Source organism: Clostridium oryzae (assembly GCF_002029235.1).
Taxonomy (GTDB): Bacteria; Bacillota; Clostridia; order Clostridiales; family Clostridiaceae; genus Clostridium_AE; species Clostridium_AE oryzae.
The window spans coordinates 1-57,671 of record NZ_MZGV01000010.1 but is presented as its reverse complement, the minus strand read 5'-3'; the positions used below and the strand labels follow the sequence as shown (position 1 = coordinate 57,671).

Below are 57,671 nucleotides of genomic sequence, written 5' to 3'. Positions count from 1 at the left end.
TGATGTGTTTTTTTGTATATCTGGTTTTAAAACTGATGGTCATAAATATGCAGAAAATGCAGTTGAAAACGGTGCTGAAGTTATAGTTTGTGAAAAAGATATAAAACTCAAACAAGATGTTACGGTAATAAAAGTTAAGGATACAAGAAAAACAATGGCTCTGGCAGCTGCTAATTTCTATGATAATCCTTGCAGTAAAATGAAATTTATTGGCATTACTGGTACTAATGGAAAGACTACGTCCACATATATGATAAAGTCTATATTAGAACAAGCGGGTTTTAAGGTTGGGCTTATAGGAACTATATGCAATTATATTGGAACCAAGAAATTACACACGGATAGAACTACACCGGAATCTTTGGAACTTCAGAAATTGTTCTACGAAATGGTTAATGAAGGAATAGAATATTGCGTAATGGAAGTATCCTCCCACTCGTTAGCACTAGATAGAGTGTACGGTATAAAGTTTAAGTACGGAATATTTACTAATCTAACGCAGGATCATTTGGATTTCCATAAGACTTTCGAAAATTATTATGAAGCTAAATTAAAATTATTTAAAAACAGTGATATATCTATAATTAACCTTGATGATATCTACGGAGAAAGAATATGTAAAGATGCCACCAATATTAAGGTTACTTATTCAATAGAAAAAGAAGCTGATATATGTGCAGGAGATATAGAAGTTGGTCCTAGAAGTATAAAGTATGATTTAAAATTTGAGAATAAAAAACAGCAGGTTGAAATATATATCCCTGGAAGATATAACGTATATAATTCCCTTTGCGCGGCAGCAGTTTGCCTTAAAGAAGGAATAGAGCTAGAAACTGTAAAAGAAGGGCTTGAGAAAACTCAGGTTCCAGGAAGATGTGAGCTTGTTACGAAGGATTACGATTTGGGCTATGATGTTATTATTGACTATGCTCATACACCTGATGGACTTGAAAAGATATTAAAATCTCTTCGTGAGATAAAACGAGGAAGATTAATATCGGTGTTTGGCTGTGGAGGTAACAGAGATAAGGCTAAACGGCCGATAATGGGAAAAATAGGTTGTGATCTAAGCGATTTTGCTATAATAACTTCAGATAATCCCCGTGATGAAGAGCCTATGGATATAATTAATGATATTGTATCCGGCGTCGATAAGAATAACTATACTATTGTTGAAAATAGAAAAGAAGCCATAAAAGAGGCTATTTCTATTGCAAAAAAGGATGATATAATACTAATAGCAGGTAAAGGACATGAAGATTATCAAATATTTAAAGACAATAAAGTTATACACTTTGATGAAAAAGAGATAGTATATAGTCTTATTCAATAGAGTATAGATAAACAGTAGTTAAATAAAAGCATAAATTAAAGTGTTTATCTGGATTAATTAAGATGGGGTGGTAAAGTGAAGCAGTTTACATTAGAAGAACTTCTAGCATGTATAGATGGAAAAATCGTACTGGATAAAGGAAATTATGATTATAAAAACATATGCATAGACACGAGAAAATTGAAATGCGGTGATATGTATATAGCTATCAAAGGTGCTGTATTCGATGGAAATGACTTTACTGAGAAGGCTGATGAGAGCGGAGCAGCCATTTGCATCGTAGACGATATAAAGTATAAAGAAGAGAATATAAAAAACTCTACAATAATAAAAGTAAAGGACACACTAAAGGCTATCAGGCAAATGGCCAAATTATATAGAAGCAAACTTGATATAAAAGTTATAGGCGTTACAGGCTCTACTGGGAAGACTACGACTAAGGATTTGATTGCCGCTGCACTTAGCAAAAAATATAAAGTGTTTAAGACTAAGGGGAACTTTAATAATGAAATAGGTCTTCCTCTTATGGTGTTTAGTTTAGATGAGAGTTATGATGTGGCTGTACTGGAAATGGGTATGAGCAATCTAGGGGAGATACATAGATTAGCGGATATAGCAGCTCCTAATATAGCAGTAATAACTAACATAGGAGTTTCACATCTTGAAAATCTCCATACGCGGGAAAATATATTAAAAGCAAAACTTGAGATAACTGATTTTTTCCAAGATGACAACACGCTTATAGTAAATGGCGAAAATGATCTTTTGCATAGTTATGAAACTGAAAGCTTTAAACTTAGAAAGATTGGGCTGAGCGAAAGCTATAACTATGGTGCTGAGAATATATTATTGGAAACTGACAGAGTAGAATATAATTTAATAGAGGAAAACAGCCACTTTAGAGAACGGATTATAGTTCCAATGCCAGGAAAACATAACGTTATTAATTCACTAATTGCCGTAGCTTGCGCAAGAATTATGGGAGTCAGCATTGAAGAAATAAAGGATGGATTTAATAACCTTGAAAAAACTTCTATGAGACTTGACATAGTAGATTGTGGAAAGTTTACAATGATAGATGATAGCTACAATGCTAGTCCGGACTCTATGTATGCAGCACTTGAAGTTCAATCAAGCATGAAAGCTAAAAGGAAGATAGCTGTATTGGGAACTATGAGAGAATTAGGAGAAGATTCTTATTTATTTCATAAAGAGGTAGGTGCTTTTGCCAAGAACAGTGGTGTTGATATACTTATAGCCAGAGGTGAATTTTCAAAAGCTTATGAAGAAGGATTTAATAGTGATAATAATTTCTATTGTTTCCCTGATAATGAATCTATAGAAGCTTTTTTAAAACAAAATTTGCAGGAAGGCGACCTAATTTTAATAAAAGCTTCAAGAACATTGTATTTTGATAAGATAGCTAACAATATTAAAAGTATGAATAGTGATGTTGGAGGGAGCGTTTAAAAGGGTATAATGAAAGATGTTTTGACAAGCATGATTATTTATTCAGTGCTTATGTCGTTTGCGATATCTATTTTAATAGGTATGTTTGCGATACCGTTACTTCACAAATTGAAATTCGGTCAATTTATAAGAAAAGAAGGACCGAAGAATCACCAAAGAAAAGCTGGTACGCCAACTATGGGAGGAATTATTTTTATTTTAACTACAGCAATAGTTATGGTAATAATAATAAACAAACCTGCTGATGAGTCAATGGTGGCTTTGTATTCCCTTGTAGCATTCGGGTTTATAGGTTTTCTTGACGACATACTAAAAATAATCCATAGAAATAATCTTGGACTTAGAGCTTATGAGAAGATGGCACTCTTGCTAACGATATCTTTTGTTTTTGCATTATATGCATATAAAAATCCGACTATTGGTTCTAGCATTATAATACCATTTATCGGAAATGCTATTGATCTTAAGTTGTTTTACATACCGTTTATTATTATTTATTTTGCTGCAACTACTAATGCAGTAAATTTAACAGATGGACTTGATGGATTAGCTTCATCGATTACCATATTAGTGATGGTATTTTTCACAGTACTGAGCTTAGCTATGCACCATAATTCATTAGCAGTATTTTGTGCAGTGGTTAGCGGTGCTTTATTAGGTTTCCTAAGATATAATTCATATCCTGCAAAAGTTATCATGGGAGATACAGGTTCTTTAGCCTTGGGAGGAGCAGTTGCGGCTGTTGCTCTTATATTGAAATTACCACTGATAATTATTATTGTAGGAGGAATATATGTTGTTGAAGTTCTTTCGGATATTATACAGGTTACGAGCTTTAAGTTAACGGGAAAAAGAGTTTTTAAGATGGCACCAATACATCATCATTTTGAAATGCTTGGATGGCATGAAACGAAGATAGTATCAACTTTTTCAATAATAACTGTAATTTTGTGCCTAGTAGCATTTTTATCTTTTAAGTAATTCTCAGGAGGAGTAATATGGAAAAAGCCAGAAAAAAGATGGGAGAAGCTGATTTTGTAATGTTTATTACGATAATGCTGCTTTTAGCCGTAGGAATTATAATGGTATATAGTGCAAGTTCATGGACCGCCGAAATAAAGTATAAAGATGATATGTATTTTTTGAAAAGACAGGGTGCTTGGGCTGTATTAGGAATCATCTGCATGTTTTTTGCTATAGGCTACGATTATCATAAATTGCGAAAGTTTTCCAACATTCTTATGATATTATGCATTCCGCTTCTGCTTATAGTATTCGCAATGCCTTCTGTAAATGGAGCACGACGATGGATAAATTTGGGTTTTACTTCATTTCAACCATCAGAAATAGTAAAGTATGTTGTGGTGCTTTTTATGGCTAAGAGCATGGACAAAAGGGGAGAAGAGATAAAAAAATTATTTTCCGGAGTAGGATATTATTTGTTTATCTCACTCATATATGCAGGACTAATTCTGGCAGAAAACAATATGAGTATTTTTACTGTAATAGTTATGGTAACTATGATTATGCTGTTTGTTGCAGGTGCAAGATGCTGGCATCTATTTGGCATTGTTACTCCATTAGGACTTGTAGGAGCTGTTGCTTTGATATTTTCAAAGTCATACAGGCGGGATAGAATACTTGGTTTTATGGACCCGTGGAAAAATGCTTTGAGTGAAGGCTATCAACTTATTCAATCACTTCTGGCACTAGGGTCAGGAGGAATATGGGGAGTTGGACTAGGGCAGTCAAGGCAGAAAGCTTATTACCTTCCCGAAGCTCATAATGATTTTATCTTCTCGATTATTGGAGAAGAACTTGGACTTATTGGCTGTGCATTTGTAATAGCATTATTTATGATACTTATATGGAGAGGCATAAGGACAGCTTTAAATGCAAAAGACATCTTTGGGACGCTTTTGGCTACAGGTATAACTTCAATAATTGCAGTGCAGGCTATAATAAATATTGCCGTAGTTTCAGGATCAATGCCGGTAACTGGAGTACCACTTCCGTTTATAAGTGCTGGTGGTACCTCACTTGTCATAAATATGGTTGCTACAGGAGTTCTGTTAAACATATCCAGACAGCGAAAGTAATCGATAAAAGTTCTATTATATTGAGTACATAAAGCAAAAAAAGTGCAATATTTAGAATTTTGGCTAGTATTTTAAGTATATTTATAAAATAAATATTAATATTTATTTTATTTTTAATTAATATTTTAATGAAATTTATACTAATAAGTGGTATCATAAAATATATGATATTTGCTTTTGAAGAATACTTTAAAAATTAATTTTGCATTAAAAGTTACAATTTTAGTCCCATTAGGAGTAGTTATATATGAATAAGGTAAGTAGAAATGAAAAGGATATGAAAAAGTATAATGTGCTTATTAAAAAGAGAAGGCGCAGAAGAATTATTAGAAAAACTATATTTACTTCTGTGCTTCTTGTTGCTGTATTGTGTGTATTATGCCTTAAGCTTACGTACTTCAATATAAAGCACGTAAATGTAATTGGAAATAAAATAGTTGATAGTTCGAGCATTTTAGAGTTATCTAACATAAAAACAGGTTCCAACATCTTTTACCTTAATACAAGTAAGATTGAAAAAAGTATAGCTACTAATAATTATATAAAATCTGTTAAGATTAAAAGAAAATTACCATCTATAGTTGATGTATATGTTAAGGAGAGAAGACCTGTTTACTATATTAAAAGCGGAGATGGGATTGTTTATCTTGACAATGAAGCTGTAGTTCTTGAAAGAGATAGTAAGCTACATAGTAAGGATAAATATATCCAGATAAGCAATATGAATCTTGAAGATGCTAATATAGGTGAAACGGTATCCAGTGACAAATACGTAGTACAAACTTTAAAAGAGATTTCTGATCTAAGTGACAGAAATACTATGAATGATCAGAATATAAGAATAACTAAAGTAGATATAAGTGATAAAAATAACGTTAAAATATATTTTTCAAAGATGCTTGTTAAAGTAGGGTATAAAAGGGACATGATGAACAAACTAAATAAAGCAATTGCAATAATTGATCAGCGAAAACTAAAGAATTCAAAAGGCTATATTGATGTTAGTTTTCAAGGTAACCCTGTATTCCATATAAATAAGTAGGCATAAGTTTTAACAAGTTGGGGGTATTATATGAAATTAAAAAAGTTATTATCTCAGCTAACTGTTGGTATAGTATGTGCACTTTTAGGATTCATGTTGACTTATCAGTTTAAATTGTTAAATAAACAGAATATAGATACTGCTTCCAATCAAAAATATAGCTCTATAGAAGTTACTTCTCAAATTGAGCAGCTCAAGGAAAACAAAAAACAGCTTGAGAAAAAGAATCAGCAGTTGATGGAACAGATTAAACATTATGAAGAAATGGCTACAAGTAGCAGTTCTGCTGCTAAAGAGATAAAGGATGAATTGGATAATTCCAGAGTGCTTCTAGGCTATACAGATGTTAAAGGTCCTGGAATAATTCTTTCAATAGCACCTCAGTCTAATATATTTTCTTCAAAAGTAGAGTCACAGTATATAGATCATACAGAGATAAGTTATCTGATAAATGAATTGTTTTTTTCAGGAGCAGAAGCTGTTTCAATAAATGGCAATAGGGTTACGCTTCAAACTGGAATAAGCAGTACTTCAGATTATATTATAGTCAATAATGAAAGAATTTCTCCTTCTAGCAAAATAACGATAAAGGCAATAGGAGATAAGGAAAAGATGGCTAAGGATTTAGATTTCCCGGGAGTAATGACGTATCAAAACTTAACCTATTATGATCATACTGTGCAAAAATTAGATAATATAAAAATAACTAAAAGCAATACTACTTATTCTAGTGAATATTTGAAGAATATAGATAAAAAGTAAATGGGGTGAGAATTAATGATAGCGTTACTTGGGCTATTAATTGGCATAATCGTAGGAATACGATGGGATTTAATTATACCAGAAAAATATTCAGCATATCTTTCAGTTGCTATTCTGGCAAGTCTGGATTCGGTATTTGGTGCTATAAGAGCTAATCTATCTAAAAATTTCCAGCCTGATATTTTTGTGTCTGGCTTTTTTGGAAATGCTGCATTAGCAGCTGGACTAGCATATTTGGGTGATAAGCTTGGAATACCAATTTATATTGCAGCAGTTATAGTTTTCGGAGGAAGAATATTTGATAATTTTGCTATAATTAGACGTTTGGTTATAGAAAATTTTAGAGCTCGTAAGTAAGGCTGGTGATAACATGAAAAAAAATAAAGTAAATATATATGTATTTTTATCAGCTCTCATACTTGGAATTTTAATATCAACCAGTATGAACTATAGTACACCTATAGTCAGAACTATCCTTACAACTCAGCAATACCAAAACGCTACAAATGAAAAGAATAAATTGTACAATGATTTATCCGACATAGAAAAAAGCTATTATAGTAATTTAAAGAAACTTAATAAGTATGAGAAGGATTTAGGTGAGTCAGATTCTAAAATAATAAATGATTTGAAAAAGGAATTGAATAATAATAGTAAGGTTCTAGGTACAGCAGATGTTGCAGGTCCAGGAGTTGAAATAGTTCTAGACGATGGACAAATAGATTTTAATAAAAATCAAGATTATAACGCTAACACGAAACTTGTGCACTATTTTGATATACTAGAGATTATTAATGCATTAAAGTTAAACAATGCACAAGCAATATCTGTAAATGGTCAAAGAATTATTGGAACTTCAGAAGTGTACTGCTGGGGAAGACTAATTAAGATAAATGATGTAACCTTAAATCCTCCATTCAATATTAGAGCTATTGGAGACTCAGAGGGTATTAATGAATATCTAACCTCGGATGATGGATATTTAACATTTTTAAAATACAGAGGTGTAAAAGCTTCTATACATAAATCAAAAAATGTTAAAATATATGCGTATATTGGTACAATGAAAAATAAATTTATGAAGGATGCAGAAAAAAGATAAAATAATATCATAATTTCTACATCCTATGAAGGAAAATAATAAAATTTGAAGAATATATAGATAATAAAGATTATATTGGGATAAGTACTTCTTGGTGGAGATGATGATCTTGGATGCTTTCCGCGATTTACTGTCCAAATAAAATATATAATGAAATGTAATCACATTTTTATATAATTTGCAAAGAAATGCTTTACTTAGAAAAAGTAAGGAGCTGATGACTTGAGCATACAAGATAATATTAATAACATAAAAAAAGTTTTAAAAGAGAATATTACTCTGATAGCTGTAAGTAAAACCAGAAGTTTAGATGAAATGGAAGAGGCTTATAATTCAGGATTAAGAGATTTTGGAGAAAATAAGGTTCAAGAGTTTACTGATAAATACGAACCCTTTCACAAAGACGTAAGATGGCACATTATAGGACATCTTCAAACCAATAAAGTAAAATATATAGTCGGAAAGGTGTTTTTGATACAGTCATTGGATAGTGTCAGACTGCTAAAAGAAATAGAAAAGCAATATGCTAAAGCTGGTATAACCGCTAATACTCTTATAGAGATTAATATTGGAAGAGAAGAGAATAAAACCGGCTTATTACTTGAGAATTTAGAGGAACTGATTTCTGAAGTTGAAAAATGTAACAATGTTAAAGTAAGTGGTATAATGACAGTTATTCCTATTGGAAATGAAGATAAATGCAGAGAATATTTTAAACAGGTAAAGAATGTTTTTGATTCTCTTGCTAAACGACAATTCAATAATATAAATATGCAGTATTTGTCCATGGGTATGACTGGTGATTTTAAAATTGCAGCAGATGAAGGTTCTAATATGGTTAGAATTGGAGAAGGTATTTTTGGTAAAAGAATATATAATAATCAAAAGGTGAACAAGTAAAATTGATGACCTAAATTAAAAAGTAGGAGGTAAAACAAAATGGCAAATAAAGTGATGAACAAGCTTATGGGATTTTTCGGATTAGAGGATGAGTATGACGATATCGAAGAGATTGAAAATGAAGAGGAGGTACCAGAGGTAGAGCAAACAGTAAATCCACCGATAACTTCATCAAATAAGAAACAGAGCAAAGTTGTTAATATACATACAGCTTCATCTCCAAAGATCATAATAACAAAACCTACAGCTTTTGAAGAAGCAGCTAATATTTGTGATGAACTTAGAGACAGGAGAATCGTTGTAGTTAATACTACAGAACTTGAACCTAAAGTAGCTCAGAGGCTTCTAGATTTCATGGGCGGAGCCAGCTATGTCTTAAATGGTGAACTTCAAGAAGTGGAGAGAGGTGTGTATGTACTTTCACCATCCAATGTTGAAGTTACAAATGAACTAAAAAGTGAGTTATCCAGTCGTGGCATATTTGCCTGGACAAAATAGGAGGGGATAATAATTATTATAGTTAGATTGTTAAGCTCGTTTATAGATATTTTAGAATTGTTTATTTTGGCTGATGTTATTCTATCTTGGGTAATACCAGATGAACGCAATAATATAAGACAATTTATAGGAAATATTACTAAACCTCTTTACATCCCTGGCAGGAAGCTTCAAGAAAGATTTGCAACAAATGTACCTGTGGATATATCTCCGGTTATAGCAATGCTGATTTTATTTTTTATCAGAGGCATAATCAGAATATAACATGAACTTTAAAAAAGATGATTTTTTGAAGCATTTCAGTACAGGAGAAAAAGAACAGGTAACTAAGTTATTTGAGAAAGTTAGCTTAGTTTTAAAAACACATAGAACTACCTTCTTTAATGAGTTTCTTTCTCCAGCTGTTTGGAGTACCATTATAGAAATGAAAAATTATTTTGGCTTTGATATCTATACCTATGGTGGTTTTCATGAAGCTGAAAGGAAGATGGTATGCTTTTCTTATGAAAATAGCATTGAAGTCAATTTCCCTGTTAAGTTAGTTTGTATTGAGAATAGATCCAAATTTCTGACGCTTCAGCATAGAGACTATCTAGGTGCACTGATGGCTCTTGGCATAAAACGTGATAAATTAGGTGACCTAGTAGTAAAGGACAACAGATGTTTTTTTCCCGTTAGTGAAGAACTGTTCGAGTATATAGACAGTAATCTAATGAAAGTTGGTAAGTGTCCGTGTATAGTTACAGAAATAGAGGACGAATCAGAACTTCCAGAAGCAGAATATAAACAAAAGCTGGTTATAGCGGCTGCTATGAGGCTTGATGCGGTAGTCGGTGCTATAACCGGGATGTCTAGAAGTAAGAGTGTGAATTATATAGATACAGGTAAAGTCCAAATTGATTATATTGAAGTAAGGGATAAAAGTTTTGAAGTGAATTTACTTTCAACTATTACTGTAAGAGGTTTTGGAAAATATCGCATTATTGAAACAGCAGGTAACAGTGGGAGCGGAAAAATAAAACTTAAAATTTACAGTTTTAATTAGTAAAAAAATTTAGGATGAGGTGGTAGTTGATGAGATTAACAGCTATGGACATAAATAGCAAAGAGTTTAAAAAAGGCTTCAGAGGATATAATATAGATGAAGTTGATGAATTTATACTTAAAGTATCAGAAGATTATGAAGCGCTGTATAAAGAGAACTCGACTATGAAGGATAAAATATCGAATTTGAATGAAAAAATACAGCACTATAGTAAAATCGAAGATACGATACAGAATACGCTGATTTTAGCTCAGAATGCTGCTGACCAGGCAAAAACGAATGCTCAGAAAGAAGCAGAACTGATAATAAAGAATGCTAATGATACAGCACAAAAGATATTGGAAAAGGCTCATAATGATGTTATGACAGTAAATGGAGACTATGATAGGTTAAAACAGGAATTTGCGAAATTCAGAGCTAAATTCAGAAACTTTATGAAGACTCAGATGGAAACCTTTGATGATTTGGAAAAGGATTTTGCAAAAAATTATAACGTAGGAACACCAGTTGAAGAAATTAATGAAAAAGAAATAGTTTCTAGCCAAATACCAAAAGAGGAAGAGATTGTTGAGCATTCATTTAATGATGATGAACTTAATGAGATTAAAAAGTTTTTTGCAAGTGAAGAGTAGAGATTGTAATTCTAAAAAGTGGATTACATATTAAAAAATATACTCATTCCATCAATTTTGGAGTGAGTTTTTTTATGTTTTATATGCTTCCCCTTTCGTAAATTAAGGGTATAATATTATAGGATGCGAGGTATGAAAAATGGAATATTTAATAATTGTACTTGGTATTATTTTGGATAGAATTGCCAAGATATGGGCTGCTGCTAATTTAAAAAATAAACCAGATATAGTAGTTATTAAGAATTTTTTTAGCTTTTCATATGTGGAGAATAGAGGAGCTGCATTTGGAATATTGCAAAATAAACAGATTATTCTAAGCATAGTAACATTAGCCGTAATAGTTGCTATTTTTGTTTATATGGTAATGAACAGGAAGAAGTCAAAGCTATTATCCATAAGTTTAAGTTTAATAATATCAGGTGCAGTAGGGAACCTTATAGATAGGGTTTTTTATAGTTATGTAGTAGATTTTATAATGCTTCACTATAAAAGTGCAGTTTGGCCTAACTTTAATGTAGCAGATTCTTTTGTAGTAGTGGGAACAATTTTGTTAGTAATTTATGTAATAAGGGATGTTAAGTGATGGAAGAATATATACTTTCAGCTGAAGAACAGGATATAGGTCTGCGTATCGATAAATATTTAATTGGCAAACTTACAAAGAAATCTAGGTCTTTTATACAAAACATAATAGAGGATGGTCATTGCAAAGTTAATGACAAAGTAATTAAAAACAGTTACAAATTGAGAAAAGGTGATAATATAAAAATTATTATTCCAGAGCCGGAAGTCTTACAGGTAAACGCTGAAGATATACCAATTGACATAATGTATGAAGATAGTGATGTAATAGTTGTCAATAAGCCGCAGGGTATGGTTGTCCACCCGGCGGCGGGAAATTATACAGGCACATTAGTTAACGCTATATTGAATCATTGTAAAGACCTATCTGGTATAAATGGAGTCATAAGGCCTGGAATTGTACATAGAATCGACAAGGATACTTCGGGTGTACTTGTAATTGCAAAAAACGACTTTGCACATATAGAACTTTCTAAACAATTAAAGGAACATTCTATGAAGAGGGTATATAATGCTATAGTTGAAGGCATTATTAAAAATGATGATGGCACTGTAGATGCTCCGTTAGCAAGAAATCCTCAAGACAGAAAAAAGATAGCAGTAGTGAAGGATGGAAGAAGAGCTGTTACTCACTATAAAGTTATTGACAGGTTCAAGAACACATCATTTATAGAATGCAGACTAGAAACTGGGCGAACCCATCAGATAAGAGTCCATATGGCATATATAGGACATCCATTGGTAGGGGATCCTGTTTATGGTTTTAAAAAACAGAGGTTTAATTTAGAAGGTCAGGCTTTGCATGCGAAAATTTTAGGTTTTATTCATCCAACCACAAGAAAATACATGGAATTTGAAAGTCCTTTACCAAATTATTTTCAGAAGATTATTAATGTATTAAAAAATGAGTTGAAATAGTTTTAGAATTATGTTAGCATAAAAAATTGGAAACGTGATTTGGGGAGGTGATAGAGTGAAAGTAAAATCAATTCTCATGGATGGAAAGGCCATGGATAGAACAATTATTAGAATGGCACATGAAATTATAGAAAAAAATAAGGGCGTAGATAATACAATTTTAGTTGGTATTAAAAGCAGGGGCATCCCATTAGCTGAGAGAATAGCTAAATACATAGACAATATTGAAGGGAAAACGTTGCCTGTAACTAGTGTAGATATAAGTGCATATAGAGATGATCTTACGACAGATGAGATAAAAAACAGAATAAAGGATTTTGGACTAAATATAGAAGTAGACAATAAAATAGTTATCTTGGTAGATGATGTATTGTTTACTGGAAGAACAGTAAGAGCTGCTATAGATGCTATTATCGATACAGGAAGACCAACGATGATTGAACTCGCAGTACTTATTGACAGAGGTCATAGAGAGCTTCCTATAAGGGCTGACTTTGTCGGGAAAAATATACCTACTTCTAGACAAGAGGAAATATCAGTTCAGCTTGAGGAATTTGATGGCGAGAACTCTGTTAAAATTTATGAGTTATAGGAATTATTTTTTTAGATATTTACATTATTAAATATTCTCTCTACAAACGAAAAACATAGTTTCTAAAAATATTAATTGGGAGCAGCATCTTTATGCATGTACCCTTTTGTTGAAAAGGAGAAATACACTGAATGAATAATTTTGTAGATGTGGATGAAAGATTACCACTGATAAAATCTATACCGTTAAGTTTTCAGCATCTATTTGCTATGGTAGGCGCTACTATACTAGTACCTAAATTCTTGGGAATGAGTCCTTCCATTGCACTTTTTTGCTCTGGAATAGGTACACTGCTTTATATACTTTGTACTAAAGGTAAACTTCCAGCCTACATAGGCTCATCTTTTGCGTTCCTTACGGCTATGAAGTTTGCATCGCAGCACTATGGTGTATCAGGTATGCTGTCGGGAGTAATTGCAGCAGGTACTGTATATATTATAGTTGCAGGAATTATAAAAATTGCAGGAAGTAAATGGATTGAGAAAGCTATTCCTCCAGTACTCATAGGTTCTGTAGTAATAGTTATAGGATTGTCTTTAGCAGGTACTGCGGCAGGTTGGGCAGGACTTCTTGCAGAAAAACCAGATTATATGACTATTCTTGTGGCAGCAGTAACGCTTCTTATAGGAATAATCGGTTCTACATATTTTAAGGGATTTTTGGGTGTTATCCCTATACTTATAGCTATGGTTGCAGGTTACATATTAGCATTTATTGTAGGCGTTGTTACACCAGCACAAAAGGCTGAAATACTTCATGCTAGTTTATTTCAATTACCTCAATTTGTAGGTCCTAAGTTTAATATAAGTGCTATTATTATGATGGCACCTATAGCTTTTGTTACACTAGCAGAACATATAGGCCATGTCTACGTTACTAATAGTGTATGTGATAGAGATTTCATAAAGGATCCAGGTCTTCATCGTTCAATTCTTGGTGATGGTATTGCTACTATATTTGCTGGTTTTGTTGGAGGCCCTCCTAATACTACTTATGGAGAAAATATCGGAGTTATGGCAATAACTAAAGTATATTCTGTATGGGTTATAGGCGGAGCAGCAGTTATAGCCATTATATTATCCTTTATCGGACCAGTTGCTGCTGTAATAAAGTATATACCAGATCCTGTAATAGGTGGCATAAGTATATTATTATTTGGAATAATCGCATCATCAGGTTTCAGAGTACTTGTTGAGAATAAAATAGATTTTGCAAATAAAAAGAATCTAGTAGTTTCTTCTGTAGTAATAGTGCTTGGAATAAGTGGAGCTGCTTTAAAATTCCATGTTGGTGGTTCAGAAGTAGCTATAAGTGGAGTAGCTCTTGCCACATTAGTTGGTATAATTCTAACATTGGTACTTCCTGAAGATAGCAAAGCTGACGAATAGGGGAATTTAAATGAAATATGATTTAATTGCTACAACTACTTTTGGTATTGAAGCAGTTACAGCAAAAGAACTTAAGAAATTAGGTTATGATAATTTGACAGTTGAAAACGGAAGTGTGACGTTCCAGGGAACAGATATAGATATAGCTAGAGCTAACATGTGGCTTAGAACTGCGGACAGAGTTTACATCAAGATTGCCGAGTTCAAAGCTGAAACCTTCGAAGAGCTCTTTCAGGGCACAAAGGCTATTAATTGGGGTGATTTCATACCTGTGGATGGTAACATTCATGTAGTGGGAAAATCAGTAAGGTCCACACTCTTTAGTGTATCTGACTGTCAGGCTATAGTTAAAAAGGCTATTGTGGAGTCTATGAAAAGAAAATATAAGAAAGATTGGTTTTCAGAAGAAGGACCTGAATATAAAGTTCAGGTAGCTCTTCTGAAGGATATTGTAACACTTAGTATTGACACTACAGGAGCAGGGCTTCATAAAAGAGGATATAGAGAATATGCTGGTGAAGCGCCTATTAAAGAGACACTAGCAGCAGCAATGATTTTAATCAGCGGATGGGAAGCAGAAAAGCAGCTTGCAGATCCATTCTGCGGTTCTGGAACTATACCTATTGAAGCTGCGCTAATAGGAAAAAACATTGCGCCTGGTCTCAATAGAGACTTTATTGCTGAACAGTGGCAAAACATAGACAGTAAAGTGTGGAGTCAGGCTAGGCGTGAAGCTCAGAAGGCTATAAAGGATATAGATTTTAGAATACTTGCTTCAGATATTGATGGAGATGTTCTAAGAACTGCAAGACAAAATGCTGAAAAAGCAGGGGTAAAAGATTTAATTGCTTTTCAGAAGCTTCCGATGGAACAGTTTTCTTCTCATAAAAAGTATGGATATATGATATCTAACCCGCCTTATGGCGAGAGATTGGGAGAGGAGAAGGTTGTTCAGCAGCTTTATAGAGAAATTGGAAGGCTGTATAGGGAACTTGATCACTGGAAGTTTTTCATATTGACTTCACACCCATATTTCGAGAAATTATTTGGTAAAAAGAGTGATAAAAATAGAAAACTTTATAATGGACGTCTTCAATGCTATTACTATCAATATTATAGAGAAGATTAAAAAGATCAAAGAGAAAAGAGTTAAGAGAAAAGTGAAGGTGGGAATTAAATAAAAAAAATGGTACAGCATGCTTGCGAAGAAGTTAAAAAGAAACAGTAAAATATTTTAAAGTTAGTGAATTAAGATGATAGAAAGGTAATAGAATTAATAAAATAAAAGTATTATGTAAAAATTAAGAGTTAGGGCATTAAAAATGGTTACATCCGACGGAGGCATTTGGAGCGAGTTTAGCAATTATCCGTGTCTTTTAGGCAAATTTCCGTTAAGATGGCTAATTGTTTGAGGCGCAGCCGAGTTATGAGCCATTAGGAAATTTGACTAAAAGATGCGGTAAAATTGCTTAATGAGCGGAACTAGCCGACATAGGATGTAACCATTTTTTACTCTTTTTTAGGTTCTTTAGGTTCTGCATATATAGTTTTATTAGTATAGTAAATCACCATACCTGGTTTAGCGCCAGAAGGCTTTTTTACATTTCTGATTTCTGTATAATCTACTGCAACTTTTGAGGAATCCTTACCCTTGCTATAGAATGCAGCTATCGTAGCTGCTTCTTCTAAAGTTTTCTCGCTAACAGGTTTATCCGCTTTCACTATTACGTGGGAACCAGGAATGTTCTTCGTATGAAACCAAATATCTCTTTTATCAGCAAATTTTAGTGTAAGGAAATCATTTTGAATGTTATTTTTACCTACGTATATATCATTACCATCACTGGACACATAATGCAGCGGTTTAGTCTGTTTGGTTTTATTTTTCTTAGTCAACTTTCTGAAACGTATATATCCTGTCTCCATCAATTCATTTCTTATCTCTTGGATTTCGATATAATTATCGCAGTTACTGATATTAGTAAGAACAGACTGTAAATAATCTAACTCTTCATTGTTATGCTCTAATTGAAGTAATGCTGCTTCTTCTGATTTTTTCAATTTATTATATTTCTTATAATAACTTTGAACGTTTTCTGAGGCTGATTTAGTAATATCCAGAGGAATATTTATGGTTTCACCATTATCACTATAATAGTTTAATACTTCAATACTTGAACTTCCGTGCTGAATATTATATATATTAGCGGTGAGCAGTTCGCCGTACAGCTGATACTTGTCTTTGGTTTTACATTCAGTCAGTGTTTTTTCAAGTATATGCTGCTTTTTTATGCAGCGGTCCACATTGTTGGTAACTAGTTTATGCAGATCTGAACTTTTCTGATTAAGTCTATCTTGTTTATCTTTTTCGTAATAAAACCTATCAAGAAGTTCACTAGCAGTATGAACTTCAATTTTTTTATAATCTTCATATATATCAGAACAATAAAAGTCCTTATAATTATTTAGCTCATCCATAAATAGTAAAAACATAAAATTACAGTTACTAAGGGAGCTAAAAAAATGGGTTAAGTATGAGAAGACACTGTTACTTTCTTCTCCATCTGCGACCAATTCATTTCGCTTTATAGTATTATATATATACCTTGAAAGAGGTTTACTTACACCAGAAAAAACATTACAGAAAGCAGTATCTTTTTCAAATGTTATATTATTTTCATTTATATATTTTTGAAAAGCTGAGTAGGTGAAGTCCATAGGGTTAAGTTTAGTTGATGCTGGAGGATATACATACTCTATATTAGGATAAAGGCTTCTAAATGAATTAATGTCTGGGGTTATGTGTTTTATACTATCCATAACTATGTTATCTCTATTTCTTACCAGCGTAATGTTACTATGCCTGCCCATAATCTCTATGATAAGTGAGTAAACACTGTCAAATCCTAATTCATCTGAACTTTCAAATTGTATAACTAGGATTCTATCTCCATTTATTTGTTTTACATCGACCACACGACTGCCAATGAGATATTTTCTAAGCACCATACAGAACATCGGGGGTTGATTTGGATTAGGTTTTGATATTTTTGTAAAATGAGCTCTTGGATAATTTGCACTGGCACTTATAACAAGCTTTCCTGGTGCATTACCACCTCTGAACGTTAAAACCACTTCATCTCTCTCAGGCTGATTAACCTTATCAACTCTGGAATTTAAAATGCTATTTTTTAATTCACAATCTAGTGCATATAAAAAAACTCCGTCTAATGCCACAATAAATCATCCTCTCAATACAAATGCTGTAGTTTAATATCTATAATGTTATGTCAAAATGAATAATGTTGTCAAGTTTTGAATGATGTTCAATTAGTGCCGGCATTTCAGTGCCAATAGATGTATGATATAAAAATATAAAATAATTTTTAATCATGCGTTTATTTCTTGTAATAAAGTCAATAATTTTAACGAGGAGGAGATGATATGGTCGCTAATTACGAGTATTATAGGGATGAAATAAATGCTGATCAGGTGGATATAGAAGCAATAAAATTAATACCTGCTGATTATGCTTTTGAAAATACGGTTTTACCTATAAAAGTGGAAAATAATACCATGATAGTAGTTCTTGGAACTAAGACAGATAAGACGATAATCAATACACTTAAATTTATAACGAAAAAGGATATAGTTTGCTATGTAGCTGAGGATGAACTGCTTAAAAGAAATATAAAAGCAATATATGAAGTAGCGAGTATAAAACGGGCTGTTGAAGACTTAAAGCTCGATTTGGGTAAAGAAACAAAAAAGCATATTTCAGAAGATACTGAGATTGTAAATGCACCAGCAGTTAAGCTGGTGGAATCTTTATTGAACAAGGCTATATCTGAAAAGGCTAGTGATATACATATTGAACCTGAAGAAAGAGATTTTCGAATTAGATACAGAATTGATGGCAGTTTGATAAATGTGTTTACACTTCCAAAGGAGATTTATAACAATATAGTAACTAGAATAAAAGTAATGTGTAATATGGATATTTCAGAAAAGAGAATTCCGCAGGATGGAAATTTTACTCATAACTTTGAGAATTCTTTCTACGATATGAGAGTATCCTCGATTCCTACAGTAAATGATGAAAAAATCGTTATAAGGATTTTAGATAGATACGTAAATTATTTAGATATAAATAAGATTTATTTTGAACAGCAGCAGAAAAGTATGATAGATAAGATACTTAAGCATAACCATGGAATTATACTTGCCACAGGACCTACAGGCAGCGGTAAATCTACAACTCTATACGCTATGCTGAAGGAACTTAATAAGAACAATATAAATATAACAACTATTGAGGAGCCTGTGGAGTATATGATGAAAGGGATAAACCAAATAAATGTGAATAATAAAGCTGGAATAACCTTTGCTAGAGGTTTAAGGAGTATATTGAGGCAGGACCCAGATGTCATAATGATAGGCGAAATAAGAGATGAAGAGACAGCAGCTATAGCTATAAGAGCAGCAATAACAGGACATTTAGTACTATCCACTGTTCATACTAACAGTGCTTTTGGAACAATTAATAGGCTTGCAGAGATGGGAGTTGAGAGGTATCTGTTGGCAGATGCAATAATTGCAGTAATTGCACAAAGGCTAGTAAAAAAGCTTTGTACATTCTGCAGGAAAGAATATAAACCTTCAGAGTATGAAGCTCGCGTACTAAATCTTAATAATGATAATGTTAAGTTATACCGTGGGGAAGGATGCAGCAAATGTCACTATACTGGTTATAGAGGCAGAGTTCCAGTAAGTGAAATAATGTATGTGGATGATTCTGTAAAGCAGGCAATAATAAAAGAAACTCTCTATAACGATCATACTGTGAATAACGATATGATAAATAATTGCGTGAAGCTTGTACTTAATGGACTTACAACTACTGATGAACTTATTAAAGTCGCTAATGGAGATATCTTTTGAGGCTATGAATAATTATAGATATAAGGCACTGAATAAAAGCGGAAGCATCGAAGCAGGAAATTATGAATGTGAAAATATGAAGAAACTAATGCTGCATCTCCAGAAAAAGGAGCTTATTCTGGTAAAAGCTATAACTGTGTCAAAAAAATTAGACTTCGGAAAAATCGCATTTCATAAAAAAATGACGTATAAGCAGCTATCTTTATTTTGTAAGCAGGTAGCTTCAATACTTGATTCAGGTATGCCATTAGTTGAAGCCTTCACAATACTTTCTATGGACTATAAAGGCATACTGAAACAGAACATGGTAAAAATAATAAATGGTTTATCAAGAGGAGAAACACTATATAGTTCAATGGCTAGCTGTACGAACATGTTTCCAGATTTTATGCTTCAAATGATAAGGATAGGTGAGTATTCTGGTAAGCTTGATAAGATTTTTTTAGAGCTGTCAATTCATTTTCATAAACAATATAAGCTGAAACAAAAATTGATAAATGCAGCTACCTATCCGATGATAGTATTTATAATGTCACAAATAGCTGTCTTATTTCTAATGACAACTATTGTTCCCTCGATGATGGAACTTATAAGAAGCTCAGGAGGAAAAATACCGCTATTAACTAAAATTATGTTTTCAATTAGTGACTTTATTAAGAATAATATATTTTTGATAATAGCAGTAGCTCTTATCATATCTTTTTATTGTTTTAAGATAATCAGCAAAAATAAATTGGATATCTATGTTGTCTTAAAACATATAAGATTTTTAGCTAAAATAAACAAAAAGGTAAATAGCTACAAAATTTTGCGAGCTGTTAACCTAATTTATAGCAGTGGCGGCAACATTGTTAATGCCCTGGAAAGTTCATCAGGAATTGTTAATAGCAAATACCTTAAAAAGCAGATCTTTAATTCTGTATTTAGTATAAAGAAAGGAATGGCAATAAGCAATTCCTTAAAGCAGATAGAAGTAATAGATTCAGTTACGATAGCACTAATCAAACTTGGAGAAGGGGCAGGAAAATTGGAGGATATGCTTAGTAAAGCGATTAATATTTTAGAAGATGATGTTGACGGATATATTAATAGGTTTTCAGAACTTATTCAGCCTATATCTATATTATTTCTAGCTATAGTTGTAGCTACGATAATGTTTGCAGTGATGATACCTATGTTCACGCTTTACAATACTATATGATATGAAAAGAAACAAAGGTTTTACACTTATAGAACTAATGATTACATTATCAATAATGAGTATATTACTATCGATATCACTAATGTGCTATTCGAATTTGCTAAATAGAAATAACAACAAAGCGGCGGCTGCGATAGGAGAAGAAATGTTTGAATTAGCTAAACAGCAATATGAAAAGGACGATTTTAAAATAAAAATTGAAAATATCAAAACAAAAATAGATAATCTATTTAATTGCAGCTTTGAATTACCAAAAAAGGATGAGGAAAGCCTGGAAATCAGGTATTACTATATGAATAAGTTATATAGTTTACTAGGTGACTTCCGTACTGAAAATGTAGTTATTAAAAAATACGATAGTGGCGAAATCATATATGAAAACTAAAAAAGGATATACGTTAGTCGAATTATTAATTGCTATGTCAATAATCAGTATTATATCAATGCTATTTATTGGCTCTATAGAGACATATAAAAAGTATAATAACAAAGTCTTAGTAGACTATTGCAACAGTTCTATTGTTATGTTTATAAATGATGCAAAACAGTTTTCTAAAGCTCATAATTGTACTTCATATATTATGTTCAGCATGTCAAAGCAGAGCATTGAACTTAAGAGAAAGGGAGTAAAACCTGAGCTTGAATTAATAAAGAAATTTTATCTTCCGAAAGGATTTAAATTTAATAGCATTAAATTAAAGAGCAGCAACAGATTTATCATGGTTGACCATGATGGCAATACAAGTGATGCAGGCACTATATCTTATGAAGACATGGAAAAAGATATTAAGAAAATTTCAATATGCGTGGGGAGTTTTTCTGTTGATATCAAAGAAGAGTAAAGGGTACATTTTATTAGAAACAGTTATTAGTTTTAGTTTGATTACAATTTTTATGTATTGCACGTTTTTGATGCAATTTAAAATAATGAAACTAAAATATTATAATAATAAACTTGAACAATATTTGAATTGTTTTGAATTGTTTACAAACTATATGGGATCCGATGCCGGCTATGAAGAAGTAAAAGCATTAAGGCATATTTCGCCGGAGTATATCAGCGCTGATAAAATAAGTGTTCAACGTATAGGCAGTAGTGAAAGCTGGATATCGTCAGTAATAGATCATTCAAAAGGAGACTACATGAACTATGTGAAGTTGGAGGTATCTGGCGATGACGTACTAACACTAAATTTTACGATGAATTTAAATATAGCCGGAAATCCAGAAGAAATAAAATATGAAAGCTATAAGGGAAGATATGAGTAGAATAACAAAAGGGTACACACTTTTAGAATGTGTTTTGGCCATGGCAATGATAGATGTAATTATGTTTTTATGTGTTTCCATATTTTATGCTATATATAAGGACTATAATTCCACTATTGTCAGAGCTAAGGAATACACATGTGTAAATGACGCTTTTAGGTTTATAGAATATCAGATTACAAAAGGAAACAAAAAGGTGGAATTTGAAACGAATGAAATTGTGTTACAACCTTCTGAGATATATGCTGAACAAGAAGCTGGTGTACCGAAAGATAAGAGCGAATGTATACTTGTGGAAAATAATAATCTCTACATAGTACATGTTTCCTACAGCGGAAAAAATACACTTGATAGAATTTTAAAAGGAGTGAATGAATTTACAATTGAAAAGAAAAAGGGATATGTAATAATAAATATTCTAACTCAGGAAGGAAACAGATACTGCAAATGTATGAACACCAAATTTATACAATGAGAAATAAAGGAAATGTTGTAATTTATGTAGTACTTGTAGGCTTTTTACTAATACTAATATCGCTTATTATGCTTAAGTTTCAGCTTCAGAGAAGCAGTGAATTGCAAAGAAAAATATTAATTTTTAATAGCAGTACTACAGAAGCTGTTAAGGTTAAAAATAAAAGTAAGGAAGAGATATTAAACAATCTATATAACAGCATTAATACTAATAAAGAGATCGATACAAACGAGAAACTAAATAAATATAAGGAAAACACACTTTCGAAAGATATTACGGATTATAACCAAAACGGCATAGAGCTATCCTATGATAGTAAGTTTGATGCTGTTGTAATGAAGTTTACTAGTGATACCGGAAATTCATATAGAGAGTACTACAGTCTATGTTTCAAGGATAGTAAACTTAAAATAATATTTCTTGGTCAAAAGGAGGGATAATAATATTTAGGAGAAAGATTCTTAAGTTACATAAGGACGATTCAGAAAGGGTATTGATGTCTTTACCTAAAATCGGTTTAATACCATACACTGCAATATATTATGAAGAGGACATATATATTGAAAATATGGAGATTCCAAACGTAAAAAAAAGAATTCAAAGAGATATAATTAGAAATCAGATGATTTGTAAGTTCCCCAATATAGAAAACATAAGTTATTCTTATGAAATTATTTACCAGGATAAAGAGAAAATCCAACTTAGAATATTCTGTATAAACACTTTAAAGAATAGACTAATCATGCAGCTTTCAAAATTTATAACCATTAATAAAGTCTTTGTTATACAATTCTGCTATATTAACTATTTTTCCAAAATAATAAAGGAATCCAACTATGTACTTTTATATAACATAAATAATTATATTTATATTACTGAAGGGGAAGGCGTATCTTTGGTAAATAACCTAATTGTTTCTCAGCAGGATATGAAAAGAAAGGGACGCGATATGCTTGAGGGCTTAGAACTAGAAAAATATAATCAGGTATATGTAGTGAACATGGATAAGAAAATATTAGAGCTGCAGCATATAGAAATTGAAATAGCAGATTTAGGCAGTGTAGATGAAGATAAGATAATAAATGAGTACATTGGAGCGATTAAATCAATATGAAAAAACATAATTTTATTTCTGAAAGTTATAAGATTAATATTTGTAAAAGAATGAGGAGATACTTTGTGCTTCCGATTACTATTTTAGGCTTAATTAATATAGCATTATTTTATAAAGCATATAGCATCAATGAAGAAAGTAAACAATACATTTCCGCTGCAATTAGCCAAAATGTGGCTTCCAATCATGAAATAGAAAAGTCAAAACTTCCGAGTAAGAATATAGATGCATTTAACATATATAAATATATTGTGAGTAATTGTGATAAAGCCGCTGCAATAGATAATCTGGAGTGCAAGCAGAATATAGCAGAAGTTCAAATTAAATTTGTCAGTATACGTAAATGCGTGGAATTCCTAAAGAAATTTAATAACTCTGCTGGTTACCAAATTGACACTGTTGAACCAGTAGAAGCTGATGGAAAAGGAAATAGATTTAAATTAATAATTAGAGGGAAAGAATGATAACAGGATGAAATTAGGAAGATATTTTATCATTATTATATTCATGATAATAATTTTATTGTTTCAAGGGAAATATATAACAGAGAGGAGTAGCACAATCTGTACTATGAAAAAAAATAAAGCGGAAACGTCTTTATACTCTAACTATAAAGACGATAATAACATAGAATACTATAAAGACTTTTCTTTTTACAATATAGTGGAAGCTGCTTATAGCATAAATAAGAGTGCCAGATTAAGTAAAATAGAAAAAAACAGTGACAGCAGCTTTACTCTGACAATCAGTTTTAATAAAAGGGATGCACAGCTTGAAAAGGTAGTAAGCAAGCTGAAACAGATAAAATACTTTTATAGAATTGATAAAATAACTCAGGATAATGATGGAAATGTAAGCATAACTTTTATATTTAATAATCAACATAAAGTGGAAAATACTGTTTAAACCGCGGTGAATTTTACAATATACTGGATTTTATATAATTATATTTGCAAATATTTTAACTATTTGATAAAATACTATTGCTACTGAGTATAAATTAGGATGAATTTATATTCTTATTTTGTTTAAATATGGATAATAAATCAATTTGTTTTTTTGGAGGGATGATACTCAATGATTACAGCAGGAGATTTAAGAAAAGGTGTTACTTTTGACCTAGATGGACAAGTGTACACAGTAATAGACTTTTTGCATGTTAAACCAGGAAAAGGTGCAGCATTTGTTAGAACTAAGCTTAGAAATGTAATATCTGGCGGAGTTACAGATAGAACTTTCAATCCAACAGAAAAAATTCAGGATGTAACTATTGAAAGAAAAGAGATGCAGTATCTTTATTCTGACGGAGAGTTATATTACTTTATGGATCAGGAAACTTATGATCAGATCCCATTAAACTATGAAAAAGTTGAAGATGCAATTAAATTCTTGAAAGAGAATATGATGGCAGTAATAAAATTCTATAAAGGAGAGGCTTTTTCAGTTGAAGCACCTAACTTTGTTGAGCTTCAAATAATTGAAACTGAACCAGGAGCAAAAGGAAATACTGCTACTAATACATTAAAACCTGCTAAGGTTGAAACTGGTGCAACAGTAAATGTACCATTATTTGTTAACGAAGGCGATATGATAAGAATAGATACTAGAACAGGTGAATACATGGAAAGAGTTTAATGCTCTTTTATTTGTCAAAATAAATTAATATAAAATATATAAATTGTGAAAATTCTTAAGTAACATTACTTGAGAATTTTTTTTCTTTTTGTAATAAATTATTCACAGCATAAATAAAGATTATAAAGGGAGGTGAAACAGTACTCTAAATTGTTTTGGAGTGTGATGAAAAGTATGTATACTGATGAAATTTATAGCATATTATCTGACAATATAAGAAATTATATAAAGCGTGTTAATAATCTAGACAAGCTTCAGGAGATACGTATACGAGCTGGCAAGCCACTGATACTGAATGTTGCGGATAAAGAGCTTATATTAGATTATATAGTTTCTATAGAAGACTTGAGAATAGTTATTCAAAGGATAAGTAATTATTCTATATATGCCTATGAAGAAGAGATAAAACAGGGCTTTATCACAATAAATGGAGGTCATAGGGTTGGACTCTGTGGAAAGTTTGTCATTGAAAATAATAAAGTTAAAACACTTAAGAATGCAGCATCTATTAATATCCGAATTTCAAGAGAGGTTAAAGGTTGCTCAGATAGGGTAATTCCGTACATATTAAATCATGGTAATATTTGTAATACAATAATTATTTCACCGCCTAAGTGCGGGAAAACTACAATTTTGAGGGACATTTCAAGAAATATATCTAACGGTATTAATACCATAAACCTTGCAGGAAAAAAGGTTTGCGTAATCGATGAGAGAAGTGAAATCGCTGCCTGCTGCAATGGAATACCACAGCTTGAAGTTGGACTTAGAACGGATGTTATGGACAATTGCCCTAAAAGTGAAGGCATAATGATGGCTATACGCAGCATGTCTCCAGAAGTAATCATATGTGATGAGATAGGCACTCATGCTGATATGGAAAGTATTCTTTCAGCACTTAGCTGTGGTGTGAATCTAATAACTACAATGCATGGTGATAGTCTTCAAGATCTTTATAGCAGATTGGTATTTAAGGACATAATAAATAATCATGTTTTTAAAAGAGCAGTGATTATGAGCAATAAGAGGGGCGTTGGTACGATAGAAGGTGTATATGATTTTTCAAATGATAAATTTATCTGGGGGAATGGAAATGATTAAGTTAATTGGAGCAATTATGATAGTTGGTGCGTCTACTTATATAGGTTTTTTGATGGCAGCATTGCTAAAGGCTAGAGTAAGTGAACTTAAAGATATGGAGAGTGCACTTTTACAGCTTGAAACCCAGATTTTTTTTACTAGAACTACATTGCCGGAAGCTTTTAGTGATGTAGGGAAAAAATCTAAATCTCCTGTAAGTGATTTTTTTTATAGTGTAGCTGAAAGTCTTAGAAATAACAATCTTGACAGCGTGTTTCAAGCATTCAAAGATGCATTTGATAAACAAAAGGATTTTAATATTACAGTCTCTGATAAAGACATTTTTTTAGATTTGGCAAAAGGATTAGGTGAATCGGATTTGGATGGACATAAGAAGATATTTTCACTGGCTGAATATCAGTTAAAGAATACTATAAACGCTTTAGAAAAGAAGAATGAAAAAACTGTAAAAATGTATAGATGCCTTGGCTTTTCAGTAGGGGCAATGGTTACTATTTTACTAATTTAAGGAGGTAAAGTGATATGCTTGATGTAAACTTGCTTTTTAAAATAGGAGCAATAGGAATATTACTTATAGTATTAGATAAGGTATTAAAAAGTAGCGGAAAAGAAGATATCGCAGCTATTACAAATCTTGCAGGAATAATAATCATTTTATTAATGATTATTAACCTTATTTACAAACTCTTTAATGAGGTGAAAACTATGTTTTCGCTTTAGGAGGATAAATGGAGATTATAAAAATAGTTGCATTCGCTTTTATATCCTTATTTATAATACAGATATTCAGGCATAAAAGAGATGATATCGCAATTCAAATAAGTACCGTGGTAGGAATTCTGATATTTCTTTTTATGCTGAGCAAAATAGCTGCTGTACTTACTTTTATGCAGCAGTTAGCATCTAAGGCTGGCATAGATTATGTATATATTAATACAGTAATAAAGATACTTGGTATAGCTTATCTCGCATCTTTCTGCAGCGAAATATGCAGGGATGCAGGGGAGAACAGCCTAGCGGCAAAGGTTGAATTTTCAGGTAAAATATTAATTTTAGTATTAGCAATACCAATACTAATGGCTGTTTTAAAAGCTATTTTAAAGATTATGTAGGAGAAAAAAATGAGAAAACTAATATTATTCCTTGTTATGTTAATGCTTTTTTCTGTTCCAGTAAAAGCCTATGCAGATGAAAGCAATGAACAAGATAAGCAGCAGGAGCAAAAAATAGAGCAGCTATATGACTATGTATCTACGATGAAAAGCAAATTTGAAGTGATGAAGGATCTTGATATACAGCAATTTGTAAAAACCTATATGAAAACAGGTAACGATAGTAGCTTCTTAAAAAAATTGTATACAGCTTTACTTACATATACGTTTAAAGAGGTGGTATCTGCAGTTAAGTTGATAGTGGTAGTAATCATTATTGCTATTATTGCAGCTCTTTTGAACAATCTACAAAATGCATTTAGCAATGATAGTTTATCGAACATCGCTTTTTTTGCCTGCTATGCAATGCTGATAATTGTACTTAGTAAGAGCTTTTTAGTGGGATTGAACTTAGCAAAGGATACGATAAACAGCATAAGTAATTTTATGCTGGCATTGCTGCCGGTTTTAGTAATGCTCATTGCCAGTGTTGGAGGTATTACGCAGGCGGCATCCATGGATCCAATTATAATAGCAGCTGTTAATATTTGCACAAGATTTTATGTTCTTCTTGTAATTCCTATGATTTTAATGGGGTTTGTGCTTCAATTTGTTAATAATGTTACCTCGGACGGTAAGGTAGATAAGCTCGCTAAATCAATTAACAAGCTAGCGCTATGGCTTCAAGGCGGGATGATGACTGGATTTGTAGCATTGCTTACAATTCGGGGAATAACATCTAAGACACTAGATGAAGTTACTGTAAAAACTGCCAAGTTTGCAGTGGATAACTTTATTCCAGTAGTCGGAAAGTGTCTATCTGACGCGATAAGCACCGTTGCAGGTTATACGGTTTTACTTAAGAATGCTCTTTCTGCAGCTGGACTAATAATTGTAGTAATTGTAATGATATTTCCAATTATAAAAATATTTATAATTGCTGCAGCCTATAAGCTCACGGGTGCAATAATTGAACCCATAAGTGATAAGCGAATAGTCAACAGTATATGTTCTGTGGGTGATTCTTTGATATTGATTAATTCCTGCTTAATATCTATTTCAATAATGTTTTTTATACTGATTTCTATTCTTGCATCTAGCGGTCAAGCTATGCTGAATGGATAATTTAAGTTACAGAAGGTGATAAATTTGGAAGCTATGAAAAGTTGGATAATTAACATATGTACTGCAGTGTTCTTTATTACTGCAGTAGAAATGGTACTACCTAATAATAATTTCAAAAAATATTCAAAGTTTGTTTTGGGCTTAATTCTTATTACTGTAGTGCTCAATCCGATTGTGAAATTTCTCAACAACGGCTCGTCAATTAATAGATTTATAACTAGCTCTTCAGCAAAATTTGAAGAACAGATTGATAAGAGCAGTAAAAAATATGATAAAAACATGAATGAGAGCACGGTAAATCAGTTTGAAAAAAATATAAATTCTCTTTGTAAAAAGAAACTAGAAAAGAAGTTTTCTGGTGAATCTTTTAAAATAAAATCAGAAATAAGTTATGACAGTACAAAGAATAAATTTAATATAGATTCAGTAATCATAGGCGTACAAAATGGAAATGTAGAAAGAGTGCAGAAGGTGATTATTGGCAAACATGAAAAAAATACTTCTGTTAATGACAGTGGGCATTTATTGGAGGTGAAAAATTTTATAAGCAAACAACTCGAAATTTCAGCAGATAAAATTATGGTATATCAGCTATAGTTAATCATCCACATGCAATAAAAAGAAGGATACGGAGGGGAAAATAGGTTTGAATAGTATTCAAGAGTATTTAAAGAAGATTACAGGCAAAAAGAACGTGTACAATCTAATAATTGCTATTTTGATTGGCATCATGATTATACTTGTAAGTGACTTTTTTCTAAATACCTCTACTCCAACGTCTGCAAATGTAAAGGAGGTTGGTAAATTAAGCAGTAACAGCGATAAATCTTCTTCAACAGACGAATCAGATATAAATCAGTATGAGAAGGAGAAGAAAACTGAGCTTACTAGTCTGCTTAAAAAAATGAAAGGAGTTGGAGATGTAGATGTAATGATATATTGCAACGAAGGAGAAGAGTTAGTGCCTGCTACAAATTCAAACAAATCAGATACTGACACTAAGGAGACCGATACAGAAGGTGGAAAAAGAACTCAAAAACAAAAAAATGATGATAAAACAGTTGTTACATCAAGTGATGATGGAGGCAGCACACCTTTTATAGTTAAAAAGATTAGTCCACAGATAACCGGTGTAGTAGTAGTTGCTGAGGGGGCGGATGATGATGAAATAAAACAGAGCATAACAACAGCTGTTTCAGGTTTATTTGGTATACCAGGGTATCAGGTATATGTATACCCGATGAAAAACTAGCATATAATTGAATAGAAAATTAGATGGGAGGATTTATATATGAACAAAAAACAAGCTGGGATAATTGTGACTTTATTAGCATTGATTGTGTGTATGGGGATTTTAGCTACGAGAGTGAATGGACCGCTTCAACTGACCAATGATGAATTTAAGGATAGCAGCAATAAATTAACCTTTAACAATGAGAAGAAAACAACTGTAAAGAGCACTTCAAACTTTTTTAAAACTCAACAAACCTTAAAGGATAATAGTAATAACCAAACATTAGCAAGTTTAAAGTCTATTATGAGTGAGAAGACGGTGTCAAAGAAGAGCAGAGATGATGCTGAGAAAAAATACACACAGCTTGCTCTTGCAATAAACAACGAGTCAAGGATAGAGCAGATACTTAAAGCAAACAAATTTAGCGATGTACTATGTTTTATTGAAAATAATTACACTAAAGCAAGAGTAATTGTTAAAGCAAAGCAGGTTTCAGCTCAGCAGCTTAAACAGATAAAAGATGTTGTAAATAGTGTTGCAAATATTAATAATGTCGAAGTCCAAATGAGGGAATAATAATTGTAAACTAATATTATATTTGATATAATGTACATAAGTTAATGAATTTTGCTCTCTGAGCGAAATTAGGAGGGTATGAGTATGGAAGATGAAAAGATAGAAGGTTCATTAAATGAAACATATAATATGGGTATTGTAAAAATTTCAGATGATGTTGTTAGTGTTATTGCCGGACTGGCAGCGGCTGAGATTAAAGGCACAGCAGGAGTTAATACAGGCCTTGCTGGAGGAATTACCCAGATATTAGGCGGCAAGAAAAATGTATCTAAGGGCGTCAAGGTTACTATGAATGAGCAGGGAGCTGCTATTGAAATATCTATGGCGGTAGAGTATGGACTTAAAATACAAGAGATTGCAAGAGCTGTTCAGGAGAATGTTAAGAAAGCAGTAGAAACCATGACAGGCCTTACGGTATCAACTGTGAACATATTAGTTCAAAATATCATTGTACCAAAAAATGATGCTGTTTCAGATATCGATGAGGAATAAAATGGAAACACCCTCTTAATAAGAGGGTGTTTCCATGTCTGCATTTTTTGAAAAGAGTATATATTTTTTCTATAATAGCTTATAATAAATAAAATTACATAATTAAGATATATTTGGAGGATTTCTATGAACAGAAAAATAACTAGAGAAGAGACAATGAAATTGCTTTTCGAAATGTCAATAAATAAATACAGCCCAGAGGAACTTATAGAGAGCTATTTAGAAGCTAATAGTGAACTTGATCAAGGACTTGATATAGAATACATGAAAAGAGTACTAAATGGCATACTAGAGCATAAAGAGAATATCGATAATACAATAAAGGCTAATTTGCATAATTGGAAACTCGGTCGAGTTTCAAAGATAAATTTAGCTATTCTTAGGGTAAGTACCTATGAACTACTGTACGAAGATAATATCCCTAAGGCCGTTTCAATTAATGAAGCTGTGGAAATGTCTAAAAAATATTCAGATTATAAATCTGTTTCATTTATTAATGGTGTGCTTGATAAAATAGAAAAAAGAGATAGTGAGAGTAAATAAAATGGGTAAGATAATAGATGGTACTAAAATAGCTAAAAGTTATAAGGAAGAGATAAAAAAATTTACAGATAAATTAATAAGTGATGGAAAAAGAGTTCCTTGCGCTGCTGCTATAATAGTTGGAAATGATGGCGGTTCAAGCTATTACTTAAAAAGCGTTATGAAAAATTGTTCTGTCCTTGGAGTTACAATAAAAGATTATAGATTCCCGCAGGAAGTAACTGAGCAGGAACTTGAAGCAGCTATAACAAATCTTAATAATGACAAAAATGTAGATGGAATAATGCTTTTTCTTCCTTTGCCAAAGCATATAAACAGCAAGCATATAACTTCATTAATATCCTATAAAAAAGACATAGATTGTTTAACAGACTTAAATAATGGGAAGTTTTATAAGGGAGAAGAAAGTTTCATTCCTTGCACTCCTAACAGTGTTGTTAAACTTATAGAAAACTGCGGGATGGATATGGAAGGAAAAAATGCTGTTATACTGGGAAGAAGTAACATAGTCGGAAAACCGCTTGTCCAGCTTCTGCTTCAGAAAAACTGTACCGTTACTGTTTGTCACTCTAAAACTAAGGAACTATCAAAAGTGTGCAGTAATGCTGATATTCTGATTTCATGTACAGGAAAACCTGGTCTTGTCACTAAGGAGTTCCTAAAAGAGGGCGCTGTTGTTATTGATGTTGGCACTACTTCGGTAAATGGGAAGATTACTGGGGATGTAGTATTTGAAGAGGTTATTGAAAAAGCTTCATATATTACACCTGTTCCTGGAGGAGTTGGAGCAGTTACTACCACTATGCTAATTAGAAATATTTGTGAGGCGTATAGGAAAAATGTATATTAAGGTTCTTACAGTAAGTGCCCTTAACAATTATATTAAGAAGATGATGGATAACGATATAATCCTTATGAATATCCATGTCAAAGGTGAGATATCTAATTTTAAGATACACAGTAGCGGTCATATTTATTTTTCACTGAAAGATGATGACGGCAAAATAAATTGTGTAATGTTCAGGACTGATGCGGAGCAGCTTGAATTTATTCCTGAGAATGGTATGCAGGTAGAAGTAGCCGGAAGAATATCTGTTTATATAAAAGACGGCAGTTACCAACTTTATTGTAACAAGATAATGGAACTAGGTATGGGTGAGCTTTACGCAAGGTTTATACAGCTTAAAGAAAAATTGAGCAGAGATGGACTTTTTAATGAAGAGCACAAGCGACCGATACCGCTTTTTCCAAGGCGTATCGGAGTTATAACTTCGCCTACTGGAGCAGCTATAAGAGATATTATAAATGTTTCCACGAGAAGAAACAAAAATGTAAATATTTTGTTATATCCTTCTGTAGTGCAGGGAAAAGCAGCCGCATCTGATATAATAAAAGGAATAGAAGTTCTAAATCAAATAGAGGATATAGATGTTATTATTGTTGCCAGAGGTGGAGGCTCTGTGGAAGAGTTATGGAGTTTTAACGATGAACAACTGGCTTATGCAGTGTATAATTCTTCAAAACCTATAATTACAGGAGTCGGACATGAAACGGATTTTACGATAGTTGATTTTGTCAGTGATAGAAGAGCACCTACACCGTCAGCTGCAGCAGAGGTAGCTGTACCGTTTTACAGTGAATTGGAGAATCAATTTTTTAGTCTTCAAAACAGGCTTATGAGATCATACGGGAATATTATTGAGCGTAAAAAAAGCGATTTAGCTGCAATTGAAAGAAGCCTCCAGCTGAATAGCCCTATGAATTATATTGTGAATGGATATACTTATATAGATAATTTAAGAAACAGGCTATATAGCAGCATAAACAATAAATTGGCTATAAAAAAAGAGCAGCTTGTAAAATATAGTGCGCTGCTAGAAGCACACAATCCTCTTAAGGTTTTAGAAAGAGGATATTCGATAATCCAAGATAATAATAATAAAGTTATTAACGAGATAGAGCAGTTGAAAAAGCAGAACGAAGTTCTTATAACTCTTAAGGATGGCAGCATAAAAACTTTTGTCAGCTTTAAAGGAGAGTAGATTATGGCAAAGAAAAAGGAAAACTTTGAAGATATAATGGCAAATCTGGAGACTATAGTTAATAAGATGGAAAATGAAAATCCATCTTTAGAAGAAGCTATAGCATATTATGAGGAAGGCATAAAAAGCTGCGGAAAACTATACAAAATTTTAAACAATGCTGAAGGAAAAATAAAAGTGCTTAAAGAAAACACAGAAGTTGATTTTGAAGAAGAGGGAAAAATATGATTTTGGATGAGTATAAAGATAAGGTTGATGAATGGCTTAAACAGTATTTTGTTGGTAAAGGGAGCTATGACAAAATAGTATATGAAGCTATGAGCTATAGTTTGAATGCAGGAGGAAAGAGGATAAGACCAGCACTTATGTTTGCTGCTTATAGTATTTATTGCGACAATTATGAATGTATAATGGAGCCGGCCTGTGCTCTTGAAATGATACATACTTATTCGCTGATTCATGATGATCTGCCATGTATGGATGACGATGATTTAAGGAGAGGAAAACCGACTTGCCACAAAAAATTCAGTTATCCGCTGGCGGTGTTAGCAGGAGATGGACTTTTGAATGAAGCTATGAATGTACTTTTCTCGTATTCATTAGCGAATGGGGAAAAAGCGCTAAAGGCTTCTCAGCTGATAGCTAAATGCAGCGGTGCTGATGGAATGCTTGGAGGTCAAGTAGTCGATATAATAAGTGAAGGAAAGAGTATCGATTATGATCAATTAAGATATATGCACAGCAAAAAGACAGGAGCACTTATTAAGGCAGCCGTTGTTTGCGGAGGACTTCTTGCGGATGCTTCAGAAGAACATATAAATATGTTATCAGAGTATGCTGACAAGTTAGGACTTGCTTTCCAGATAAAAGATGATATATTGGATGAAATAGGAAATGCTGAAGAATTAGGAAAGAACGTGAAAAAGGATGCTGGGAAAAATAAGACTACATATGTGTCTATGTTAAGCTTAGAAGAGTGTCAGAAACTTTTGGAGGATTTAACTAAGCAGTGTAAGGATATATTAACAGTTTTAGATGGAAATACAGAGTTCTTAATGGACCTTACTGATTTCTTGCTTTATAGAAAATATTGATTATGGAATCGATGATTTACTCTCATTCCGTAGTAAAGGAAGATAAAAAAATGTATGATTTACTTAATAGCTTAGAGGCACCTGAGGATGTGAAAAAGATGTCTTTAAGTGAACTCGGGGAACTTTCAAAGGAAATTAGGATGTTTTTGCTTGAGAAAGTATCAAAAACTGGTGGACATTTAGCATCAAATCTTGGAGTGGTTGAACTTACAATAAGTTTATATAATGTATTTGATTTCAAGAAAGATAAGTTGATATGGGACGTTGGACATCAAGCCTACGTGCACAAGATATTGACGGGAAGAAAAGATGAATTTGATAATCTTAGAAAATATAATGGCATAAGCGGCTTTCCCAAACCTGAGGAAAGTGCTTATGATTTTTTTAAAACTGGACACAGCAGTACGTCTATTTCTGCGGCACTTGGGATGGCTAGAGCAAGAGATTTACGGGGAGAAAAAAGCCATGTTGTAGCAGTAATAGGTGATGGCGCAATGACAGGTGGAATGGCATGGGAAGCGTTAAATGATGCCGGTTTTTCTAAAACTAAGGTTATTATTATATTAAATGATAATCAAATGTCTATAGGAAAAAATGTAGGAGGCATGTCTACGTATTTGAGCAAAATGCGTATAGATCCTAGCTATAACAAGATAAAGAGCGATTTTAAAGCTACTCTTGAAAAGAGCAATATTGGAAGAGGCGTTGCTAATGGCCTCGATAAAATCAAGGACAGCATTAAGCAGTTTTTTGTTCCAGGAATGGTTTTTGAAGAAATAGGATTAAAATATTTTGGGCCTATTGACGGACATAATGTAAAAGAATTAAGTAAGGTTATGGATATGGCAAAAAAAATGAAAGGCCCAGTTATTATACATGCTATTACTAAGAAAGGAAAGGGATACAGCTACGCTGAGAAGAACCCTAATAAGTTTCATGGAGTATCGCCTTTCGAAATATATACAGGTGAAGTTATAAAAAAATCAGAAGCTGAAACATATTCGCAGGCTTTTGGTGATGAAATGATGAAATTAGCTGAGAAACATAAAAATTTAGTTGCCATAACGGCGGCAATGAGAGATGGAACTGGACTTACTGAATTTTCTGCTAAGTTTAGACGCAGATTTTTTGATGTAGGAATTGCTGAGCAGCATGCTGTCACTTTGGCAGCAGGTATGGCGATGAGCGGATTAACACCTGTTTTTGCTGTATATTCAACGTTTTTGCAGCGAGCATATGACCAGATATTACACGATGTGTGTACTCAAAATCTTCCGGTAATATTTGCTATTGATAGGGCTGGAATTGTAGGTGAAGATGGAGAAACACATCAGGGAGTTTTTGATATATCCTATTTATATCCAATGCCTAACATGGTTATACTTGCTCCGAAGTGTACTGACGAACTCAGAAAAATGCTGGATTGGGCAGTGAATTACGGAAAATGTCCTGTGGCTATAAGATATCCTAAAGGTAGTGAAGACATTAAAATGAATTCAATCTCAGAAGTTGTAGCAGGTAAATGGGAAGAGATATACGGCTCTGGAGATATTGCTATAGTTGCTGTAGGAAAGATGGTGGCTAGTGCCATAGCTGCTAGGGAAAAACTTCTGAAATTAGGTGTTGAAATCTCTGTTATAAGCGCATATAGTGTTAAGCCTATGGATACTGAAATGCTTAACAATTTAGCTAAAAGTAAAAAAATGATAATTACACTAGAAGATAATTCAGCTTTAGGCGGGTTTGGCAGTTATGTATTGAATTATCTTAATAATATAGATTATAATGGTAAAGTTATTAATAATGGTTTTAAGGATGAGTTTATACAACAGGGTGAATGCAGCATATTATATAAACTTTACGGATTAGATGCTGAAAGTATAGTATCTCAAATTGTAGGACTTTTAGATTAAAAGGAGTTGCATATGGGGATAATTAAAGAAAGATTAGATGTATTAACTGTAAAAAAAGGATTTTTTGAAACAAGAGAGAAAGCTAAAGCCAGTATTATGGCAGGAGATATATTTGTAAATGGTGCTAGGGCTACAAAATGTGGAGAGATGGTTAAGGAAGATGCAGACATAGAGTTTAGGGGACAGAAAATGCCTTACGTAAGCAGAGGCGGATTTAAACTTGAGAAAGCTATTAAAAGTTTTAATATAGCCCTAGAAGATAAGGTGTGTATGGACATAGGAGCATCTACAGGCGGGTTTACAGATTGCATGCTTCAAAATGGAGCTTCAAAAGTATATTCTGTAGATGTTGGCTATGGACAATTCGCTTGGAAATTAAGGACTGATCCAAGAGTAGTTTGTATGGAAAGAACAAATATCAGATACGTTACGCAGCAAGATATAGGTAGACTCTGTGATATGGCCTCTATCGATGTATCTTTTATCTCGCTTACTAAGGTTATACCTGTTGTAGCCACACTGCTTACAGAAGAGGGAGAAATATTGGCCCTTATTAAGCCTCAGTTTGAAGCTGGAAGGGAAAAAGTAGGGAAAAAAGGTGTTGTAAAAGAAAAAAGCACCCATATAGAAGTTATAGAAAATGTAGTTAATTTTTGTATAAAAGAAGGATTAAATGTAATAGATATCGAATATTCACCAATTAAAGGTCCAGAAGGAAATATTGAATATTTAATATATTTGTCTAAAGATAGTAATAAAGAGAGCAATTTTAATGCAGATATGATAGAATTAATTGTTGAAAAATCACATGCTGAATTATAGAAGCTTAGGAAAGGCAGGACTGGGATGTTAGAGATAGGTATTAGCATAAATAAGTATAAGGATCCTGAGGGGAAAATACTATTTGCTTTATGTGAACGCATTTCTGCCATCATAACTGACTGTAACATTCATATATTTGAAGGTGAAATCAGTACTGATAATTTTCATATAAGTAAATTGGATCTGCTTATATCTGTTGGAGGAGACGGAACAATAATTGGTATAGCAAGGAAGCTCAGTAAATACGAGATACCAATTTTCCCAATAAATTATGGTAATTTAGGCTTCTTGGCCAGTGTTGAGAAAGACGATATAGATTATGCATTTAATAGAATTAAAGAGAAAGACTATTCAATCGAAGAAAGAATTATGCTCAGCTGTAAAGTTGATAATCAAAATGAAATAAAAGAATATGTATCCTTAAATGATATTGTTATTTCAAAAGGTGCACTTTCAAGAATGTCTAAATATGAGATAAGAGTAAATGACAATCTGTACACTACACTGAATGCAGATGGTGTTATTATATCTACTCCTACAGGTTCAACAGCCTATGCATTGTCTGCTGGAGGACCGATAATATATCCAACATTAAGTCTTATCGAAGTGACGCCGATCTGTCCACATTCTCCTGATATGAGGACTATGCTTTTAGATTCACAGAGCAAGGTTACGATAAAACTTAGTGATTATAAAGAAGATATATTTTTGACCATAGATGGTCAAGAATCATGTAAATTAAATAAGGATTCTTTTATTGAGATACAACTATTTAAAAATAAATGTAAGCTTATCAGATTAAATAATTATAATTACTTTAAAGTATTAAGAGATAAAATAATATGTAGGAAAATAGAATGTGAAGGTGATAATTTGTGAAAGTACTAAGACATGCTAAAATTATTGAAATTATTAATTCAAAAGAGATTGAAACGCAAGAAGAGTTAGCAGAAGAATTAAAAAGATGTGGTATGGACGTTACACAGGCTACTGTATCAAGAGATATAAAAGAATTGAAGCTTATTAAAGTCTTAGCATCTTCTGGAAAATATAAATATGTAGCTATAACTCCAGAACAAAATTTTCTTTCAAATAAATTGGTAAATATTTTTTCTCAAACTGTTATTTCTGTGGAAAATGTTGGAAATATGGTGGTACTTAAAACGATAAGCGGCTCTGCCAATGCTGCTGCAGAAGCTATAGATTCGTTAAATTTTGAAGAGGTAGCAGGCACTATGGCGGGAGATAACACTATATTTTTATTGGGAAGGACGGAAGACGCAGCTCAGGAAATAGTTAAAAAAATAAAAAAAATGTTGAACAGTTAAGCTGATTCAGGGGGTTTTTTAATGCTTTTGCAGATAAATATAAAGAATTTTGCACTGATTGAAGAACTGAGTCTTAATTTTGAAAAAGGATTCAACGTGCTTACTGGTGAAACTGGAGCTGGTAAATCCATATTAATTGACTCTATTAATTATGTATTAGGAAGTAAGTTTTCAACGGACTTTATAAGATCTGGAGAAAAGAGTACTTATGTAGAAGCTGTATTTACTGTGGACAATGATAACACAAGAAAAGTATTACACAAGCAGGACATAGAGTCTGATGATATTATAATAATATCAAGGGAAGGTTTTAGCAGTGGGAGAAGTATAAGTAAAATAAATGGTAAATCTGTTATACTTTCTAGTTTGAGAGCAGTTACTTCTACTCTTTTAGATATTCATGGTCAGCATGAGAATGTACATTTGCTGGATAGCAGTACCCATATTGATTATTTGGATGCTTATTGCGGGGAAGAATTCGAAAATAGTCTAGTTAAATATAAGAATCTATATGGTGAGCTGAATGAAATTATTGACAGAATAAAAAAACTTGAAGGAACAGATACTGATAATGAAAAGCTTATTAATTATCTGTCGTTTCAGATAAGTGAGATAGAAAATGCCAAGCTCCATTTAAATGAAGATACTGAACTTGAGCAGCAATATGAAATTTTAAATAGTTCTGAAAAGATAAATAATATGCTAAATAGCAGTTATGAAATATTATATAATGGTACGGATAGTTGTCCTTCTATTTCCGAAAGTCTAGATACAGTAATAAGGAATTTAAGGACTATAGACAGCAAACTAAATGTAGCAAAGGATATAGCTGACAGTTTGGAGGAAAGCTATTACAACATAGAGGATAACATATCTAAAATAAGAGATATCAAGGATAAGTATTATTATGACCAAAATGAAATGGAAGCTATAAATGCCAGAATATATGAGATAGCTAGATTAAAGAAAAAATATGGTAGTACAATAGATGAGATATTTACTTATTTAGAAAAACTTAATAATGATTACAATGAAATAAAGAACAGAAATGAAATTCTTGAAAAACTATATTCTGAAAGAAACAGTGCGGAGCAAAAATGCTATGTTCAGGCTAAATTTCTCCACGAGCTAAGAGAACAGAGTGCAAAAAAACTGGAAGAAAATATTAAAAAAGAATTGGCATATATAGGTATGCAAAGATGTAATTTTAAGGTGGAATTCCAGAAGCTTGATGAACTCAACGCAAGAGGATTTGATAAAGTACAATTTATGTTAGCTGCTAATGCAGGAGATACACTTAAGCCGCTAGATAGAATTGCTTCAGGAGGAGAACTTTCTAGAATAATGCTATCTATGAAAAATGTGTTTATTGATAAAGATCAGATACCTACAGTTATATTTGATGAAATTGATACAGGTATAAGCGGTGCTATAGCGCAGAGAGTAGCCGAAAAAATGTATCTTATATCTTGCAGTCACCAAGTATTTTGTGTAACACATCTTCCACAGATTGCAAGTATGTCAGATATGCATTATAATGTTTATAAAGAAGTTATTGGTGAAAGAACATATACAAGAATAAAGAAGCTTAATAAAAACGAAAAAATATTTGAAATCAGCAAGATGATAGGTGGAATCGAAGTTACCAAAATAACTCAGGATAATGCTAAGCAAATTATTACAATGGCGGAAAAAACAAAAAAATCAATAAAGATATAGAAAAAGATGAATAATATTATGGAAACATTGGAAAAATAAGCATGGGTTTTTGAACTAAAGCCTGTGCTTTTGCTTTATAGAAAATTAAGTTATAGAAGGCTCATTTTTTTATAAAGCACATAAAAAATCTTTACTTCCGAATAATTGCCTTATGATGTAGAGATATAATAGCATAAGCGTATGGCTAATGGGGAAACTTAAATTTGAGAAATTGCTAAGGACTTAAATTCAAGCTGAGGAGGTAAAATAATGGGTGATAAATATTATAAAAAATTATTGAGTATTTTAACTCCTATAATATTATTTGCTTCAATTTCTTGTATATGCATAGAAAAAATACCCAATACGATATTTATAAGAAGTGGGGAAACATTAAAAAATAAACTTTTTGTTGAATATTATAAAGAAAATGCTGCTGCTGCTGTAAGTAATATAGGATCAAAAAATTATGCAAAAGAAAAGGTAGATGCGAAGCTTTTTGGATTTTTTAAAATTAAAACTGTAGAAGTAGATAGAATACCTGATATGTCACTATATCCTGGCGGCAATAATATAGGTGTAAAATTAGAAACTAAAGGTGTTGAAGTAGTTGCTCTCAGTCAAATAAAATGTAAGAATGGAGAGGTTATTAGTCCTGCAGCAAAAAGCGGTATAATGGTAGGAGATAACATCATAAAAATAGATAACAAAGAGATAAAAAATGCTGAGATGCTTTCACAACATATAGATGAGTCACAGGGACAAAAGGTTCAAATGGAGATAGAAAGAAAAAACGAAAGGATAATTTTGGAAGCAAAACCTGTAAAGAGTGAAGACAGTGATAGATATAAAATAGGATTGTGGGTAAGAGATTCTACAGCTGGAGTTGGCACATTGACTTTCTATGATGAGAAAACTCGTATTTTCGGTGCACTCGGACATCCTGTAACAGATGTGGATACAGGGAAAATTATAAATATATCAGAGGGACAGGTAATAAATTCATCAATAATAAGTATCAGAAAGGGAGTAAAAGGTTCACCAGGTGAGTTGAAGGGTATATTTATAAATGAAGACAATAAGGTAGGGACTGTATATAGGAATACTGAATGCGGCATATTTGGAAAGGCTGATAACAGGATACTTAAAGCAAAAAACATTAAACCGATAAAAATAGCATTAAGAAATGAGATTAAGACTGGAAAAGCAAGTATAATAACTACTATAGATGAAAGTGGCCCTAAAAAATACGATATTATTATAGAAAAACTCCTAAAGCAAAACAATCCGGGACCTAAAAGTATGGTAATAAAAATCACAGATCCTGCACTTTTGAAAAAAACGGGTGGAATAGTTCAAGGAATGAGTGGTAGTCCAATCATACAAAACAATAAATTAGTCGGAGCAGTTACACATGTATTAATAGATAAACCTAATATAGGCTATGGAATATACATTGAATGGATGATTAGGGATTCTAATATACTAAACCAATAATTCTAAATAAAATAATATAAAAACAGTCATTGTAGCTGACAAATTTGCATATTGTAACTATAAGTGACTGTTTTTCATCTCTATTTTGTTTTAAAATATAAGTAGAAAAAGTTTTATATATAAGTTGCAATAAAGTTCTTACATTATGGCTTCTAAAATATCACTGCTCAATCGGTTCGACCCTAGGATCTTTTAGAAGCCAGAATATATTAGAACTTTCACAACTTATATAGTTATTTTAACAGTAGAAAAGTATGTAAAAAATAGCTAATGAAATACTATGGATAATTTTAACAATTATTTTTCTGATTTTAGAAGGAGTTTTTTCTTCTTTGTCGAATTAGTAATTATTAGTAAATGAATACATTATTGGAAGGGGAATAAAAATGGAAGAATCTAAAATAACAGTACTTATCGCAGATGATAACAAAGAATTTTGTAATATTCTAAATGACTATTTATTAAATCAAAGGGATATTATAGTAACTGGAATAGCAAAGGATGGCGTTGAAGCTTTAAAACTTATACAGGAGAAGAGACCAGATTTAGTGGTATTAGATATAATAATGCCTCATCTTGATGGACTTGGGGTGTTAGAAAAAATAAATAAAATGGATATAGATCCTAAACCAAGAATTATTATTTTATCTGCAGTTGGACAGGATAAAATAACACAAAGGGCAATAGCACTTGGAGCTGATTACTATGTAGTAAAACCCTTTGATATGGATATATTTACAACAAGAATAAGAGAAATGTTTAATAACACTATTGCAAGCAACAACACTTCAAGAAGCGAATCTTTTGGAGAAAGTATTAGTGATATACCTTCAAAATCAGAACCTATGAATCTTGAGGCAGAGATTACAAATATAATACATGAAATTGGTGTCCCAGCACATATAAAGGGTTACATGTATCTTAGAGAAGCTATTACGATGGTCGTAAACGATATGGACTTATTATCAGCTGTTACAAAGGAATTATATCCATCAATTGCCAGAAAATATAATACTACTGCAAGCAGAGTTGAAAGAGCAATTAGACATGCAATAGAAGTAGCGTGGGGAAGAGGACAGGTAGAAACTATAAACAAACTATTTGGATATACAATACATAATGATAAGGGCAAGCCTACTAACAGTGAATTCATAGCTATGGTTGCTGATAAACTTAGACTTAAAAATAAAGTAAGCTAAAAATTCATAATTTGGTTTTATATAGGACAGGTCTCAGCACTAAATTCTTTTTCCAGCGGAGTCCTGTCCCGTTCGTATAGCCTTCATAGAATATATTGATTAAAGATACATATCTTTTATAAAACACCCTATTTTGTATAATTTGAATTCGTGATATTTGAATTCGAATATATTTTTTAAAAGTCATATATTTCTTTTGGTGTTAATACATATATACAAAGATAACTGAGATAAGGATTTTATGCTTTAACGAAGAATCCTATAATACACCTAAAGGAGGAATATATGAGAAATTCTATGGAAAGAAGTGCAATTTCTGAACACATGGAAGAAAATATATGGCTTTACGCTATATGCTTAGTATGCTTTTTTACAGGTATTGTTATTGGAATATATACCGTAAAATATATGGGAGCCATAGAGAAGAAGGACCTTACTAATTATTTTGTTACTTTTGAAACTAGCTTAAAATCAACCGCTATAAATAGAAAATACATACTTTTGGAAATCTTAAAAAATAATATTCCTATTATATTAGGAATATGGTTTTTAGGTATAACTATAGTTGGTATACCAGTAATATTAATTATCGACATAATAAAGGGTTTCACACTAGGGTTCACGATAGCATTTATTATGGACAGCCTAGGATATAAAGGAATATGGTTTATACTAATGGGTGTAGTGCCACAGAATATATTTTATGTACCATGTATCCTTGTAGGTTCGGTACTGGCCATAAGGTTATCTGTGACAAAACTTAAAGATAAGTTCATGAAACAGCCAGGGTATAGGTACATTGATAATTCAGTATTTAATTATTCCATAGTTTTTGTAATAATATGTTTGTGTATGATGTTTGGCTTTATGTATGAACTATACATAACTCCAGGAGCAATAAAAGCTATTGTTATGAAAATAGGAAGTGGAATATAATGAAAAGTACTGTGATAGATACGATAAATTTTGTCATTATATATATAAAGTGTTATTTGATTATGATATTATTTGGAATAATACTGCCCAAAATAGCTGATTATATAATATATTTTTACTATGAAAAAAATATATATTATTATAATAGTACTTTCGTATCGATTTTAGAAAATAAAAATTTTTTCTGGAGCATTTATTTTACTAATTTTAAATTATTCATAAAATATTAGGATAATAAAATATAGTGCGAAAGTTTTTTACATTATATACAAATTAACATGAAGGTGTTTGAATATGCATGAATTAATTGATAAATATTTGGATTACATAAATAAAACCAAAAATCTTAGCATGAATACAACGGATGCATACAAAAGAGATATCTATAAGTTTGAACAGTTTTTAGAACTTGACAATAGAGATTTCTTTTCTGCAGATGTTACAACTGTAACTAAATTTATTCAGCATCTCAGCAAAATGGGCAAGAAAGATGCTTCAATAGCTAGAAATGTAATATGTATAAGAAACTTTTATAAGTTTCTTATTAAATATGGTTATATTGATAAATCGGATATTGTAAGCTATGAAATACCTAAATTTAAAAGAAAGTCACCTGAGATACTTACGATTGATGAAGTAAATAAGCTTCTAGCTGTACCTGATACAACTACCTTTAAAGGAATTAGGGATAAGGCTATGCTTGAGATGATGTATGCTACGGGGCTTAAGATAACGGAACTTCTTAGTATTGAAATTGATGATATTAATTTTGATTTCAATTATGTAAAGGTTAAAGAAAGCAATAATTTTGAAAGGATAATTCCTATAGGAAGTTATTGTGTTGAGTGGCTTAAAAAATATATAGAAATGCGAAAAGAAATAAATGATAATAAGACTCTGTTTCTAAATGTCAGGGGCAGCAGCATATCCAGACAGGGTTTCTGGAAGATATTAAAGCATTATGCTGAGCAGGCGCATATCGATAAAGACATAAATTTATATACATTAAGGCATTCTATAGCAGTTCATCTAATTCAAAACGGAGCGGATATACAATCTCTTAAAGAGCTTATGGGCTACAAGGAACTTTCTGCTATACAGATATATATGGACATAATCAAAAAGAATAGACTTATGGAAGTATATAAAAATACTCATCCTAGAGCGTAAATGCAATATAAAAATAAAACACCAAAAATTAACTATGTTAATTTAATTATATAATTGTGATAATAAAATCTATATTGGAAAAAATATATCTGAAGGGAGGCACAAACTATGAAAAGAAACTTCAAATATGTTTTTTCTATTTTTTTAGCATTTTTTATGCTAGTCAATTTATGTAATTTGAGAGTCTATGCAGAGAATGAAATAGAGGTAGAAGCTAGGTCTGCAATATTAATTGAACCTAACAGTGGTAAAGTTATTTATGAAAAAAATTCACAAGAAAAATTTGCACCTGCATCTGTTACCAAAGTAATGACTATGCTTCTTGCTATGGAAGCTGTAGACAATGGAAAAATTAAGCTTACAGATAAAGTTACTATAAGTGAAAATGCTAAGAACATGGGTGGAAGTACAATGCTGCTGGACACTGGAGAAATAAGAACTGTTGAAGAACTGCTTAAAGGCATAGGAATAGCTTCCGGAAATGATGCTGCTGTAGCTATGGCAGAGTATTTAGGTGGAAGCCAGGAAGCTTTTGTTAAAATGATGAATACTAGAGCATCTGAGCTTAAAATGACAAACACTAACTTCAAAAATTGTACAGGTCTTCCAGCAGAGGGTCACTTAACCACTGCATATGATATATCAATAATGTCAAGGGAGCTATTAAAGCATCCGACTATACTAAAATATACCGGTACTTACATGGAGACCTTGAGTCAGGGAAGAAAAACTCCTATTGAGCTTGTGAACCATAATAAGCTCGTAAGATTTTTTAAAGGCTGTGATGGTCTTAAAACTGGATTTACAAGTGAAGCTAAATACTGTATATCTGCGACGGCTGTAAGAGATAATGTAAGGATGTTAACTGTAATAATGGGTGCACCTACTTATAAAATTAGAAACAGAGATGCAAGTATGCTTATGAACTTTGGTTTTTCAAAATATGAAAGCAAGAAGATAATAGCAAAGGATGCACAAATTAAGAAAGTTAATCTTAACAGTCAGGGAGATAGATACTATATAGTAAAAGCTGCTGAACCTTTTAATTATATATGCGAAAGGGGTTCTGAGTGTAAAATTATTCAGAAATTAAAGTTGAACCCGGCTAAAAAGAATTACAAAAAGGGTGAGATAATAGGAGAATGCGAATTCTATGAAAATAATAAGCCTATTGGAAAAGTAAAGGTTTATAGTGATAGAGATGTCAGAAATTTAAGGTTTTTTGAAAATTTAAAGAATAATTTTAAAAACATATTTAAGCATTCAATATGATATTTTATAAAATTGCACGCAGAAACTGAAAGTCTGCGTGCAATTTTATAATTACAGTAGAAAAATTATTCATAAAATGATATATTGATATTTATGGATACAAAGCTTTGGGGGCGTATAGATGGAATATAAAATTAAAATAGAGGATCTTAATTTTGAAGGCCCATTTGACTTATTGCTTCACTTGCTTAAAAATAAGGAAATGGATATATATGATATAAAAATATGTGATATTACTAATCAATATATGGGATATATAAGAAAAATGCAAGAGATGGATTTAGAGGTAACTTCAGAGTTTATAATAGTTGCAGCTACTCTATTAGAGATAAAATCTAGAATGCTGCTGCCTAAACCTAAAAATGAAACGGAAGAAGAAAGTCCTGAAGAATCAACTAGAAAACTAGTAGAAAAACTTGCTGAATATAAGAAGTTTAAAGCAGCCGCCGAATTTTTGAGAGATAAGATGCTGTATGCTGGAACAGTGTTTTCAAAAAAGCCAGAAGTAATTGATGATTTAAGCATAGATAAAAGAAAGGATGAAAACTATTTAGCTGGAGTGACAATGCTGCAGCTATATAATATATATAATGAAGTTTTAGAAAGATATAATAATAAGAAAAACCAGAACAATACGTTGAAGTCGGAAATACCTATGGATATGTTTAAAATAGAAGATAAGATGAGGGAAATTGCAACTAAAGTTGAAATGGGTAAAAAATATACGTTTAAGCAGATAGTTGAAGGCTGCAACGGAAAAATGGAGATTATAGTAACATTTTTGGCATTACTTGAACTTATAAAAATGAAGGATATAAAAGTTTTTCAGGAAGAAAGCTTTCACGAAATATTTGTGGAAAGGATAGGTCAAAATGGAGAAATTACAAGCTATTCAGACAGAGATTAAAGAAGTATCGGAAAAAAATAAAATTTTTTCAATAATAGAATCACTTCTTTTTGTTACTGGAGAACCTATGAAACTAAAAGATATATCAGAGATTATTGGATGTAAAAATAACTTAACTAAAAGCTTGTTAAAAGAAATGAGTTATTTATATAATGATGAAAACAGAGGAATTAAACTTATAAGTATGAATGATGAATATCAGCTTGTTACTAAGTCTGAGAATAGTGAGTATATTGAAAGAATACTTGGGAATAATAGTAGACAAGCATTATCTCAGGCTTCCTTAGAAACTTTAGCTATTGTAGCATACAAGCAACCTATAACTAGAATTGAAATTGATGATATAAGAGGAGTAAAAAGTGATAGTGCCGTGGCTAAACTTATAGAAAAATCCTTAATAAAAGAGGTAGGAAGATTGGAAGCTCCGGGAAGGCCAATTTTGTATTCTACAACTGACGAGTTTTTGAAACAGTTTGGCATAGAAAATACTAAAGAACTGCCTGAACTTCAAGAAATAGTTTATAAGTATATAAATGAAAAAGAAGTAGAAAATAATGACGATAATACTAAGGAGAATGATTCATAAAGTATTATAAACAATTTTCAATAAAATAAATTAAACAGGAATCCTATGTAGGTGGGATTCCTGTTTGATTTATTGCAAAATAAGTATCTATCCTTCAGTTGTAGTAGTTGTAGTAGTGTTTGTAGTAGTGTTAGTTGCTGTATTTGCATTAGTGTTATTAGGATTAGTAGTTGTAGAAGTATTGTTATTATTAGCTTTCTTATCTTTTGCTAACCCCTTAATCATATCCAGTACCTGAGGTATTGAGTCAATGATTCTATCACAAGTATTTGCGTGATCAACTGACATTAGACGAACATTGTCATCTTTAGTAACTAAAAACGCTACAGGATGAAGCGAAACACCTGCACTACTAGCACCTCCAAATGGATAGTTGCCATTATTAGTATTATTGGTATTAGAATCATTCTTACAAAAAAATTCACTGCCTCCTGAAGCAAAACCAAAGGAAACCTTGGAAATTGGAATAATTATGCTTCCATCTTTGGATTCTATAGCATCGCCAACAATAGTATTAACATCAATCATGTTTCTAAAGTTTTCCATAGTATTTTGCATTAAAGTATCTATCGGATGATTTTCCATTATATTTTACCTCCTAGAAAGAATAACTAATATGTATATAACTTTTACTAAATTGAAATAAATTATACTTGTAATTCTAAAATTAAATTGAGGATTTTTAAAATCTGGTATGATATCAAACTTATAATCCTTCATATTAAAAAGCTTTCTTAAATATACGTATATAAAACTATTTATACCATTGAATAGCCCATATGCAATGCCGGTTAGTGCGGCATCTTCAAATCCATATCTGAGTTCAAATTTAACTGCTGCCTTTATTTTATGAGGATTCCTAGATAGTTTTTCAATTGCAGTACTGAAATTTTCTTTAAATATTTTATAAAATTTTCGATGTGCAATGTTATAGTTCCTAACATTAGCTTTTTCCTCCATTACTTTTTTCTTAGCGTTAAGTTCTTTATTAAAAAAGTAAACCCGGAACATTCTATTTTCATATACAGTAGTAAATTTCAGCCTTATAGGGAATAATAATATTGCTAATAACACGATTAATACCCAAATCATATGCATTTCCTCCAGTGGATAACATGAATTTATATAGATATTATATCCATAAACAGAAAATAATATATAAGATATATTTTTATTAGAAAGGGGAAACGAGATTGAAACTAATAAATAAGTGTTTAACAGCAGTGATTATTTTCAGCGTTACAGTTTCACAAGTTATTCCTGTGTTTGCTAAAGAAAAAACTACAGTATCTTCAGCACCATATATAAACGCATATTATGCAGCAGCGATTGATGGACTAAGCCATCGTGTTTTATATGATAAAAATGCAAATTATATTACGCCGATGGCAAGTACTACGAAAATTGTTACAGCATTAGTAGCATTAAATTATGGAAATATAGATGAAAAAGTAACTATTAGTCATAGAGCTGCAAATATACATGGTTCTCAAGTAGGATATAAAGAGAATGAAAGTGTTACTATTAGAGAATTGATATATGGACTCATGCTTAGGAGCGGAAATGATGCAGCTATTGCTCTTGCTGAGTCCAGAGGCGGCACAGTAGAAGAATTTTTGAATGTTATGAATGAGTATGCTGTAGAAATTGGACTTACGAACACTCATTTTGAATCTCCGCATGGTCTTGACAGCGATAATCATTATACCACGGCTTATGACCTAGCATTAGCAGCCAGTAAGGCTAAGGAAAATGAGGAATTTAGTCAAATAGTTGAAGTAAAGGAAATACCAAGACAGCAGTTTTGCTTTTCGAGAGATTACCGTAATATAAATAAGATATTATGGCTATTGCCAGAAGCTAGCGGCATAAAAACGGGGTATACTGGAAAGGCCGGCAAATGTCTTGTAACATCTGTGAAGACACCAGGCAAGGATATGATAATAACGCTAATTAATAGTCCTACAAGATGGAAGGAAACCTGTAAAATATATAAATATGTAAATGAAAACTATGAATATAAAAATTTTCATCCGGCTAATAGCGAAGTTAAGAACTACAAATATAAGAGAAAGAGCTATGTATTAAAAACGTCAGAGGAAATAATTCTTCCGATAAAAAATGGAAGTAATGTTACTGAGAGGCTGGTATTACCTCAAAAATTAGCTCCTAAAATGAATAAAAACTTTGGACTGCTGCAGTTTTATGAAAATAATGAACTTATATATTGCTCTCCATTGAAGTGTGAAAGGATTAAATAATTAGCTAACATATTTGAAAAAAATCATGCAACAAAATCGAATTACACTATATGTTATTAGTGTAGGGATTTTATTGCATGATTTATTTTATTTTTTGGAGGCAGCTTATGAATTATGAAGATATAGATTGTATAGATGCTGGCACAGAATACTGCCCATGCCATCTTGCCGAGGCAGGTGAATGTATATTATGTTCGCAGCTAAGAGGCTGTAATTTTTGCGATTGCGTTAATTGGAAAGGTGTTTGTATATACCAGGAATATAATTCTAATGGGTGCAAGCCAAAGGATCAAAGAAAAAATTATAAGTGTATTGTTGTTAATAAAGATATAATTGGAAACGACATAGTTATATTTACTATTCAGGTTCCACATAATGTATGTCAATCATTAATTTATCCTGGAAGCTATGTATTCATAAGAACATTGGGAACTATGGCATATTATGATTGTCCAATATCTGTTATGGAAGCTGATACTGAAAAAAATTATATAAAGCTTGCCATAGAGATACGGGGTATAAAAACAAAACAGATAAAAGGAATTAACGTGGGAGAAAGTATAATTGTTAGAGCGCCATTTTGGAATGGAATATTTGGTCTTAAAAATATATACATGGCTAAATCAGGTACATCTATTGTTATTGCCAGAGGAATAGGACAGGCACCAATGATACCTGTTTTAAAAAAGCTTAATGCTAATAATAATAAAGTGCTTGTAATTATAGACAGAACTAATAATAATGATGATTTTGTTTCAGAATACCTGAAAAAATATAGATGTGATGTGATAGAAATGAAAACATTAGACAATGGTGAACTCAGCCAGGAATTTAAGGAAAAGCTTCTCTCAATAGTTCAGCAGGAAAAAGTTAATTTAGTCCATTGTGATGGTCCTGATATACTAAATTTAAAAATAAGTGAACTTTTGGGTGAACACATGAAGTTGTCATGTTCAAATAACATTAGAATGTGCTGCGGCGAGGGAGTATGTGGCAGTTGTAGTACAAGATACAAAGGACATAAAGTAAAAAGACTTTGTAAGATGCAGATGACACCGCAGAAGTTATTTGAAGGGAGAAGATTTGTATGAGAGCTATTGTAATAGGAGGAGGCTGGGCAGGAATTGCAGCAGCTATTACTGCCAGATTAGCAGGAGCAGAAGTGGAGATTTTTGAAAAAACTGATATGCTGCTTGGTTTGGGTAACGTTGGAGGAATAATAAGAAACAATGGTCGATATACAGCTTTAGAGGAAATTAAAGCATTGGGTTTAGAAGAACTTGTGGAAATAATTGATGGAAACTGCAGACATAAAAATGTAGACTTTCCAGGTCATAAACATGCTTCACTGTATGATGTAAATAGAATGGAAGTAAAGATTCATAAATATATAGAAAGTATTGGTGTGAAAGTTCACCTTATTTCAAGGGTTGTAGACGCTAATGTACAAGATAAAAAGCTGACATCTATATGTCTGGCAAATGGTGATGTATATGATGGAGATGTTTTTATTGAAACGACAGGTTCTACAGGACCGATGGGTAACTGCTTGAGATATGGTAATGGATGTTCCATGTGCATTTTAAGATGTCCTTCTTTTGGACCAAGAGTAAGCATTACCAGCAGAGTTGGTGTTGAAGACCTTCAAGGTGAGAGAGATGATGATGTGCTTGGTGCATTTAGTGGCTCTTGCAAGCTTGCCAAAGAAAGTCTTTCGCAGGAGATAGTGGATGAACTTAACTCAAAAGGTGTAGTAGTACTTAAAGTTCCTGAAGAGGATGTGGATGTTTCAAAATTAAAGAAGAAGGTTTGTCAGCAGTATGCACTGAAAGAATTTGCTGAGAATGTAGTTTTGTTGGATACGGGTCATGCTAAGCTGATGACATCGTACTATCCTCTTCAAAAGCTAAGAAAAATAAAAGGACTTGAATACGCAAGATACGTAGATCCGTACTCAGGGGGAAAAGGAAATTCAATAAGATATCTATCGGTAGCACCGAGGACTAACGATATGAAGGTAAAAGGAATAGATAATTTATTTGTAGGCGGAGAAAAATCAGGACTATTTGTTGGACATACTGAAGCCGTCGCCAGTGGCTCGCTAGCGGGATATAATGCGGTTTTCCAGGCTTTTGGGCATGCCCCACTGAAACTTCCAAGAACTATAGCAATCGGAGATATTATTGCCTATGCGAATGAGAAAATGGAGACGAAGGAAGGCAGAAGAAATAGGTATACTTTTGCTGGGGCGGAGTATTTTCAGCATATGAAGGAAGTTGGACTATACACGCTGGATGTTAAGGAGATTGAAGAGAGGATTGAGAAGGCTGGACTTAGGGATGTGTTTAAGAAGAAGATTGTTTAGAGATTAGGAGTTAGGAGCTCGCTGAATGTGATATGCTTCCTTCTAGGTAGACAAGTGAAATAATAAAAACTTGTCACTTAGGAGGGAGCTTATTTTATGTCTAAAAGAAAGATATCTGATGAAGAAAAAATATCTGCTGTATTAAAATATCTAGATGGGAAAAGCAGTCAAGGTCGAATTGCTAATGAACTCAGTGTTTGTAAAGCTTCTGTACAAGAATGGATACGTAATTTTGAAGCTATTGGTTGTGATTCTTTTCTTATTAAACAAAACCAAAAGTATTCAAAAGAATTGAAATTGCAGGCAGTACATGATTATCTAAATGGTTTGGGCTCACTGGGTGATATTTGTAAGAAGTATTGTATTCGTTCTAAAAGTAGACTACGACAGTGGATAAAAATGTATAATAGTCATGAAGAGATAAAGTCTTCTAAAACAGGAGGGTGTACTATCATGACTAAAGGTAGAAAAACTACATTTGATGAACGAATTGAAATTGTACAGTATTGTATTGCACATAATCATAATTACGCAGAAACATCAGAAAAATATCAAGTATCTTATCAGCAGGCACGTAACTACACTGTTAAATATGAAACTGATGGAATCGAAGCATTAAAGGATAATCGAGGAAAACAAAAGTCTCTCGAAAAGATGAGTGAATTAGAAAAACTCAGAGCTGAAAATAGGATTTTAAAAGCAGAGAAAGAACGAGCTGAAATGGAGGTATCTTTCTTAAAAAAACTCAAAGAGATAGAGAGGAGGCAGGACTAAGTCTGATTCGCCATGAAGTTATATATCAGGCTATAAAAGAAGAAAATCAAGAATATAAATATCCAATAAGTGCTCTATGTAACCTTGGGAATGTGTCTCGAGCTGCATACTATAAATGGCTACATAGAGAAATACCTGAAGGTGAAACAGAAAATATTCGCATTGCTAGCGAGATTGAAAAAATCCATGAAGAAAGCCCCGATAAAGGATATCGAAGAATCAGAGATGATCTTGAACGATATCATGATATAAAGGCAAATGATAAGCGTGTTTTGCGCATATGCCGCAAACTAGATATAAAATCAACTATTAAGTATTCAAACAACGGCTGCACACGACAGGCAGCAAATCCACAGTATATAGCAGAAAACATACTGAATCGAGAGTTCACAGCTGATGCTCCAAATGAGAAATGGCTTACAGATGTAACAGAATTCCATTATTACATTGGAACAGAAAAGCATAAAGTATATTTAAGTGCAATCTTAGATTTATACGACAGACGCATAGTTGCATATGTTATTCGTAACTCTAATAATAACGCTTTAGTTTTTGACACATTTAGTGCTGCTATTGAGGCTAATCCAGACGCACATCCCCTATTTCACAGTGATAGAGGTTTTCAGTACACAAATCGAGTATTTCACTCAAAGTTGGACGCTGCAGGGATGACACAAAGCATGTCTAGAGTAGCAAAATGTATTGATAATGGTCCAATGGAAGGCTTTTGGGGAATCATCAAGAGGGAAAGATATTACGGAAAGCGATTTGCAAGTAAAGAGTCTGTTATTGAAATGATTGAGAAATATATTGAGTATTATAATAACAACCGACTACAAAGAAATCTTGGTGTATTAACACCAATGGAAAAACATCAAATGTATTTAAAAGTGGCATGAAAACTGCCAGAAGATTACACCTACTGGCAGAAAATATTTTTATTTTTTTAATTGTCTACTTGACGGGGAGCAGTTCAATGTTCTGGGAGAAGGATGTTGGCGGGCTTTTGAAATACAAGTCATGTAAACATATATGTTATATGCTATAATACCATAAAATACATTTTGAAAAGATTAGTTAAAGAGTTATTGCGATATTGTTTATGATTGGAGAAATCTGCAGCCTTAGGTACTAGCGAGTTTGTTAGCATTCTAAAGACTTTTTTGTGAAATTTACACTAAATATTGTAAACATGTTATAATTAAAAAAGGATGGGTTTGTCAAAGTATTTGAGAAAAATTACATGTCTGATGTGCTGTATAATACCAATAAAACTATTTCGTTTTTTATAAAGTGCTGACTTCTTTCAAAGACAGAAAACTGTAATTTTAATGTTTGATTACAGACGATTACTTTGTTATAATGGAGGCCAAGAACATTTACAACTCTTCTTTGTTGTTCGTTGATTTTTAACTTAATTATAACATAGAGTGTATAAATGTTTTTAATTTTTGCACTATAATTATTGGATGCAAAAGCATATTTGTATAGTCTAAGTTTGAATGGCTATTTTAAATACAGGACTAATCATGTACTCATATTTATATTTTGAATGAAAATATAGAATGAAAAAGGGGGGGCGATTTATTTGAGTATTCAATCAGATATTGAAATGTTGGTAATTCAGACAATGGAAGTGTATGCTAAGAGAAATCATTTATTAGCTCATGATGCAAATGAACTGTTCCATAAACATCAAGTATTTGAAAAAATAATTTTGCAACATGAGTATTTGCACCAGATTTCATTTGATGAAGTAATGGAATTTGTGGAAAAATCGCTAAATGAAGAGTCCAAAGAATTGATTTTATTTCATGGAACAGTTTCAGATTTTAAGGATATTAAATTAGGTAAGTCACATAATCGAAGAGATTTCGGAATTGGATTTTATACTACACTTCTTGAGCGACAGGCTAAGGAATGGGCCTATCGTCTTAGTTTGAGAGAAAAGAAGAATACTTATTATGTATATCAATTTGTGTTTGAAGAAAGTGATACATTGAAGATAAAAAGATTTGATTCACTAAACAAAGAGTGGCTTGAATTTATCAAAGAAAATCGCTCGAAAGGTGGATTGCAGCATGATAATGATGTTGTTATTGGACCTGTAGCAGATGATAATACAATGGAGACAGTTCAGCTATATATTGCTAGTATTTTAACAGCAGATGAAGCGGTGAAAAGATTGAAATATAACCAGGTGAATAACCAAGTGTCGTTTCACACAGAAAAGGCGTTATTGAATCTGAAGTTTGTTAGGAGGAGTGTTTATGAGTGATGTAATATATACGTTTAATGGAAAAGATATAACGATGAATGTTTGTATACAGATTCGTGCAGTCATAGATGTATTACAGGAAAGATTAAATATAGATTTTGTGGAAGCAATTGATCAGTTCTATAATTCTGAAACATATTCTACATTGCAGAATACAGAGAATGGACTTTGGGCTGAATCTCCAGAATATATTGCAGATAGATTTTTTGAGGAAACATCAGTTAACGCATAGAGCTTTTGTTGTTATTAATATAGTTAGGCAAAATTAAGCAAACAGAAGCAGAAAATGCTGAAATCTTTTGGTTAAGATATCAAAAATGTAGTGAAAGAGACTAGTTAAAATGTATTTGGGGTACTTTAATAATATTGCTTATATTTGAAAAAAATTGCATCAATGCAGACTATGCAAAAATTACATCTTAATAAAATAGTTAAAATAATATATTTTTAAAAATTATGTTTGTAATGACTGTTTTGTAGTTTACTACAAAATATACATTAATTTAATCAATAAGCTATAATTTGAAGACTTACAGGAACTGAAACTACAACAATTTCAGTTCTTTTAAGTCTTCAAAATACCTCCTAGAAATCTGATAATCCCCTCTTTTCCAATGATCCAAACTGGAAGCATCAATTCCAATCATTCTAGCCAGTTTTCTTAATCCATATTTCTCAACAAGTGGCTTCAATTTTTCTTCCTGATCAAGGACAAACCTATAATAATCATCGCAAAGAATATCTTTATCTAGTACAGTTAGCAGCTTAAGCAAAGTAGGTCTTAAAATCTTATCTCGATAGCCAGCTTCAACTTCATTTATAACAGAGCGGCTAATGCCAACCTTCTTTGCCAGTTCTACCTGAGACATGCCAGTCAGCATTCTTGCCTTCTTAAGTCTCTGAGCCAAGTTATTGCAAGGTATATCAGTATATTGTAATAACTTCCAATTTGCCGCAATTTGGACCACCATGCTGAAGCTGTTACAAGCGGCTTTCTAGCAGGATATAATATGGCTTTACAGGCTTTTGGACATGCCTCACTTACAGCAATAGGTGATATTATAGCCTATGCAAACGAGAAGATGGAAACTAAGGAAGGCAGAAGAAATAGATATACTTTTGCTTGAGCTGAGTATTTTCAGCGTATGAAGGAAATTGGGTTAGGGAGTAGAATAGAGGAGCTCGCTGATGTTCTGGATTAGTTAATTGAAATATACGTTATAATTGTATAAAGATGATTTGAAATTAGAAATTTTATACACGGGGATGCTAGCGAGCTTTGATTATTTGTCAGTAAAAATAGTTGTGTACAGTCATAGAAAATATTGTTATAACACCATTACATGATTATTAAAATAAATAAGTCTTAAAGAAGCTTTTTTATAGAGCCATCTGCAGTTTAAATAACATTATTTTTTTAAACTGTTAAGAATTTTTTGACTACACGAATACTTCCAATAGAAGTTAAAACCATTCCAATAGGTATAAAGATTAATGATATAGTTGTGAAAATAAAAGATGGAGCTATAAAACTAATGGAAGTTGTTGAAATAAAAGAATTCATTTGTTTGTATACAAAAATATATAAAAAGTAAATTGCTATTACTGCTGACACTGATCCTACAAATCCAATTATTATTCCTTCAAAAATAAATGGTAATTTAATAAAACAATCTGTTGCACCAAGATATTGCATTATATTAATTTCAGTAACTCTTGGATATATAGCAAGTTTCAACGTATATTTAATTAAAAAAAATGTTGCTATAATAAGTATAAGGAAAAGTATAAATCCTATCAATTGAATTAATTTAATTATTATTGAAATTTTTGCTGGAACACATTGAAAGATGTTAATTTTATCTATACCTTGTAACCCATTAAGCTTAGTGGTTATTTTCGATACATCATTTGCTTCGGTTACTTTAATTATGTAAGATGCTGATAGTGGAATATTATTTTCAAAAACAACATCATTTACAATGTGTGCTGTTCTTATTTTCATATATATGTCTTGTTTATCAGTAGTCTTTATATTATTTTCTAAAGTGACTTGTATTTCGAATTGGGAATAGATACCTATGATTGTCCTTTTAACATTCAATATGCATAGTACATATAGTGCTAAAATAAAGACAGTTAACATTATAGTGATAATAGAGGCAATACTAGTAGTGGCATTATTCCTAAGATTTTTTGGAGCATCTTTCAAAAGTGAATTTAAAGTTCTTATCTTCATAATTATAAATAATCCTTTCTTTATATCCTGTTAACAGCAAATTTTTATATTAATAAATATTTTTTTATAG

General features: G+C 32.0%; 67 protein-coding genes (1 of these 67 running past the window's edge). 62 read left to right on the top strand and 5 right to left on the bottom strand.

Annotation, left to right across the window (positions count from 1 at the left end):
* The 18 genes from CLORY_RS06680 to CLORY_RS06600 form a co-directional block, all read left to right on the top strand.
* Positions 1–1,333 carry the 3' portion of a UDP-N-acetylmuramoyl-L-alanyl-D-glutamate--2,6-diaminopimelate ligase gene (locus CLORY_RS06680; protein WP_079422738.1) on the top strand. Its footprint begins 107 nt before the window's first position, so the window shows 1,333 of its 1,440 coding nt (coding positions 108–1,440); the start codon falls outside the window, past its left edge; the stop codon is at positions 1,331–1,333.
* Between the two features lie 75 nt (positions 1,334–1,408).
* Positions 1,409–2,803 (top strand): UDP-N-acetylmuramoyl-tripeptide--D-alanyl-D-alanine ligase, encoded by a 1,395-nt coding sequence (locus CLORY_RS22995; protein WP_139375978.1) that lies wholly within the window; start codon positions 1,409–1,411, stop codon positions 2,801–2,803.
* Between the two features lie 9 nt (positions 2,804–2,812).
* Positions 2,813–3,784 carry a phospho-N-acetylmuramoyl-pentapeptide-transferase gene (mraY, locus tag CLORY_RS22990; RefSeq protein WP_139375977.1) on the top strand — a complete coding sequence of 324 codons (972 nt, stop codon included), beginning with the start codon at positions 2,813–2,815 and terminating at the stop codon, positions 3,782–3,784.
* A 17-nt stretch (positions 3,785–3,801) separates the two neighbouring features.
* Positions 3,802–4,902 carry a stage V sporulation protein E gene (gene spoVE / locus CLORY_RS06670; protein ID WP_079422737.1) on the top strand — a complete coding sequence of 367 codons (1,101 nt, stop codon included), beginning with the start codon at positions 3,802–3,804 and terminating at the stop codon, positions 4,900–4,902.
* Positions 4,903–5,149: 247 nt separating this feature from the next.
* Complete coding sequence (locus CLORY_RS06665) at positions 5,150–5,944, top strand: cell division protein FtsQ/DivIB (protein ID WP_079422736.1); 795 nt, start codon at positions 5,150–5,152, stop codon at positions 5,942–5,944.
* Positions 5,945–5,974: 30 nt separating this feature from the next.
* Positions 5,975–6,706, top strand: a complete 732-nt coding sequence (locus CLORY_RS06660; RefSeq protein ID WP_079422735.1) for a DUF881 domain-containing protein — start codon at positions 5,975–5,977, stop codon at positions 6,704–6,706.
* A 15-nt stretch (positions 6,707–6,721) separates the two neighbouring features.
* Entirely contained in the window at positions 6,722–7,063 is a 342-nt protein-coding gene (locus CLORY_RS06655; protein ID WP_079422734.1) for a small basic family protein, read from the top strand.
* A gap of 13 nt (positions 7,064–7,076) precedes the next feature.
* Positions 7,077–7,808, top strand: coding sequence for a DUF881 domain-containing protein (locus CLORY_RS06650; protein ID WP_079422733.1), 732 nt, complete (start codon positions 7,077–7,079; stop codon positions 7,806–7,808).
* A 222-nt stretch (positions 7,809–8,030) separates the two neighbouring features.
* Complete coding sequence (locus CLORY_RS06645; RefSeq protein WP_079422732.1) at positions 8,031–8,708, top strand: YggS family pyridoxal phosphate-dependent enzyme; 678 nt, start codon at positions 8,031–8,033, stop codon at positions 8,706–8,708.
* 39 nt (positions 8,709–8,747) lie between these two features.
* Positions 8,748–9,206 carry a cell division protein SepF gene (locus tag CLORY_RS06640; protein WP_079422731.1) on the top strand — a complete coding sequence of 153 codons (459 nt, stop codon included), beginning with the start codon at positions 8,748–8,750 and terminating at the stop codon, positions 9,204–9,206.
* A gap of 27 nt (positions 9,207–9,233) precedes the next feature.
* Positions 9,234–9,470 carry a YggT family protein gene (locus CLORY_RS06635; protein ID WP_278335299.1) on the top strand — a complete coding sequence of 79 codons (237 nt, stop codon included), beginning with the start codon at positions 9,234–9,236 and terminating at the stop codon, positions 9,468–9,470.
* A 1-nt stretch (position 9,471) separates the two neighbouring features.
* Complete coding sequence (locus CLORY_RS06630) at positions 9,472–10,251, top strand: YlmH family RNA-binding protein (protein WP_079422729.1); 780 nt, start codon at positions 9,472–9,474, stop codon at positions 10,249–10,251.
* A 29-nt stretch (positions 10,252–10,280) separates the two neighbouring features.
* Positions 10,281–10,883 carry a DivIVA domain-containing protein gene (locus CLORY_RS06625; RefSeq protein WP_079422728.1) on the top strand — a complete coding sequence of 201 codons (603 nt, stop codon included), beginning with the start codon at positions 10,281–10,283 and terminating at the stop codon, positions 10,881–10,883.
* Positions 10,884–11,022: 139 nt separating this feature from the next.
* Positions 11,023–11,466, top strand: a complete 444-nt coding sequence (lspA, locus tag CLORY_RS06620; protein ID WP_079422727.1) for a signal peptidase II — start codon at positions 11,023–11,025, stop codon at positions 11,464–11,466.
* Positions 11,466–12,383: an RluA family pseudouridine synthase gene (locus tag CLORY_RS06615; RefSeq protein ID WP_079422726.1), complete on the top strand. Its 918-nt coding sequence runs from the start codon at positions 11,466–11,468 to the stop codon at positions 12,381–12,383. Before lspA ends, CLORY_RS06615 begins: the two co-directional genes overlap by 1 nt.
* Positions 12,384–12,438: 55 nt before the next feature.
* Positions 12,439–12,975: a bifunctional pyr operon transcriptional regulator/uracil phosphoribosyltransferase PyrR gene (pyrR, locus tag CLORY_RS06610; protein ID WP_079422725.1), complete on the top strand. Its 537-nt coding sequence runs from the start codon at positions 12,439–12,441 to the stop codon at positions 12,973–12,975.
* A 131-nt stretch (positions 12,976–13,106) separates the two neighbouring features.
* Entirely contained in the window at positions 13,107–14,363 is a 1,257-nt protein-coding gene (uraA, locus tag CLORY_RS06605) for a uracil permease (protein WP_079422724.1), read from the top strand.
* Positions 14,364–14,373: 10 nt separating this feature from the next.
* Positions 14,374–15,492 carry a THUMP domain-containing class I SAM-dependent RNA methyltransferase gene (locus CLORY_RS06600; RefSeq protein ID WP_079422723.1) on the top strand — a complete coding sequence of 373 codons (1,119 nt, stop codon included), beginning with the start codon at positions 14,374–14,376 and terminating at the stop codon, positions 15,490–15,492.
* 380 nt (positions 15,493–15,872) lie between these two features.
* Here the strand turns inward: CLORY_RS06600 and CLORY_RS06595 are convergent, their stop codons facing one another.
* Positions 15,873–17,600 (bottom strand): Rqc2 family fibronectin-binding protein, encoded by a 1,728-nt coding sequence (locus CLORY_RS06595; protein ID WP_079422722.1) that lies wholly within the window; start codon positions 17,598–17,600, stop codon positions 15,873–15,875.
* 207 nt (positions 17,601–17,807) lie between these two features.
* Between CLORY_RS06595 and CLORY_RS06590 the strand changes: the two genes are divergently transcribed.
* From CLORY_RS06590 to scpB, 37 genes are all read left to right on the top strand, one after another.
* Positions 17,808–19,304 carry a GspE/PulE family protein gene (locus CLORY_RS06590; protein ID WP_079422721.1) on the top strand — a complete coding sequence of 499 codons (1,497 nt, stop codon included), beginning with the start codon at positions 17,808–17,810 and terminating at the stop codon, positions 19,302–19,304.
* A complete protein-coding gene (locus CLORY_RS06585) occupies positions 19,249–20,505 on the top strand; it encodes a type II secretion system F family protein (RefSeq protein ID WP_079422720.1) in 1,257 nt (418 codons plus the stop codon). Before CLORY_RS06590 ends, CLORY_RS06585 begins: the two co-directional genes overlap by 56 nt.
* 1 nt (position 20,506) lies before the next feature.
* Positions 20,507–20,890, top strand: a complete 384-nt coding sequence (locus CLORY_RS06580) for a pilus assembly FimT family protein (RefSeq protein WP_079422719.1) — start codon at positions 20,507–20,509, stop codon at positions 20,888–20,890.
* Positions 20,880–21,347: a prepilin-type N-terminal cleavage/methylation domain-containing protein gene (locus CLORY_RS06575; protein ID WP_079422718.1), complete on the top strand. Its 468-nt coding sequence runs from the start codon at positions 20,880–20,882 to the stop codon at positions 21,345–21,347. Before CLORY_RS06580 ends, CLORY_RS06575 begins: the two co-directional genes overlap by 11 nt.
* Positions 21,328–21,774: a hypothetical protein gene (locus CLORY_RS06570; protein WP_079422717.1), complete on the top strand. Its 447-nt coding sequence runs from the start codon at positions 21,328–21,330 to the stop codon at positions 21,772–21,774. The genes CLORY_RS06575 and CLORY_RS06570 overlap by 20 nt, the downstream gene beginning before the upstream one ends.
* Positions 21,746–22,249, top strand: a complete 504-nt coding sequence (locus CLORY_RS06565; RefSeq protein WP_079422716.1) for a hypothetical protein — start codon at positions 21,746–21,748, stop codon at positions 22,247–22,249. Before CLORY_RS06570 ends, CLORY_RS06565 begins: the two co-directional genes overlap by 29 nt.
* The gene (locus CLORY_RS06560; RefSeq protein WP_079422715.1) at positions 22,222–22,689 is read left to right on the top strand and encodes a hypothetical protein; all 468 of its coding nucleotides are present in this window, start codon (positions 22,222–22,224) and stop codon (positions 22,687–22,689) included. Before CLORY_RS06565 ends, CLORY_RS06560 begins: the two co-directional genes overlap by 28 nt.
* Before the next feature lie 56 nt (positions 22,690–22,745).
* Complete coding sequence (locus tag CLORY_RS06555; RefSeq protein WP_079422714.1) at positions 22,746–23,363, top strand: hypothetical protein; 618 nt, start codon at positions 22,746–22,748, stop codon at positions 23,361–23,363.
* Positions 23,360–23,827 (top strand): hypothetical protein, encoded by a 468-nt coding sequence (locus CLORY_RS06550; protein WP_079422713.1) that lies wholly within the window; start codon positions 23,360–23,362, stop codon positions 23,825–23,827. Before CLORY_RS06555 ends, CLORY_RS06550 begins: the two co-directional genes overlap by 4 nt.
* A gap of 106 nt (positions 23,828–23,933) precedes the next feature.
* Positions 23,934–24,269 (top strand): hypothetical protein, encoded by a 336-nt coding sequence (locus tag CLORY_RS06545; RefSeq protein ID WP_079422712.1) that lies wholly within the window; start codon positions 23,934–23,936, stop codon positions 24,267–24,269.
* A gap of 171 nt (positions 24,270–24,440) precedes the next feature.
* Complete coding sequence (gene efp / locus CLORY_RS06540) at positions 24,441–24,998, top strand: elongation factor P (protein WP_079422711.1); 558 nt, start codon at positions 24,441–24,443, stop codon at positions 24,996–24,998.
* Between the two features lie 174 nt (positions 24,999–25,172).
* The gene (spoIIIAA, locus tag CLORY_RS06535; protein ID WP_207652172.1) at positions 25,173–26,099 is read left to right on the top strand and encodes a stage III sporulation protein AA; all 927 of its coding nucleotides are present in this window, start codon (positions 25,173–25,175) and stop codon (positions 26,097–26,099) included.
* Entirely contained in the window at positions 26,092–26,607 is a 516-nt protein-coding gene (gene spoIIIAB / locus CLORY_RS06530) for a stage III sporulation protein SpoIIIAB (protein WP_169911549.1), read from the top strand. The genes spoIIIAA and spoIIIAB overlap by 8 nt, the downstream gene beginning before the upstream one ends.
* A gap of 14 nt (positions 26,608–26,621) precedes the next feature.
* Entirely contained in the window at positions 26,622–26,819 is a 198-nt protein-coding gene (spoIIIAC, locus tag CLORY_RS06525) for a stage III sporulation protein AC (protein ID WP_079422708.1), read from the top strand.
* Positions 26,820–26,827: 8 nt separating this feature from the next.
* Positions 26,828–27,211, top strand: a complete 384-nt coding sequence (gene spoIIIAD, locus CLORY_RS06520; protein ID WP_079422707.1) for a stage III sporulation protein AD — start codon at positions 26,828–26,830, stop codon at positions 27,209–27,211.
* Positions 27,212–27,220: 9 nt separating this feature from the next.
* Positions 27,221–28,375, top strand: coding sequence for a stage III sporulation protein AE (spoIIIAE, locus tag CLORY_RS06515; protein WP_079422706.1), 1,155 nt, complete (start codon positions 27,221–27,223; stop codon positions 28,373–28,375).
* A 33-nt stretch (positions 28,376–28,408) separates the two neighbouring features.
* On the top strand, positions 28,409–28,972 hold the full coding sequence (gene spoIIIAF / locus CLORY_RS06510; protein WP_242954359.1) for a stage III sporulation protein AF: 564 nt from the start codon (positions 28,409–28,411) through the stop codon (positions 28,970–28,972).
* A gap of 49 nt (positions 28,973–29,021) precedes the next feature.
* Positions 29,022–29,627 carry a stage III sporulation protein AG gene (spoIIIAG, locus tag CLORY_RS06505; RefSeq protein ID WP_079422704.1) on the top strand — a complete coding sequence of 202 codons (606 nt, stop codon included), beginning with the start codon at positions 29,022–29,024 and terminating at the stop codon, positions 29,625–29,627.
* Between the two features lie 39 nt (positions 29,628–29,666).
* Entirely contained in the window at positions 29,667–30,185 is a 519-nt protein-coding gene (locus CLORY_RS06500; RefSeq protein ID WP_079422703.1) for a SpoIIIAH-like family protein, read from the top strand.
* 99 nt (positions 30,186–30,284) lie between these two features.
* On the top strand, positions 30,285–30,677 hold the full coding sequence (locus CLORY_RS06495; protein ID WP_079422787.1) for an Asp23/Gls24 family envelope stress response protein: 393 nt from the start codon (positions 30,285–30,287) through the stop codon (positions 30,675–30,677).
* 126 nt (positions 30,678–30,803) lie between these two features.
* A complete protein-coding gene (nusB, locus tag CLORY_RS06490; protein WP_079422702.1) occupies positions 30,804–31,220 on the top strand; it encodes a transcription antitermination factor NusB in 417 nt (138 codons plus the stop codon).
* A gap of 1 nt (position 31,221) precedes the next feature.
* On the top strand, positions 31,222–32,070 hold the full coding sequence (locus CLORY_RS06485; RefSeq protein WP_079422701.1) for a bifunctional 5,10-methylenetetrahydrofolate dehydrogenase/5,10-methenyltetrahydrofolate cyclohydrolase: 849 nt from the start codon (positions 31,222–31,224) through the stop codon (positions 32,068–32,070).
* Positions 32,060–33,262: an exodeoxyribonuclease VII large subunit gene (gene xseA / locus CLORY_RS06480; RefSeq protein WP_079422700.1), complete on the top strand. Its 1,203-nt coding sequence runs from the start codon at positions 32,060–32,062 to the stop codon at positions 33,260–33,262. Before CLORY_RS06485 ends, xseA begins: the two co-directional genes overlap by 11 nt.
* A gap of 3 nt (positions 33,263–33,265) precedes the next feature.
* Positions 33,266–33,490, top strand: a complete 225-nt coding sequence (locus tag CLORY_RS06475; protein ID WP_079422699.1) for an exodeoxyribonuclease VII small subunit — start codon at positions 33,266–33,268, stop codon at positions 33,488–33,490.
* A gap of 2 nt (positions 33,491–33,492) precedes the next feature.
* On the top strand, positions 33,493–34,356 hold the full coding sequence (locus CLORY_RS06470; protein WP_207652174.1) for a polyprenyl synthetase family protein: 864 nt from the start codon (positions 33,493–33,495) through the stop codon (positions 34,354–34,356).
* A gap of 50 nt (positions 34,357–34,406) precedes the next feature.
* Positions 34,407–36,269, top strand: a complete 1,863-nt coding sequence (gene dxs / locus CLORY_RS06465; RefSeq protein WP_079422697.1) for a 1-deoxy-D-xylulose-5-phosphate synthase — start codon at positions 34,407–34,409, stop codon at positions 36,267–36,269.
* A gap of 12 nt (positions 36,270–36,281) precedes the next feature.
* Positions 36,282–37,091: a TlyA family RNA methyltransferase gene (locus CLORY_RS06460; RefSeq protein ID WP_079422696.1), complete on the top strand. Its 810-nt coding sequence runs from the start codon at positions 36,282–36,284 to the stop codon at positions 37,089–37,091.
* Between the two features lie 24 nt (positions 37,092–37,115).
* Positions 37,116–37,970 (top strand): NAD(+)/NADH kinase, encoded by an 855-nt coding sequence (locus CLORY_RS06455; protein ID WP_079422695.1) that lies wholly within the window; start codon positions 37,116–37,118, stop codon positions 37,968–37,970.
* On the top strand, positions 37,967–38,419 hold the full coding sequence (locus CLORY_RS06450; RefSeq protein ID WP_079422694.1) for an arginine repressor: 453 nt from the start codon (positions 37,967–37,969) through the stop codon (positions 38,417–38,419). Before CLORY_RS06455 ends, CLORY_RS06450 begins: the two co-directional genes overlap by 4 nt.
* Before the next feature lie 21 nt (positions 38,420–38,440).
* Complete coding sequence (gene recN, locus CLORY_RS06445; RefSeq protein ID WP_079422693.1) at positions 38,441–40,138, top strand: DNA repair protein RecN; 1,698 nt, start codon at positions 38,441–38,443, stop codon at positions 40,136–40,138.
* Positions 40,139–40,387: 249 nt separating this feature from the next.
* A complete protein-coding gene (gene spoIVB, locus CLORY_RS06440; protein WP_079422692.1) occupies positions 40,388–41,614 on the top strand; it encodes a SpoIVB peptidase in 1,227 nt (408 codons plus the stop codon).
* A 386-nt stretch (positions 41,615–42,000) separates the two neighbouring features.
* Positions 42,001–42,813, top strand: a complete 813-nt coding sequence (spo0A, locus tag CLORY_RS06435; protein WP_079422691.1) for a sporulation transcription factor Spo0A — start codon at positions 42,001–42,003, stop codon at positions 42,811–42,813.
* A gap of 285 nt (positions 42,814–43,098) precedes the next feature.
* Complete coding sequence (gene spoIIM / locus CLORY_RS06430; protein ID WP_079422690.1) at positions 43,099–43,749, top strand: stage II sporulation protein M; 651 nt, start codon at positions 43,099–43,101, stop codon at positions 43,747–43,749.
* 294 nt (positions 43,750–44,043) lie between these two features.
* On the top strand, positions 44,044–44,919 hold the full coding sequence (locus tag CLORY_RS06420; RefSeq protein WP_079422688.1) for a tyrosine-type recombinase/integrase: 876 nt from the start codon (positions 44,044–44,046) through the stop codon (positions 44,917–44,919).
* 108 nt (positions 44,920–45,027) lie between these two features.
* Positions 45,028–46,191 carry a D-alanyl-D-alanine carboxypeptidase family protein gene (locus CLORY_RS06415; RefSeq protein WP_079422687.1) on the top strand — a complete coding sequence of 388 codons (1,164 nt, stop codon included), beginning with the start codon at positions 45,028–45,030 and terminating at the stop codon, positions 46,189–46,191.
* A gap of 121 nt (positions 46,192–46,312) precedes the next feature.
* Entirely contained in the window at positions 46,313–47,098 is a 786-nt protein-coding gene (locus tag CLORY_RS06410) for a segregation/condensation protein A (RefSeq protein WP_079422686.1), read from the top strand.
* Positions 47,064–47,684 carry an SMC-Scp complex subunit ScpB gene (gene scpB / locus CLORY_RS06405; protein WP_079422685.1) on the top strand — a complete coding sequence of 207 codons (621 nt, stop codon included), beginning with the start codon at positions 47,064–47,066 and terminating at the stop codon, positions 47,682–47,684. Before CLORY_RS06410 ends, scpB begins: the two co-directional genes overlap by 35 nt.
* A gap of 87 nt (positions 47,685–47,771) precedes the next feature.
* Here the strand turns inward: scpB and ytfJ are convergent, their stop codons facing one another.
* The gene (gene ytfJ, locus CLORY_RS06400; RefSeq protein ID WP_079422684.1) at positions 47,772–48,269 is read right to left on the bottom strand and encodes a GerW family sporulation protein; all 498 of its coding nucleotides are present in this window, start codon (positions 48,267–48,269) and stop codon (positions 47,772–47,774) included.
* 6 nt (positions 48,270–48,275) lie between these two features.
* Positions 48,276–48,776 (bottom strand): DUF2953 domain-containing protein, encoded by a 501-nt coding sequence (locus CLORY_RS06395; RefSeq protein WP_169911548.1) that lies wholly within the window; start codon positions 48,774–48,776, stop codon positions 48,276–48,278.
* 101 nt (positions 48,777–48,877) lie between these two features.
* Between CLORY_RS06395 and CLORY_RS06390 the strand changes: the two genes are divergently transcribed.
* The 7 genes from CLORY_RS06390 (at position 48,878) to CLORY_RS06360 (ending at position 55,594) form a co-directional block, all read left to right on the top strand.
* Positions 48,878–49,945 (top strand): D-alanyl-D-alanine carboxypeptidase family protein, encoded by a 1,068-nt coding sequence (locus CLORY_RS06390; RefSeq protein WP_242954357.1) that lies wholly within the window; start codon positions 48,878–48,880, stop codon positions 49,943–49,945.
* A 107-nt stretch (positions 49,946–50,052) separates the two neighbouring features.
* Entirely contained in the window at positions 50,053–51,036 is a 984-nt protein-coding gene (locus CLORY_RS06385) for a sulfide/dihydroorotate dehydrogenase-like FAD/NAD-binding protein (protein ID WP_079422682.1), read from the top strand.
* On the top strand, positions 51,033–52,310 hold the full coding sequence (locus CLORY_RS06380) for an FAD-dependent oxidoreductase (protein ID WP_079422681.1): 1,278 nt from the start codon (positions 51,033–51,035) through the stop codon (positions 52,308–52,310). Before CLORY_RS06385 ends, CLORY_RS06380 begins: the two co-directional genes overlap by 4 nt.
* 96 nt (positions 52,311–52,406) lie before the next feature.
* The gene (locus tag CLORY_RS23555; RefSeq protein WP_079422680.1) at positions 52,407–53,084 is read left to right on the top strand and encodes a helix-turn-helix domain-containing protein; all 678 of its coding nucleotides are present in this window, start codon (positions 52,407–52,409) and stop codon (positions 53,082–53,084) included.
* Entirely contained in the window at positions 53,039–53,983 is a 945-nt protein-coding gene (locus tag CLORY_RS23550) for an IS3 family transposase (RefSeq protein ID WP_341456636.1), read from the top strand. The genes CLORY_RS23555 and CLORY_RS23550 overlap by 46 nt, the downstream gene beginning before the upstream one ends.
* Positions 53,984–54,672: 689 nt before the next feature.
* Positions 54,673–55,362: a DUF3990 domain-containing protein gene (locus CLORY_RS06365; RefSeq protein WP_079422678.1), complete on the top strand. Its 690-nt coding sequence runs from the start codon at positions 54,673–54,675 to the stop codon at positions 55,360–55,362.
* Positions 55,355–55,594: a hypothetical protein gene (locus CLORY_RS06360; RefSeq protein ID WP_079422677.1), complete on the top strand. Its 240-nt coding sequence runs from the start codon at positions 55,355–55,357 to the stop codon at positions 55,592–55,594. Before CLORY_RS06365 ends, CLORY_RS06360 begins: the two co-directional genes overlap by 8 nt.
* Before the next feature lie 313 nt (positions 55,595–55,907).
* On the opposite strand, the gene CLORY_RS06355 is transcribed toward CLORY_RS06360, so the two are convergent.
* Positions 55,908–56,333, bottom strand: coding sequence for a helix-turn-helix domain-containing protein (locus tag CLORY_RS06355; RefSeq protein ID WP_079422676.1), 426 nt, complete (start codon positions 56,331–56,333; stop codon positions 55,908–55,910).
* 446 nt (positions 56,334–56,779) lie between these two features.
* Complete coding sequence (locus CLORY_RS06350) at positions 56,780–57,601, bottom strand: FtsX-like permease family protein (protein WP_242954356.1); 822 nt, start codon at positions 57,599–57,601, stop codon at positions 56,780–56,782.
* Positions 57,602–57,671 lie beyond the last annotated feature (70 nt).

Coding starts and splice junctions, on each gene's coding strand:
- CLORY_RS06660 (WP_079422735.1), top strand. CDS start 5,975: ATGAAATTAAAAAAGTTATTATCTCAGCTAACTGTTGGTATAGTATGT.
- CLORY_RS06615 (WP_079422726.1), top strand. CDS start 11,466: ATGGAAGAATATATACTTTCAGCTGAAGAACAGGATATAGGTCTGCGT.
- CLORY_RS06640 (WP_079422731.1), top strand. CDS start 8,748: ATGGCAAATAAAGTGATGAACAAGCTTATGGGATTTTTCGGATTAGAG.
- CLORY_RS06385 (WP_079422682.1), top strand. CDS start 50,053: ATGAATTATGAAGATATAGATTGTATAGATGCTGGCACAGAATACTGC.
- CLORY_RS06395 (WP_169911548.1), bottom strand. CDS start 48,776: ATGATTTGGGTATTAATCGTGTTATTAGCAATATTATTATTCCCTATA.
- CLORY_RS06565 (WP_079422716.1), top strand. CDS start 21,746: ATGAAAGCTATAAGGGAAGATATGAGTAGAATAACAAAAGGGTACACA.
- scpB (WP_079422685.1), top strand. CDS start 47,064: ATGGAGAAATTACAAGCTATTCAGACAGAGATTAAAGAAGTATCGGAA.
- CLORY_RS06655 (WP_079422734.1), top strand. CDS start 6,722: ATGATAGCGTTACTTGGGCTATTAATTGGCATAATCGTAGGAATACGA.
- CLORY_RS06600 (WP_079422723.1), top strand. CDS start 14,374: ATGAAATATGATTTAATTGCTACAACTACTTTTGGTATTGAAGCAGTT.
- spoIIIAD (WP_079422707.1), top strand. CDS start 26,828: ATGGAGATTATAAAAATAGTTGCATTCGCTTTTATATCCTTATTTATA.
- nusB (WP_079422702.1), top strand. CDS start 30,804: ATGAACAGAAAAATAACTAGAGAAGAGACAATGAAATTGCTTTTCGAA.
- CLORY_RS06360 (WP_079422677.1), top strand. CDS start 55,355: ATGAGTGATGTAATATATACGTTTAATGGAAAAGATATAACGATGAAT.
- CLORY_RS06575 (WP_079422718.1), top strand. CDS start 20,880: ATGAAAACTAAAAAAGGATATACGTTAGTCGAATTATTAATTGCTATG.
- CLORY_RS06625 (WP_079422728.1), top strand. CDS start 10,281: ATGAGATTAACAGCTATGGACATAAATAGCAAAGAGTTTAAAAAAGGC.
- CLORY_RS06460 (WP_079422696.1), top strand. CDS start 36,282: ATGGGGATAATTAAAGAAAGATTAGATGTATTAACTGTAAAAAAAGGA.
- spoIIIAA (WP_207652172.1), top strand. CDS start 25,173: ATGTATACTGATGAAATTTATAGCATATTATCTGACAATATAAGAAAT.
- mraY (WP_139375977.1), top strand. CDS start 2,813: ATGAAAGATGTTTTGACAAGCATGATTATTTATTCAGTGCTTATGTCG.
- spo0A (WP_079422691.1), top strand. CDS start 42,001: ATGGAAGAATCTAAAATAACAGTACTTATCGCAGATGATAACAAAGAA.
- CLORY_RS06630 (WP_079422729.1), top strand. CDS start 9,472: ATGAACTTTAAAAAAGATGATTTTTTGAAGCATTTCAGTACAGGAGAA.
- xseA (WP_079422700.1), top strand. CDS start 32,060: ATGTATATTAAGGTTCTTACAGTAAGTGCCCTTAACAATTATATTAAG.
- CLORY_RS06650 (WP_079422733.1), top strand. CDS start 7,077: ATGAAAAAAAATAAAGTAAATATATATGTATTTTTATCAGCTCTCATA.
- ytfJ (WP_079422684.1), bottom strand. CDS start 48,269: ATGGAAAATCATCCGATAGATACTTTAATGCAAAATACTATGGAAAAC.
- spoIIIAE (WP_079422706.1), top strand. CDS start 27,221: ATGAGAAAACTAATATTATTCCTTGTTATGTTAATGCTTTTTTCTGTT.
- CLORY_RS06560 (WP_079422715.1), top strand. CDS start 22,222: ATGTATGAACACCAAATTTATACAATGAGAAATAAAGGAAATGTTGTA.
- CLORY_RS06545 (WP_079422712.1), top strand. CDS start 23,934: ATGAAAAAAAATAAAGCGGAAACGTCTTTATACTCTAACTATAAAGAC.
- CLORY_RS06500 (WP_079422703.1), top strand. CDS start 29,667: ATGAACAAAAAACAAGCTGGGATAATTGTGACTTTATTAGCATTGATT.
- spoIIIAC (WP_079422708.1), top strand. CDS start 26,622: ATGCTTGATGTAAACTTGCTTTTTAAAATAGGAGCAATAGGAATATTA.
- CLORY_RS06380 (WP_079422681.1), top strand. CDS start 51,033: ATGAGAGCTATTGTAATAGGAGGAGGCTGGGCAGGAATTGCAGCAGCT.
- CLORY_RS06455 (WP_079422695.1), top strand. CDS start 37,116: ATGTTAGAGATAGGTATTAGCATAAATAAGTATAAGGATCCTGAGGGG.
- CLORY_RS06665 (WP_079422736.1), top strand. CDS start 5,150: ATGAATAAGGTAAGTAGAAATGAAAAGGATATGAAAAAGTATAATGTG.
- CLORY_RS06410 (WP_079422686.1), top strand. CDS start 46,313: ATGGAATATAAAATTAAAATAGAGGATCTTAATTTTGAAGGCCCATTT.
- CLORY_RS23555 (WP_079422680.1), top strand. CDS start 52,407: ATGTCTAAAAGAAAGATATCTGATGAAGAAAAAATATCTGCTGTATTA.
- CLORY_RS06550 (WP_079422713.1), top strand. CDS start 23,360: ATGAAAAAACATAATTTTATTTCTGAAAGTTATAAGATTAATATTTGT.
- uraA (WP_079422724.1), top strand. CDS start 13,107: ATGAATAATTTTGTAGATGTGGATGAAAGATTACCACTGATAAAATCT.
- CLORY_RS06350 (WP_242954356.1), bottom strand. CDS start 57,601: ATGAAGATAAGAACTTTAAATTCACTTTTGAAAGATGCTCCAAAAAAT.
- spoIIIAF (WP_242954359.1), top strand. CDS start 28,409: ATGAAAAGTTGGATAATTAACATATGTACTGCAGTGTTCTTTATTACT.
- spoVE (WP_079422737.1), top strand. CDS start 3,802: ATGGAAAAAGCCAGAAAAAAGATGGGAGAAGCTGATTTTGTAATGTTT.
- spoIIIAB (WP_169911549.1), top strand. CDS start 26,092: ATGATTAAGTTAATTGGAGCAATTATGATAGTTGGTGCGTCTACTTAT.
- CLORY_RS06580 (WP_079422719.1), top strand. CDS start 20,507: ATGAAAAGAAACAAAGGTTTTACACTTATAGAACTAATGATTACATTA.
- CLORY_RS06355 (WP_079422676.1), bottom strand. CDS start 56,333: ATGGTGGTCCAAATTGCGGCAAATTGGAAGTTATTACAATATACTGAT.
- CLORY_RS06485 (WP_079422701.1), top strand. CDS start 31,222: ATGGGTAAGATAATAGATGGTACTAAAATAGCTAAAAGTTATAAGGAA.
- CLORY_RS06555 (WP_079422714.1), top strand. CDS start 22,746: ATGTCTTTACCTAAAATCGGTTTAATACCATACACTGCAATATATTAT.
- CLORY_RS06590 (WP_079422721.1), top strand. CDS start 17,808: ATGGTCGCTAATTACGAGTATTATAGGGATGAAATAAATGCTGATCAG.
- lspA (WP_079422727.1), top strand. CDS start 11,023: ATGGAATATTTAATAATTGTACTTGGTATTATTTTGGATAGAATTGCC.
- spoIVB (WP_079422692.1), top strand. CDS start 40,388: ATGGGTGATAAATATTATAAAAAATTATTGAGTATTTTAACTCCTATA.
- recN (WP_079422693.1), top strand. CDS start 38,441: ATGCTTTTGCAGATAAATATAAAGAATTTTGCACTGATTGAAGAACTG.
- spoIIM (WP_079422690.1), top strand. CDS start 43,099: ATGAGAAATTCTATGGAAAGAAGTGCAATTTCTGAACACATGGAAGAA.
- efp (WP_079422711.1), top strand. CDS start 24,441: ATGATTACAGCAGGAGATTTAAGAAAAGGTGTTACTTTTGACCTAGAT.
- CLORY_RS06420 (WP_079422688.1), top strand. CDS start 44,044: ATGCATGAATTAATTGATAAATATTTGGATTACATAAATAAAACCAAA.
- CLORY_RS06475 (WP_079422699.1), top strand. CDS start 33,266: ATGGCAAAGAAAAAGGAAAACTTTGAAGATATAATGGCAAATCTGGAG.
- dxs (WP_079422697.1), top strand. CDS start 34,407: ATGTATGATTTACTTAATAGCTTAGAGGCACCTGAGGATGTGAAAAAG.
- CLORY_RS06415 (WP_079422687.1), top strand. CDS start 45,028: ATGAAAAGAAACTTCAAATATGTTTTTTCTATTTTTTTAGCATTTTTT.
- CLORY_RS06585 (WP_079422720.1), top strand. CDS start 19,249: ATGGACTTACAACTACTGATGAACTTATTAAAGTCGCTAATGGAGATA.